Raw genomic sequence first — 56,766 nt, forward strand, 5'->3', positions numbered from 1 at the left:
CTGCACGAGATGGTCAAGCGCGATGCGAAGCGCGGGCTGGCGTCGCTGTGCATCGGCGGCGGGATGGGCGTCGCGCTCGCGGTCGAACGCGGTTGAGCAGGGTCTGACGATATTGCACGCGGACGGCGCCGGCCGGTGCCGCCCGCGTGCGCAGCAACCTTCGCGCGGAACAAGCAACCAACAACAAGCGTGATGTACCGGTGCGCCGTGCCCGCCTTGCGGGTGCCAGCGCATCGCAGCGGTGGGGCGGCAGCATGTGCCATGCCGTCGCTCCGCATCATTGACTACCTTTTTGTCGGTAACTTATAGGATGACTAAGCGAATTGCAGTTGTGACTGGTGGAATGGGCGGCCTCGGCGAAGCGATCAGCATCCGGTTGAACGATGCGGGCCACCGGGTCGTCGTCACGTATTCGCCGAACAACGCGGGCGCCGATCGCTGGCTGACGGAAATGCATGCGGCCGGCCGCGAATTCCATGCGTATCCGGTGGACGTGGCCGACCACGATTCGTGCCAGCAGTGCATCGACACGATCGTGCGGGACGTCGGCCCGGTCGACATCCTGGTGAACAACGCGGGCATCACGCGCGACATGACGCTGCGCAAGCTCGACAAGGTCAACTGGGATGCGGTGATCCGCACCAACCTCGATTCCGTGTTCAACATGACGAAGCCGGTCTGCGACGGCATGGTCGAGCGCGGCTGGGGACGCATCGTCAACATCTCGTCGGTCAATGGCTCGAAGGGCTCGGTCGGCCAGACCAACTACGCGGCCGCGAAGGCCGGCATGCACGGCTTCACGAAATCGCTCGCGCTCGAGATCGCGCGCAAGGGCGTGACGGTGAATACGGTATCGCCGGGCTATCTCGCGACGAAGATGGTGACGGCGATCCCGCAGGACATCCTCGATACGAAGATCCTTCCGCAGATTCCGGCGGGACGGCTCGGTCAACCCGAGGAAGTCGCGGCGCTGATCGCGTATCTGTGCTCGGAGGAGGCCGGCTTCGTGACGGGCTCCAACATCGCGATCAACGGCGGCCAGCACATGCACTGACGCGCGGCGGCCCGGGCGGCGTTCGCGCGCGCCCGGGCCGTGCTCCCGCTGTATCCAGCGCCGGGATGGCGCGGCATGCGCGCGGTGACGGATCACGGACGCAGGTTCGCCGCGCATGCGGCGGGCCGTGTGCGCCCGCGCTCCGACTGCCGCGTCGCGGCACGCGCGCCGCCCCGGCCTCGCATTCCGGAGGAGGCATGGGTGACACCTGGATGGGACTCGCGATCGGCGGCTCGGCACTGGCCGTCGCGCTGACGATGGCGATCGCGCTTCACTGGCTCGAGCGGCGCCGTGCGCGGCTGCTGCGCAACTTCGATCCTCTCGATTGCTGGCTCGTCGCGTATGGCAAGCGACTCGCGCGCGGGCCGGCGCGTCGCACGCGTAGCGGCGCGCGCTGACGGAGGCGGTGCGGCAACGGCGCGTTCACGCGTCGTGCCGCATCGCGCGCGCTCGTGTGCGGTACGCGGAACGCCCGCGCTCAATCGCTGCTTTTCGCCGAACCTTCGCCGGAATCGTTCTTGTGGAAGATCCGCTTCGTCGTGCGCTTGGTGGCATCCCAGCCCTCGCGCGACGCGTGCGCGATGCCGTGGCCGACCGTCTTCGCGGCGCTCGCGGTTGCGTGGCCGAAGCTTCGCGCGGCCGCGCCGGTCTTGTGCGCAGCTTCTTTCGAATCGCGCTTGATGTCCTGCTTCACTTCCGACATGTCCGCGTGCGCGATCGGGCTGATCAACGCGAGAACGAACGCGGTGCAAATGAACTGACGTGCTTTCACGACCTGGTTTCCTTGGGGCTAGTCATCGAGGGTCCGCGCGGCCGGCAGGCGGCGGAACGAATACGCCGGCGGCCGATGCATCGAGCATCACCGCGGCACGGCCGCCGAGCAGCACGCGCTCGCCGCAGCGCAGCGTAAAGCCGTACAGCACGGAGCGGTCGTCGCCGCCGATGCGCTCGGCGTCGACGATCAGCGGCAGCTCGAACGTGTCGAGCCGATCGACGAACGCGTCGACGTTGCGCACGCTCGCCAGATAGCCGGCGCGCGGCCGCGCAGGTTCCGTCAGCGCGTGTTGCGTACCGACCAGCGCGCCGTGCACGGCCATCGCCTGTGCCGCGTATTCGATTCCGCAGACCGATGCGAGCCGGCCGTGCGAGCGAAGCGGGTTGTGCGGATCGCGATGGCTCGTCGCGCTGCAGCGGATCCGCACGGCATCCCATGCATCGACGCGATCGAGCAAGCACATCGCGCCTTCGTGCGGAATGTGCGCGGCGATCCATGCGCGATCGAGCGTTGCCGTCGTCAGCGCAGGCATCTGCGTCGTCATTGCGCGCGCTCCGCCGTGGGATTCGCCAGCGCGATATCGACCTGCACGCGCGTATCGTCCAGATAGTCGAGCACGACGCTCGCCGTGTGCCGAGCGGCGAGCGCGTCGAGCAGCGGCAGTGCGCGCGCGGCCGGATTGCCGGTGCGCAGCGCGTCGAGTTCGGGGTTCGCGAGCGTCGTCGCCGGCGCGTCGGTGAGCTGCACGTCGATGCGCGCGAGCGTGCGTTCGCTCGCGTCGGGCACGAGCACGAGCGCGACGCCGAATGCGTCGACGATCGGTCGCACCGCACGCAGCGGCTCCGGATAGTCGGTGTCGTAGGCGATCAGCAGGCTCGGCACATGATCGACCGCGACCTGGCACAGGCTCTCCAGCAAGCCCGCGGCAAAGCTGCCGTCGTGAGCGCACAGCACGTTCGACGTCGCCATCGCGCGGGTCGCGATGCTCCAGTAGCCGGCCGGCGCGTTGTGCACGGAGTTGTGAAAGCGGGTGGGCGACAGGTGGCGATCGTCGCCGGCGAGGGTCTCGCAGATCGCGTGGCAGTTCTGACCGTCGCCGCCGGACGCGCTGAACACGGTCGCGAGCGTGGCGGCATCGCGCCCGCTCGCGGCTGCCGCCTCGAGGCCGACCGCAAGCGCGACGCGCACGACGGGGCCGGTGCGGCGGCGTTCCGCCGGCGGCAGGCTGGCGGGCGGCGGCAGCACGGTGCGCGCGCTCGCATAGGCCGCGCGGCCCGCGAGCACGTCGGCCGCGTGCGGCCAGTCGTTCAATCCCGGCCCGACGAGGCCGACACTTTCGATGAAGGCGGTGAGGGTCATGTCGGCTCCCGGCGGCGGGCATGCTCGGCGCGGCCGAGGATCAGGCTGCAGTTCGTGCCGCCGAATCCGAACGAATTCGACAGGACCGCACGCACGCGCGCCGCGCGGCTCGCGAGCACGTAGTCGGAGGCCAGCGCCGGGTCGGGCTGCGTCGTGTTGACGCCGGCCGGCACGAACTGCTCGCGCAGCGCGATCGCGGCGACGACCGCTTCGAGCGCGCCGGCCGCACCGAGCGTGTGCCCGGTCGCCCCCTTCGTCGAGCTGCACGGCGTGCGCGCGAGCAGCGCGCCGACGGCGCGGCTTTCGGCGGCATCGTTGCTGGGCGTCGCGGTGCCGTGCAGGTTCACGTAGTCGATGTCGCCTGCCGCGAGGCCGGCCGACGCGAGTGCCTGTTCGATTGCGATGCGCGCGCCGAGCCCTTCCGGATGCGGCGACGACATGTGATGCGCATCGCTCGATTCGCCGATGCCGAGCAGCAGGATCGCGTCGTCGTCGAGCGCGGCGCGTGTATCCGGCACGCGTTCGAGCAGCGCGAACGCAGCCGCTTCGCCGATCGAGATGCCGTCGCGCGCGACGTCGAACGGCCGGCACGGCCTGCGCGACAGCAGTTCGAGCGAATTGAAGCCGTACAGCGTCGTCAGGCACAACGAATCGACGCCGCCGACGACGGCCGCATCGATCAGCCCCGCTTCGATCATCCGGCGCGCGGAGCCGAATACCTTCGCGCCGGACGAACACGCTGACGAGATCGCCATCGCCGGTCCGCGCAGCGCGAAATACGCGCGCACGAACGCGGCCGGCGAATACGGGTTGTGCGTGTGCGCATAGCGGAACCCTGCGGGCAGCGCGCCGCTCGCCGGATCGCGTTGCGCGTACGCGCGTTCGGTCTCGAGGATGCCGGACGTGCTCGTGCCGATGAACACGCCGACGCGCGCGGCGCCATGGCGCGATACGGCCGCCGCGACGCGTGCGTCGAAGCCGTCCTGGACGAGGCCGAGTTGTGCGAGGCGGTTGTTGCGGCAGTCGAAGTCGGCCAGATCCGTGCGCACGGGATGCGCATCGACGCCGTCCACCGCGCCGATCCAGGTGTCGAGATCGGCGCGTTCGAAGTCGCACGGCGTGAGCCCGCCGCGTGCGTTGCGCAGCGCGTCGACGGTCGCATCGAGGCCGCTGCCGATGCAACTGGTGGCGGTGAAGTGCGAGAGCAGGAGAGGTTTCACGAGGGTCGTATCCGGTGGCCGGAACGGGCGCCGCAGCAGGGCTGGCGGGCGCGCCGGGCAGGGTCAGATTTTATCAAACGGGGGGGCCGGCGTGCCGGGCTGGGCGGGCGATTCGGGCGCGAGCGCGGCGCGCAGCGTGGTCCACTGCAACTGCGCATCGGCGGCGGCGCGCAGCAGCGCCGGCAGCACGTCGAGCACGACCGGTTCGCCGCGCGCGTCGCGTGCCGCGTGGCCGTCGTGCACGAGCAGGATGTCGCGCGGCGCCAGACCGTCGAGCAGGCGCCGCGTGACGATGTCCGCGTCGCTCGCGCGCGTGTCGAAGCCGCGGCGCGTCCAGCTGGCGAGCTGCAGGCCGAGCTCGCACAGCACCGGCTCGAGAAATGGATTGCGCAGGCCGGCCGGCGCGCGGAAGAAGCGCGGGCGCGTGCCGGCGATCTCGGTCAGCGTCTGCTGCGCGGCCGCGATCTCGCGCCGCAGCGCGGCGGGCCCCGACAGCGAGAACGTATGCCGGTGCCGCTGGCTGTGGTTCTCGACCGCATGGCCGCGCGCGACGATCGCTTCGATCCACCGCGGATGGCGGCGCGCGAGATCGCCGATGCAGAAGAACGTCGCGCGCGCATCGTGACGATCGAGCAGGTCGAGCACACGCGGCGTGACGTCGGGGTCCGGGCCGTCGTCGATCGTCAACGCGATCCGGCGGCCGGCGCCGTCCGGCAGGCGCGTCCAGTTCGGTCCGAGCAGCGCGCTGCGCGGCCACAGGCCGGCGGCAGTCAGCGCGAGATGCGACGCGACCACGCCGCCGGCTGCCCACGGCCATGCAGCCGGTTGCGCGACGACGGCCGCGAGCGCGCCCGCGTGCAGCGCGGCAGTACCCGCGATCAGCGGCGTCGGTTTCCAGCGGCGCGCATCGCCCGGCTGCCGCGGTGGAACGGACGACGGCGCATTCATGCGCGGGCTCCTGTCAGGTGGGGACGAGCGCTGCTCGTCGCTGCGGCGCGTGGCGCGAGAATCGCGGCGAACGCGAGCGCGAGCATCGCGCCAGGGCCGACGGTCAGCCCGAAGGTTTCGAGCAGCGGCACGCGCGACAGCGCGAGCAGGCCGAAGCCGGCCACCGTCGCGAGGTTCGCGATCAGCAGCGACACGAGCGTGTGCGGCGTGACCGGTTGTGCGTCGTCGCGCTTGTTGAAGAACAGCGCATAGTTCGAGCCGACCGCGACGATCAGCAGCATCCCGACGAGATGCAGGATGGTCAGCGGCACGCCGGCGAGCGCGAAGCCGGCCGTCACCACCAGCACGGCCGCGACCAGCGGCGCGAGCGCGCGCACGACGCGACGCGGCGAGCGCAGCGCGATCAGCAGCAGCACGGCGATCGCCGCGAAACCCGCGAGCGACAGCCGGATGTCCTCGTGCACGTAGTTCACGTACAGGCGGTCGGCCTCGGCCTTCATGTCGACGAACAGCGCATCCGGCACGCCGGCGCGCGCGACCGCCGCGCGGATCGACGCGGCATCGAGCGCCGGCGTGGCCGCCGACGCGGTACGTGCGGCATCAGGCGCGCGCAGCGGCAACATCGCGCTCCAGCGGCCCGCGCGCTCGGTCAGCAGCGCGTCGACGGCGAGCGCCATCGACGTGCCGCGCAGGTCCGCGCGCGTGATCGGCGGCGCGCGGCGTGCGGTCTCGACATCGGCGATGAACGGTGCGAACAGCTCGGGCCGGACCGAGATCGGCTGGTTCGCGACGGCCGCCCGCATGCGCGTGGCAAGCACGTCCGCGTCCGGCAGGCTCGCCTGGCGCGCGCGCTGCGCGGCTTCGCTCGGCAGATAGCGCGCGGGACTTTCGAAGCCCGCGAGCGTGCCGCGATCGACGAGCGGCTGCAATTGCGCGGCGACCTGTTCCGCGCGTTCGAGCGCGGCCTGTTCGGTCGGCGCGGAAATCATGACGAGGTAGCGCACGTCCGGCGCGCCGACATCGGCGCGCAGGCGTGCGTCGAGTGCCTGCGCGCGGGCGGGAACGGGGCTCAGCGCTGCAAGCTCGCGGCTCCACAGGCCGTCGCGATGCAACACGAGCGTCGCGCACGCGGCGAGCACGAGCGCGGCGAGCGGCCAGCGCAGCCGCGGCGCCGCGGCGGCCGCACGCGCGAGCACCGCGCCGACGCGCGACACGTCGCGAATCGCGACGTGCTCGCCGCGCAGGTGAGGCAGCACGAAGCGCGTGACGAGCGCGGCGGCCGTCAACCCGGCGATCGAGTACAGCCCGAGCTGCACGAGGCCCGGAAAACCGGAGAACAGCATCGACGCAAAGCCGCACACGGACGTCAGTACGCCGAGCCTGATCGTCGGCCAGTACGTGGCGACCCATGCGCGCGTCGCGTCGGCAGGCCGCGCGGTGCCGCGCGCGCCGACCTGCGCCGATTGCACGAACAGGTAGATCGAATAGTCGACGGCTTCGCCGATCAGTGTCGTGCCGAAGCCGAGCGTCAGCCCGTGGACCGTGCCGAACACGATGCTGACCGCCGCGATGCCGGCCGCGATGCCTGTCAGCACCGGCAGCAGCCCCAGCGCGAGCGTGCGCGGCGAGCGGTACAGCGTCATCAGCAGCGCGACGATCAGCACGACGCTCGCCGTCGACAGCCGCTCGACGTCGTGCCGGATCGTGTCGCGCGTGTCGACCGAGAACACGCCGGGGCCGGTCATCGCGAGCGTGTACGCGGCGCGGTTCGACAGCGTCTGCGTCGCGGCCGAGAACGCGTGGCGCACCGCGTCGATCGCGCGCGCCTGCGCGTCGGTGTCGGAGCCGGCGGCGGCCGTCTGCACGACCAGCACCGCGCGCGTGCCGTCGCGCGACGTCCACACGCCATCGCGCATCGCGGGTTGCGCGCCGCTGTCGAGCTGGTCGACGAGCGCGGTCACTTCGCCGGTCGGGTCGCGCGGCAACATCGCCTTCGCGACGAGGCCCGCCGACGAGCTCAGCAGGTCGAGGCTGTCGCCGAGCGCCTGGTGCAGGCCGCCCGCGCTGAAGCGTTGCGGCGAGACGGCCGGGCTCAGCAGATAACGATGGTCGAACACGAACTGCCGGTCTTGCACGTCGTTGACCGCTTCGCCGTTGTTGATCGCCGAGAATTGCCGGTCGGCGCGCAGCGTGCCGGCGACGCGCCGCGACAGCGCGGCGCGCGTGGCCGCATCACCGCCGTCGATCGCGACGAGGATCAGCCGCGACACGATGCCGTCACGCAGTTGATCGACGAGCACGCGCTGCCCGGCGCTCGGCGCGCTCGGCAGGAATGCGGACAGGTCAGCCGTGAAATTCGCACGGGCGATCGCGATCCCGCATGCGACGAGCGCAACCAGCCACACGAGCACGGCGCGCTGCCGCCACGCGGACGGGCGATGCGCGACGGGGGCGGTCGGCCGGGTGCGCTCGTCCATCACTTCGCCGGGACGGGTTGCAGGCGCATCGTCGAATGGTCGCCGTCGGCCTGCCGGATCGCGACGCTGCGCAACTCGTCGCGCGAGCCCTCGAGCGTGATCGTGCTGACGACCTTCAGCATCCGCGAATCGAGCGGTGTGAGCATCAGCGTCCAGTCGTCGCCGCGACCGGCGAGTGCGACCTTGTAGACCTGCTCGAGCGCGTAACGATTGCCGGCGAGCGTCGCGCGGATGCTGTCGATGAACGCGCCGAGTTCCGGATAGCGCGCGAGCGCGAGTGTGTACTTGCGGTTGTTGCGCTCGACGGTGAGCATGTCGCCGTCGACGACGAGATGTTCGGGCTTCGGGCTCAGCGTGTGCTTCTCGAGGTGGTCGGGCGCGACGAACACGAGTTCGCCCGACGATTCGAGCGGTTGCGCGGCGATCGATAGCGTCTTCGTCTCGATGAACGTTGCGCGTCCGGACTTGTGCTGCGCGAGCGTCGACATCAGCCGGTCGAGGGTCCACGCCGCACCGGTGTCGGCCGCGTGCGCGGGCAGCGCGAGCGCGACGGCGGCCGTGATGGCGAACGTGCGCGCCGAGCGGCGCAGCGCGGGCGCGGACGGTAGCGGGAACAGCGACAGGAAGCGGAGAACGGCGGTCATGCGTCGGAATCCCTCGTGGCGGACAGGTTGCCGCACGCGCGAGCATCGTCGCGGCGCGCGGCGGCCGTGCCGGTCTGCCAGAAATCGAAATAGTTGAACCAGTTGTACGGGGCCGCGCGGCAATACCTGTCGAGCAGTGCGACGTAGCGCGCGAGCGCCGCGTCGACGGCCGCCGCGCGCGCGTCGCGGCGCACGTCGGAGAAATCGGCGAGCGTCTCGAAGTGCACGTCATAGCGGTTGCCGTCGCGATAGAGGCCCGTCATGAACAGCACCGGGCGCCGCAGCATCGCGGCCATGTACAGCGGCCCGAGCGGGAACGCGGCCGGTGCGCCGAGCAGCGGCAGCCGCCGCATCGAGGTTGCTGCATCGTCGAGCAGCGTGCGGTCGGCGAGCATGCCGACCATGCAGTTCGCGTCGAGACGCTCGCGCACCTTCAGCATCGAGTCGACCTGCCCGAGCGGAATCACGTCCGGTTTCGCGGCCGGGTTCACGGCGGCGAGCGTCGCGTTGATCTTGCGCGCGTTCTCTTCGAACATCGTGACGACGACGCGCAGGTCAGGACGCGTGCGGCCGATCGCGCGCACGACTTCGAAGCTGCCGAGGTGCGCGCCCATCAGGAATGCGCCGCGCCCGCCGGCGAGCGCATCGTCGACCCGCGTTTCGCCATGCAGCCGGATGTCGAACAGGTCGAAGCGGCCGTTCATCAGGTAGATGCGGTCGTGGATCGTCGCCGCGAACGTGAACACGTGCCGGTACACGTCGCGCCAGCGCACTGGACGGTCGAGCACGCGGCGCAGATAGTCGCGTGACGCCGAGCAGGCGGCCGGCGAGAACAGCACGAAATAGGTCGCGATGGCGTGCAGCACGACACGCGACGGCCGCCGGCCGAACCGCAGCGAGATCCAGGTCATCGCGCGCAGCAACGCCGCGTTGCTGCGTTCCTGGCGCTCGGCCCATGCGGTGCGCTTCATGGCCGTGCACCCTCCGGCGCGGCGGCCGGTGCGGACAGCACGCCGGTGGCGACGTCGCGTGCGCCGGCGCGCAGCGTGAAGCGGATCGCGCCGCCGGCCGCTGCATCGAACGCGAGATCGAGCGGCTCGCCGGGCGCGACCGGGCTCAGGAATTTCGCGGAAGCCAGCCGCCACGTGTGCAGCGGGCGGTTCAGCGACGCACCGAGCGCGGCGATCGCGTGATCGAGCAGCACGACGCCCGGCACGATCGGATGACCGGGGAAATGACCGGGCAGTGCCGGGTGATCGGCGGGAATCGTGAACGCGAGCGGCGCAGCCGTCACGACGCGCGCGCTCGCTTCAGCCGCGGCGGCCCGCGTGTGCCGTGCGACGAGCGCGGCGAGCACGTCGCGCGGCAGCTTGCCCGTTTCGTTGCGCGGCAAAGCGTCGACGAACACGAGCGGACGCGGCATGAACGCGGGATCGATCCGTTCGCGCAGCGCGCGCTGCAGGTCGGCCGCGGCGAGCGTCGGCGCGACCACGAGCGCGACGAGCCGCGTGACCGGTTCGCGGGTCGCATCGGCATCGGCCGGCGTGGCGTCGTCCGGCATGAAGAACACGCCGTCGACGACGTCGGCGATCGCGTTCAATTGGTGATTCAGATAGGCGAGCGACGTGCGCTTGCCCGCGATGTTGACGAGGTCTGCCTTGCGGCCGTGCAGCAGGAAGCGGCCGTCGCCGAGCAGTTCGAGCGCATCGCCCATCGGCACGGGGGTTTCGACGTGTCCGCCCGACGCCCACACGGTCGGACCGCTGTCGTCGCCTGCGGTGTCGCGGCCCGGCGCGTCATGTGCCGGGCGTGCGTCGAGGCGGATGCCCGGGAACAGCTGCCACGTCGCGCCTTGCGACGTGCGGCGCGTCGCGATCTGGCCGGTCTCGGTGCTGCCGTAGATCTCGACGAGCGGCGCATCGAGCGCGGCCTCGGCTTCGCACGCGAGCTTTTCCGACAGCGGCGCGGTGGCGGACAGCACGAGCGCGGCCGGCGGCAGCGCATGGCCGGCCGACAGCAGTGCGCGCAGGTGAATCGGCGACGTGACGAGCACGCGCGGCTGCGGGATCGCGGCGAGTTCGTCGCGAATGTCGACGGGGTAGAACGGCTGGCGGTTGCTGAACGCGAGGCCGCCGATCAGTGCGAGCAGCACCGTCGACTCGAAGCCATACATGTGTTGCGCGGGCACGGTGCCGATCAGCGTGGCCGCGCGGCCGTCGAGCAGGCCGAGGCGGTCGGCCGCCGCGCGCACGCAGCCGACCAGGAAGCCCCAGGTCTTGCGATGCGGTACCGGCGCGCCGGTCGAGCCCGACGTGAACACGTACGCCATGATTCGCGACGCGTCGATCTGCGGCACCACGCACGGCGTGTCGTCGAGGCGGTCGACGGGTGCGGCGTCCGGATAGGCGAAGCGCGGCAGGTCGATCGTGCAGTCCGGCGCGTCGTGCAGGCAGAATGCGTCCGGTGCGAACGACGCGAGCTGGCGCACCATCTCCGGCGTGTGTGTCGACGGCAGCAGGCTGATCCTGCCGGTGACGAGCGCCGCGCACAGGCTGACCGCGAAGCGGTAGCGATCGCGGCACACGTTGAACACGTGGCCGCCGGCGGGCAGCGCAGCGGCCACGCGCGCGACGTCGGCGACGAACACGCGCACGCTGACGGGCGTGCCGTCGCGCCAGGCAATCACCTGGTCCGGCGAGGAATGGAACACCAGCGGGTAAGTCGGCATAAATCGGTGAAAGCGGGAGACGGTCACCGGCGCGGCCGCGATGCGGCGCCGCGCCGGTCATGAATTCATCGTGACGGCTGCGTCGACGCGCGGTACGCGCGCACCGCGTCGATCATCCTCGGCCGTGCGTCGTGCGGCAGTGCGAAGCGCCGGCACGCATGCTCGGCGGCGAACATCACCGCGACGAGCGGCAGCGACAGGTAGTTCGCGAACGTCGACCATGCGACGATCGGCGCGGTCGCGAACAGCAGCGTCGACACGGCGGCGATCGCGACGAAGAACAGCGTCCATGCGAACGTGATGCGCCGCGTGTAGATCGCGACGGCCGGCGTGATCGTGCCGTGGATCATGGTCGCGAAGCGTGTGCACAGCGGCACTTGGCCGGCCGCGAGCGTGCGGCCGAACAGCAGCGCCAGCGCGAGGTTGAAGCTCGCGTGCTCCAGATACAGGCCCCATTCGAAATGGCGCGCGAGCGGAATGCGCGTGGCCCACAGCGCGGCCGCGGCGAGCAGCCATGCGGACACCAGCCATCCACGCCTCGGCGAGCGCAATGCCGCGCCGAGCGCGAGCAGCAGCGGCGGCACGAGCGCCATCGCGAGGCCGAAGCCGTGCGCGCCGGGAGTCGCGGCCGCGTAGTGCGCGCCGATCTGGTACGCCGCCACCGCGGCGACCGCGCCGACGCCGCGTGCGATGCCGAGCGGCGAGGTCATCGCGGCGCTCCGGGCGCGCGGCGCGTGCGCGCATTGCTGTCGTCCGTCGCGGCGCGGCGGCGGACGGGCGGGCAAACCGGGGCGAGACGAATGGACGGGCGCGGCATGGCTGCTGGAAACATCGGACGGATCGGGGCCGGACGCATTCGTCGGGCCGTCAAACATCATATGAATGGCGGCCGGGACGCGTGTCCGGGCCGGCTGTCGTGCATGCACATTTTAGGGCCGCGGCGCGGCGGTTCGAGGTCGACGCAGCCGGGTTTTGTAACCGAATGTATGGCAGCGCACTGAACCTTTCGCGGCGGCGATTCATTTCCGCCCGAAGCGGCTCAAGCGTCTGCTGCGATCGGGGCCCGAAACCGGCTGCGGCGGGGGCCTTCAGTCTGTAACCAATCCCCGTATACGTGCCGATACCCATCGTCTAGAATCCGCGTAACTTTTACAAACGACCCCCAATAACGCAGGCGGGGAAGCCGGCAGACGCCGGAGGGACGGAGATTCGCGCGCGCTTCGCACGCGCCGGGCGTGCACGACGATTGCCGTTTCCGGGTGCCTCCCGCTGCCATGGGCCGCCTGCCCGCAAGCATGATGAACGCACTGGAACAAGAGCTCGCCACGCTGATCATCGGCGAACTGAATCTCGAAGACGTCCCGCTCGAAACGGTGACGGCCGGGACCCCGCTGTATGGCGAGGGCTTCGGGCTCGACTCCATCGACATCCTGGAAATCGCGCTGCTGATCTCGAAGAAATACGGCTTCGAGCTGCGCTCGGACAATCCGGACAACCAGAAGATCTTCGCGACGCTCGGCGCGCTTGCCGAGTACGTCGCCGCGCATCGCACCAAGTGACGGCGGCGCGCGCGAACGCGACGCGGCACGCAGACGATGACGGCACGCGGCGGCGGTCGCTGGACGAACCACGGCCGCGTCGATCGAGAGGAAACGCCATGAACGGAGCAATGCGATGCGGGCGCTCGTAACGGGTGGCAGCGGCGCACTCGGGCAGGCGATCTGCGCGGCGCTCGCGCAGGCCGGCCACGAAGTCTGGGTGCACGCGAACCGGAATCTCGCGCAGGCGGAGGCGGTCGCGCAGCAGATCGTCGCGGCCGGCGGCACCGCGCATGCGATTGCATTCGACGTGACCGACGCCGATGCGACGCTCGCCGCGCTCGCGCCGTTCATCGACGACGCACCGGTGCAGATCCTCGTCAACAACGCGGGCATTCACGACGACGCACCGATGGCCGGCATGTCGCGCCGGCAGTGGCATAGCGTGATCGACGTGACGCTCAACGGTTTTTTCAACGTGACGCAGCCGTTGCTGCTGCCGATGATCCGCACGCGGCGCGGCAGGATCGTCAACATCGCGTCGGTCGCCGGCGTGACCGGCAACCGCGGGCAGGTCAACTACGCGGCCGCGAAGGCGGGGCTGATCGGCGCGACGAAGTCGCTGTCGCTGGAGCTCGCGTCGCGCGGCATCACGGTGAATGCGGTCGCGCCCGGCATTATCGAATCGCCGATGGCCGACCCTGCATTTCCCGCCGAACGGATCAAGCAGCTCGTGCCGGTGCAACGCGCGGGCCGGCCCGACGAAGTCGCGGCGATGGTCGCGTATCTGGTATCCGATGCGGCCGCTTATGTGACGGGACAAGTGTTGTCCGTCAACGGCGGGCTCGCATGACGACGCGCGCGGCGTCGGCCTGACGCGAAGCAACGGCGCGCAACGCGGCGCGTGACCACGACGCCGCGAGCCCGCACCGCATAGTGAGGAAATCGAAGTGTCAGTGTATCCAGTCGACGCCGAACGGCGAGCATGTTCCCCGTCGTCCGCCACGACCGCGGTCGCGCGCGAACACATGACAGGCGGAGCCGCCGCATCGCGAGCGGGCATCTCGCCCGCCGCGAACGGCGGCAACCGTGCGCTGCGACTCGTCCAGATCGATCATGCGCGGCTGGCTGCGCTGCTGCACGATGCGCGGCAGCGGGGCGACGCATTCGACCACGTGTTTCCCGGTGCGCTCGGTGCGGTCTGCATCGGTGCGGCTGGCGCGCCGACCGACGCGATGGCCAGCATGCTTGCCGCCGCCGCGCCCGACCTGCCGAGCGCACCGGTGCAGATGGCGCTGCTCGACGCCGGCGGCCACGCACGCGCCGGTGCGGTCTGCGAAATCTGGCAGTGCGACGCGCCCGATCTGCGCAGCGAGCGACGCGGCGCACTGCAGTATCGCTACAGCCAAACGGCGGGGCTCGTGTTCGGCAGCATCGTCGTGCAGGAAGAGCAGAAAGCGGCCGATGCGGATCGCGACGGCGGCACGCCGCTCGAGCGCGCGACATACGATGCATACCGCGCGCTGTTCGACGTGCTCGATGCGCTCGGCATTGCGTATCCGCTGCGAATCTGGAATACCGTGCCCGCGATCAACGCGCTGCAGTTCGGGATCGAGCGCTATCGTCAGTTCAATATCGGCAGGCAGCGCGCGTTCGACGCGTGCCGTCGCGCGCTGACGGGCAGCGTGCCGGCGGCCTGCGCGCTTGGCTCGGTCGTGCCCGTCACGGGCGACACGCCGCCGGCCGCGCCGCTCGCGATCCATTTCATCGCGACCCGCACGCCGGCCGATCCGGTCGAGAACCCGCGCCAGGTCAGCGCGTATCACTACCCGGCGGAGTACGGCCCGCGTGCGCCGACGTTCGCGCGCGCGGCCGCGTGGCCGGGCGACGATGCCGCGCCGCTGCTGTTCGTGTCGGGCACCGCCAGCATCGTCGGGCATCGGACCGTGCATCGTGGCGATATCGTCGCGCAAACACGCGAGACGATCGCGAACCTGGCCGCCGTGCTCGAGCAGGCCGCGCGACAGGGGCACGGCCCGTTCGCGCTCGCCGACCTGAACTACCGCGTCTACGTGCGCGACGCCGGCGATGCCGTGGCGCTCGCCGCGATCGAACGCGCGCTGCGCGATGCGGCGGGCTCCGGCGTGCGGCCGTTGTTCGTCCACGCGGACGTGTGCCGCGACGATCTGCTGGTCGAGATCGAAGCGAGCGCCGGCCATCCGCTGGAGCACCTGTCGTGAAGCGCGCGGGCCTGTCGCTGCGCGAAGGCGGCGTCGACGAAGCCTGTCGGCAGTCGCCTGCAGGTCATAAACTTTTGTCAGGATCCTCGTCTTCGCAATCGGCCGTTCCCATGTTCAAGCTGCACGCCTCGTCCACCCATCTCGTACTTATTCCGAGCTACAACCCGGGCGTCAAGGTCGACACGACCGTGCGCAACGCCCGCGCGCAGTGGAACCCGGTGTGGGTCGTCGTCGACGGCAGTACCGACGGCAGCGCCGAGCGGCTGCAGGCGATGGCCGAGCGCGACCCCGGGCTGCGAGTGATCGTGCTGCCGGAGAACCGCGGCAAGGGCGCCGCGGTGCTGGCCGGGCTCGACGCGGCGGCCGCAAGCGGCTTCACGCACGTGCTGACGATGGACTCCGACGGCCAGCATCCGGCCGACCTGATTCCCGAATTCATGGCCGCGTCGCAGGCGGCGCCGGATGCGATGGTGCTGGGCCTGCCGAAGTTCGACGCGAGCGCGCCGCAGCTGCGCGTGCAGGGCCGGCGGCTGTCGAACGGATGGGCCGACCTCGAGACGCTATGGGCCGGGATCGGCGATTCGCTGTACGGCTTCCGCGTGTACCCGGTCGCTCCGCTCGCCGCGATCATGCATCGCCAGCCGTGGATGCGCGGTTTCGACTTCGATCCGGAAGCCGCCGTGCGGCTGTGCTGGGCCGGGGTTCGACCGATCCGCATCGAAGCGCCGGTGCGCTACTTCGGCGCGCACGAGGGCGGCGTGTCGCATTTCCACTATGGCCGCGACAACGCGCTGCTCGCGTGGATGCACCTGCGGCTCTTCGCCGGTTTTGTGGTGCGGCTGCCGATGCTGGTTGCGCGGCGGCTCACGCGCCGGTCGCGTTCGACGTTCAGCCGGTCATCCGGTCACGGCGATTGATGACCTGATTGCTATCAAATGACTGAGTAATCTCGCCGTTCGTTTCGAATCGGTGAGTAATCAAGCTGTCATTTGATGTAAACGTCTGGTAATTTTCTGCCGAATTATGCAAAATCCCCGCTTCCAAATACAACTACCGAGGGATCCGGGATGCATATCAAGAAAGCGGCGGCAGCGTGTGGCATGGCGTTCCTGTTGAGCGCATGCGGCGGCGTGCAGAATCTCGACGCGAACAGCCTGACGTCGGCGGGGACCAGCCTGTTCAAGGCGGCGACGCTGTCGGACACCGACATCGCGGCGCTGTCGAACGACTCGTGCAAGGCGAGCGACGCCGAATCGAAGATCGCCGCGCCGAATAGCGCGTACTCGAAGCGCCTGACGAAGGTGATGAAGGGCTTCGGCGACATGACGCTGAACGGCCAGAAAATCAACTACAAGGTCTACGTGACCAAGGACGTCAACGCGTGGGCGATGGGCAACGGCTGCGTGCGCGTGTACAGCGGCCTGATGGACATGATGAACGACGACGAACTGCGCGGTGTGATCGGTCATGAAATGGGCCACGTCGCGCTGGGTCACTCGAAGAAGGCGATGCAGACCGCCTACGCGGTCAGCGCGGCACGCACCGCGGCCGGTGCGGCATCGCCGGGCGTCGCGGCCCTGACGAGCTCGCAGCTCGGCGACATCACCGAGAAGTTCATCAACGCGCAATTCTCGCAGACGCAGGAAAGCGCGGCCGACGACTACTCGTTCGACCTGATGAAGCAGAAGAACATGAACCAGAAGGGCCTCGTCACCGCGTTCCAGAAGCTTGCACAGCTCGATGGCGGCAAGAGCTCGATGATGAGCTCGCACCCGTCGTCGGCTAGCCGTGCGCAGCACATCCAGGATCGCATCGCGAAGGGCAGCTGATCGCCGCCTGGTGCGCCGGCCGCGTTCGGCGCCCGGGATGAACGAAACCCCACGCTCTTGCGGGCGTGGGGTTTTTGTTTTTCGGGGAACCGGAAAAGGGCTGTGCCTCTTGCTTACGGCACCATCCCCGGCAGCACGTAGGCCTGCACGAGCGTGATCAGGCCGACGATCACCGCGAACAACAGGCTGTGGCGCACCGTGAAGCGGAACAGCTCCGATTCCTTGCCGACGCGGCCGGTCGCCGCGCATGCCACCGCGATCGACTGCGGCGAGATCATCTTCGCGGTCACGCCGCCCGTGGTGTTCGCGGCGACCGCGAGCGTCTCGGGCACGCCGAGCTGATGGGCTGTGGCTTGCTGCAGCGAGCAGAAGAGGGCGTTCGACGACGTGTCCGAGCCGGTCAGGAACACGCCGAGCCAGCCGAGGAACGGCGAGAAGAACGGGAACGCGGCGCCGGTCGCGGCCAGCATCAGCGCGAGCGTCGACGACATCCCCGAGTAATTCGCGACGAATGCGAACGCGAGCACGAGGCCGATCGACAGGATCGGGCGCGTGAGTTCCTTCAGCGTCTCGCCGAACGTGACGAGCGCGTCGCGCGGCTTCATCCGCAACAGCGCCATCGAGATCAGCGCGGTCACGAGGATCGCGCTGCCCACCGCCGACACCAGATCGATCTTCAGCACGGCGTCGAGCGCCTTCGGCGTCGCGGCGATCGGCGCGGTCTTCACGACGAGCTGGTCGAGCCCTGCCACATGGAACTTCAGCACGGTCGACGCGAGCGCGCCGTGCGCGGCGAACAGCGCCTTGAACGGCGCGATGCTCCACACGGTGACGACGGCCGTCAGGATCAGGAACGGCGACCACGCGCGCACGGTCTGTACGAGCGTGTACGGCGACGCCTGCCGGCTCGTGCCGGTGCCGCTAGCGCCGAACCTGCCCGCGCCGAACCCGGCCAGCGCCGCGCCGCCGCCCGACGCGACGACGCCGCCGGCCGGCTGCTGCGCGGTGCGCGGCTGCCACACCTTCAGGAACGTCGCGAGCGCGACGAGGCTGACGAGCGACGACGTGATGTCCGGCAGCTCGGGCCCGATGTGGTTCGACGTGAAGTACTGCGTGAGCGCGAAGCTGCCGCCCGCGACGAGCGCGGCCGGCCAGGTCTGCCGCACGCCGCGCAGCCCGTCCATCATGAACACGAGCCAGAACGGCACCGCGAGCGACAGCAGCGGCAGCTGGCGGCCGGCCATCGCGCCGATGTGGAACGGGTCGATGCCCGTCACCTGCCCGGCGACGATGATCGGGATGCCCATCGCGCCGAACGCGACCGGTGCGGTGTTTGCAATCAGACACAGTCCGGCCGCATGCAGCGGCTTGAAGCCGAGTCCGACGAGCAGCGCGGCCGTGATCGCGACGGGCGCGCCGAAGCCGGCCGCGCCTTCGAGGAACGCGCCGAACGAGAAGCCGATCAGCAGCATCTGCAGGCGCTGGTCGTCGGTGATCGACAGCACGGACGCGCGGATGATGTCGAACTGGCCGGTCTTCACGACGATCTTGTACAGGAACACGGCCGCGACGATGATCCACGCGATCGGCCACAGGCCGTACGCGAAGCCGAAGCCGGCGGCCGCGAGTGCCTGCGGCACGGGCATGCCGTAAGCGAGGATCGCGACGCCGAGCGCCAGCAGCAGCGTGATCGCGGCCGCGACGTGGCCCTTCATCCGCAACGCGGCGAGCGCGACGAAAAAGAAGATGATCGGGATCGCGGCGACGAACGCCGACAGCCCGAGGCTGCCGAGCGGGGTGTAGATCTGATGCCAAACCTGCATGGTTGTCTCCTCCATGGATTTCTATCGGTACGGGTTTGAAAGCGAGGTGGTCTATTCGGGCTGGCCGCGTGCGCGCAGCAGGTCGGACAGGCTGCGCGGCGCCGGTTCGAGCGGCGTGCGGTGCTGCGTCCAGCCCATCTGCTTCGCGGGCGTCAGCGCGCGCAGGCGTGTCGCCGTCCAGCGGAACGCGCGGTACGCGCGCGGATGCGCGAATGCGCCGGACCAGAAGCGCCACACGAGGTCTTCCGCGCGGTTGTAGTTCGCGCCCTGGCCGCGCAGCGGATGCGCGACGGGTTCGTCGGGCTTGCGGTTCGCCTCGGTGCGCAGCCGCACGAGCAGTTGCGGGATCGGGATCCGGACCGGGCACACCTCGCCGCATGCGCCGCACAGCGTCGACGCGGTCGGCAGGTCGGCCGTCGCGTCGAGGCCGAGCAGGTGCGGCGAGATGATCTTGCCGATCGGCCCCGGGTAGGTCGTCCCGTACGCGTGGCCGCCGATGCGCGTGTAGACGGGGCAGTGGTTCATGCACGCGCCGCAGCGGATGCACTGCAGCGTCGCGCGCAGTTGTTCGTCCGCGTAGGCCTGCGTGCGCCCGTTGTCGAGCAGCACGAGATGCAGTTCGCGCGGGCCGTCGCGTTCGCCGTCGCGGCGCGGGCCCGAGATCAGGTTGAAGTAGGTCGTGATCGCCTGGCCGGTGGCCGAGCGCGTGAGCAGGCTCGACAGCGGCACGATGTGCTCGAGTTTCTCGACGACCTTCTCGATGCCCATGATCGCGACATGCGTGTCGGGCACCGTCGTCGACAGGCGGCCGTTGCCTTCGTTCTCGACGAGCCACAGCGTGCCCGTGTCGGCCGCCGCGAAGTTCACGCCCGACAGGCCGATGTCGGCTTCCGCGAATGCGCGGCGCAGCGCGCGCCGGCCGGTCTGGATCAGCTCGTCGACGTCCTCCGTGTAGCGGGTGCCGGGGATGTGTTTCTCGAACAATCCGGCGATGTCGCCGCGCGTCTTGTGGATCGCCGGCATCACGATATGCGACGGCTTCTCGCCCGCGAGCTGCACGATGAACTCGCCCATGTCGGACTCGATGCAGTCGACGCCGTGATCCGCGAGGTAATGGTTGAGCTCGATTTCCTCGCTCGCCATCGACTTGCCCTTGATCACGCGGCGCGCCTTCTTCGCCTGCGCGATGCCGAGCACGATCGCGTTCGCGTCGGCGGCCGTCTCGGCCCAGTGCACGTGCACCCCGGCTGCCGTGAGCTTCGCCTCCAGCCGCTCGAGCAGCGCGGGCAGTTGCGCGAGCGCATGCTGCCGCACGGCTTCGCCGAGATCGCGCAGCTGCTGCAGCTCGGTGTCGTCGGGGAACTGGGTCGCGCGCTTGCCCTGCAGGAAGTCCATCGCGCCGCGAAAGCTGCGGCGCAGTGCGGGATCGTCGAGCGCGGCGCGCGCGCGGGCCTTGAAGTCGCCGGGGGCGACGAATTGCAGCGGTTGGTCGCTCATCGCGGCAGGTCCTGGCAGGCGGTTGCGGTCGGTTCAGTGACGATCACGACCCAGAGGTTGCGCGGCCCGTGTGCGCCATACGCGAGGGTCTGCTGGATGTCGGAGGTTTTCGACGGGTCCGACACCAGCACGACGTTGGTCGGCATGCCGGCGTGCCAGCGCTCCGCGTGCACGGCCGCGTGGAGGTCCGCGTGCAGCGTGTTCGCATGGACGAGCGCGACGTGCAGCGGCGGCACCAGCGACACCGTGCGCGGCGTGGCGGCATCGGGCGCGAGCACGATGGTGCCGGTTGCCGCGATGCCCGAGCGCGCGACGGTGAAGCCGGCGTCGATCGTGTCGAACAGTTCGGCTTTCCACACGTCGATCGGCCGGTCGAACGGCACCGGCGCGACCGCGTCGGGCAGCACGCGCGCGAGGGCAGCGGATTCGGCCCGGGCCGGGTCGAGCAGCAGGCGACGCACGCCGGCGTCGGCGAGCCGCGCGGCAAGCTGCGCGGGCCACGCATCGGCGGTGGCGCACCAGACGTCGGCGTGCGACGCGGCGAGTGCGGCCTGCATCGTCTGCGCGAGCGCATGGGAATCGGGGGCGACCGGTGCGCGGCGCGCCGCGTAATGCGAGTCGATGCGCGCATCGAGGGCGGGGGCGGCGTTCGCTGCGACGCCGGGCGCGGCGGCGCGCAGGCGTGCGAGGATCGTGTCGCGCGCGCTCATTGCGCGTCTCCGCGCAGCGAGCCGGCGCCTGCCGTGCGGCGCCACAGGAAGCTCGCGAGATGCTCGACGGGCAGCGTCGCGCCGGCCTTGGCCGCTGCGTGGCCGATGTTCAGCAGGCAGCCGCAGTCCGCCGACACGAGTCGGTCGCAGCCCGTCGCGCAGGCCGATGCGACCTTGTCGTGCACCATCGCGCCGGAGATGTCGGGGTGCTTCAGCGAGAACGTGCCGCCAAAGCCGCAGCATTCCGATTCGCGTTCGTGTTCGATGCGCGTGACGCCCGGCAGCGCGTCGACGAGCGCGACGCCGTGCACGCGCGTGCCCATTTCACGGCGGGCCGCGCACGACGTATGCAGCACCACGCGCTCGTCCGGGCCGGCGTTCGTGTCGATGCCGTCGAGCCGCACGTCGAGCACGTGGACGAGGAATTCGGCGAGTTCGTAGGTGCGCTCCGCGATCGCGCGCGCCTTGGGGCCGTGCACGGGGTCGTCGGCGAACAGGGCCGGCCAATGGTGCCGGATCATGCCCGCGCACGAGCCGGACGGAACGATCACGGGCCACGGCTCGGCGAACAGATCGAGCTGCGCGGCCGCGACGCCGTGCGCCTCGTCGGGATTGCCGCTGCTATAGGCCGGCTGCCCGCAGCAGCTCTGGCCGCGCGGATAGTGGACGGTCAGGCCTTCGCGTTCCAGCAGGCGGACCGCGTCGAGCCCGGCTTCGGGGACGAACAGGTCGACCAGGCAGGTCGCGAACAGATAGACGTGCGCGGGGGCGGCGGCGGGGTAGTGCCTTTCGTTCATGTCTCGCTCCAGGGGGCCGTCCCGGCAGGTGAATGCGGGACGACGATTTCGCTGCATAATTCCCGCGACGGCGCCGTAGCTCAAATTGGTTGGGCCAATCGGCACGGCGGGTATTCCGATGGAGAGACGGCGATGGCGGCGATGACGGCACGGGGCCGGACCGAAGTGGTGATGCGCAAGATCGAGACGGCGCTGCTCGACGGCACCTGGCCGGCCGGTGCGCGGCTGCCGGCCGAGCGCGTGCTCGCGCAGCAGTACGGCGTGGCGCGCAATACGGTGCGCGAGGCGACCCAGCGGCTCGTCGCGCGCGGGCTGCTGCAGAGCCGGCGCGGCGCGGGCGTGTACGTGACGGACCAGTTGCGCGCGGGCATTGCATCGCCGTGGGGCCAACTGGTCGCCGACCACCCGGCGCTGCGCGACGACATACTCGAATTCCGTCGCGTGCTCGAAGGCGCGACCGCGTATTTCGCCGCGCTGCGCGCGGATGCGAACGATCGGCGCCGGATCCGTACGCTGCTGCGCGAGCTCGAGACCGCGCACGCGAACGACGACGCGGCCGTCGAGGCATCGACCGACGCGAAGCTGCACGAGGCGATCGCGCTGGCGTCGCACAACACGATGTTCCTGCACCTGCACACGAGCGTGATCGGGATGCTGCGCGAGCACATCTCGATCAACGTCGCGGGGATGACGACGCACGACGAGCAGGCGTCCGAGCTGCTGTTGCTGCAGCACCGGGTGGTCTGCGAGGCGATCTGCGCGCACCGGCCCGAGGAGGCGCGCACCGCGATGCAGACCCATATCGACTATGTGCGCAGCCACTTCGAGCGAAGCGGCGATACGCCCTGAGATTGGTTGGACCATGGGTGCCGCAGGCCTGTCCGGCGGCCGAGCCGCGGGCTGCCGTTCCTGGATGCCCTCGCCGGCGGCGCGCGTAGCGGTTGCACGGCGCCGCATGCGCGAGCCGCGCGATTGACCGGTTCATCGGGCGCCCACTAGAATCGACCGGAGCCACCCGTCAGCCGCACGCTGCGGCGTTTGCGGACCCGTTGATCCGCCTGTCGAGGAAGTTTCCGTGCTTACGTCTTTGATCCGGCGCGCGCCGGCCGCGCTGTCGTGGCGCGCCGCCTGCCGCCCGGCCCGTGCGCTCGCCGTCTGCGCGCTGCTGTCGCTGGTCGCCGCCTGCGCGACGCATCCGCCCGCCACCACGCTCGATCGCCCCGTCTCGCACGCATTGCCGACCGATACCGCGACGCCGCTGCGCAACGCGCTGGCCGCGCCGGAAGCGGCGCATCCGGGGCAATCGGGCTTCCGGCTGTTGCCCGACGGCGCGACCGCGCTGCAGATGCGCATCGCGCTCGCGCGCGCGGCGACGAAGACGCTCGACATGCAGTACTACATCGCGACCGAGGACACGACCGGCAAACTGCTGCTCGGCGCGGCGCTGTATGCGGCCGATCGCGGCGTGCGTGTACGGATGCTGGTCGACGACCTGAATTTCCGCGACATCGACCGCGTCATGGCCGCGCTGAATACGCACCCGAAGATCGAGATTCGCGTGTTCAACCCGTTCGGCGCGTCGCGGTACGGAATGATCGAGCGCACGGCCAACTCCCTGACGCGAATCGACAGGTTTACGCGGCGGATGCACAACAAGGCGATGATCGCGGACAACCAGATCGCGATCGTCGGCGGCCGCAATCTCGGCGACGAATACTTCAGCGCGAGCCCGACGCTGCAGTTCCGCGATCTCGACGTGCTCGCGGCCGGCCCCGTGACGAACGACATCTCGACGAGCTTCGACGACTACTGGGCAAGCGCGAGCAGCTATCCGCTGCGGGTGCTGAATCATCAGACGTTCGATCCGAAGGATCTCGACGCGATGCGCGACGAGCTGCGCGACCACTGGCGCAAGAACGCAGATCCGTACAACGCGAAGCCGCTGAACGCGACGCCGCTCGCGCAGCAGATCGCGCGCGACGAGCTCGAGCTCGTGTGGGCGCCCGCCGAATTCAAGGTCGACGCACCGGACAAGGTCATGCGTCCGACCGACGCGTACGTGAGCCCGCCGATGCAGCGCCTCGTCGAACTGACGCGCGGCGCGCAGCAGGAATTTCTCGCGTTTTCGCCGTATTTCGTGCCGCACGACGCGGGTGTGAAGATCCTCGGCGACACGACCGCGCGCGGCGTGCGCGTCGCGATCCTGACCAATTCGCTCGCCGCGACCGACGCGGTCGCCGTACAGGCCGGCTACGCGCCGTACCGCGTGCCGCTGCTGCTTCACGGTGTCGAACTGTACGAATTCAAGGCGCGGCCGAACTCGCCGCGTGCGGGCCTGTTCGGCTCACGCTCGCGCGCGAGCCTGCATGCGAAGGCGTATGTGATCGACCGCAAGATCCTCGTGATCGGCTCGTTGAACCTCGATCCGCGTTCCGCGCACCTGAATACGGAACTCGCGCTCGTGATCCACAGCCCGACGATCGCGCAGCAGGCCGCGACGATCTTCGCGCGCGTGACGCAGCCCGACGAAAGCTACCGCGTGAGCCTCGCGACGCCGGCGGGCGGAGGCACGCCCGAACTCGTGTGGACCGGCACCGACAACGACGAACCGGCCACCTATCACGTCGATCCGCATGCCGGGCTGATGCGCAACCTGATGACCGGCCTCTTCATGCTGCTGCCGGTCGACGACCAGTTGTAAGGGCCGGAACGGCTCGGGCCAAACCCGCGATACCGGCGCGCGGGGAAAGGTGATATGGTTGTGCGCGCAACGATATTCGTATCGTGACGGGTGCCGTCTGACGGCTCGCGCAATGCGGGCCGCGGCGGTGCCGAACGACGCAGCGCACGCGCACGCGCCTGCGCTTGACGCACCGGCGCGCTGCGTGCGCCGCCAGGAGACGAGGGACGTTGCGCGAGCCGCCCGCGCGGCCGCCGCGCCCGCAACCGGAGTGCCCCATGCAACGTGTACCGAACCAGCCGTTCACGCGTCCCGCCCGCTTTTCCGAAGCCGAATGGCAGGCGCGCGTGCAGCTCGCGGCCGCCTACCGGATCTTCGACCATCTCGGCTGGACCGAGCTGATCTACAACCATATCTCGCTGCGCGTGCCGGGTGAGGACGGCCATTTCCTGATCAATCCGTTCGGGCTCCATTACCGCGAGGTATGCGCGTCGAACCTCGTGAAGATCGACATCGACGGCAACGTGACCGGCCATTCCGACTGGCCGATCAATCCGGCCGGCTTCACGTTCCACAGCGCGATCCATGCGGCGCTGCCCGACGCGCACTGCGTGATGCACGTGCACACGACGCCGACGATGGCCGTGTGCTGCTCGCGCGACGGGCTGTCGTTCTCGAACTTCTATTCGGCGCAGTTGTACGGGAAGATCGCGTATCACGACTTCGAGGGCATCACCGTGCATCTGGAGGAGGGGCGGCGCATCGTCGAGAGCGCCGGCGGGCGGCCCGTGCTGCTGCTGCGCAACCATGGGCCCGTGACGATCGGCGCGACGCTCGCGCAGACCTTCTCGTTGATGTGGCTGCTCAATCGCGCGTGCGAGGTGCAGGTCGCGACCCACGCGATCGGCGACGCACTGCCGATCGCGCCGCCGGTGCTCGAGGGCTGCGTGCGCGATTCGCTCAACTTCGATCCGAAGCACGGCGCGGGGCAGGACGCATTCGACGCGTTGCAGCGCATCGTCGATCGGATCGATCCGGGCTATCGCGCGTGAGGGCGCGGTGTCTGCGACGTCGGACTCGATCGCCGCGGCGACAATTGATTCGTGATGCTTGACGGCCCGCGAAGCGGAGCGTGCCCGACGATGCGTGCACGCCACCCGGGCACGGGCAAAAAAAACGCGGCCGGATGGCCGCGTGAATACTCGCAGACTCCTTCGGACGAAGGAAACAAGCAACTGTGAGACGAAGTGTAGCGAAAGGCCGCGTGCGGATTCAGGGCTCCCGCTGCAAAGGTCTCTTCCAGGTTCCGTCAGGCTGGCGAGCGACGCAGCGGTGCCGGATCGGCGGCGATCGACTACCATCATGGAACGTCCCCGTCCGGGCGGCGTACCCCGTCGTACAAGGAGGATTCATGCCGAAGCTGCGTTTGCTCCAGGTGGCGTTGCTCGCGGGCGTCCTGGCCGCCGGCAGTGCCGCCGCCGAAACGGTGCGCCTGTCCGCCAGCCTGCAGCCGTCGAGCGAAGTGCCGCCCACCGCGACCAAGGGCGCCGGCGCCGTCGATGCGACCTACGACACGGCCACCCACATGCTGCAGTGGACGGTGACTTACGAACACCTCACGGGGCCGGCTACCGCCGCGCATTTCCACGGGCCCGCGCCGGTCGGCCAGAACGCCGGCGTGCAGGTACCGATCCCGAAGGACGCGCTCGCGAGCCCGATCAAGGGCTCGAAGGAGCTCACCGACTCGCAAGTGACCGACCTGATGGGCGGCAAGTGGTACTTCAACGTGCACACGAAGGAGCATCCGTCCGGCGAGATCCGCGGCCAGATGATGCCGGCGAACTGAGGCCGGCGTTTGATATAGAGGCTCCCGTCGAGCAGCGCGGCGACGATCGCACGTACCATCGTCACACTGCGACGACGGAGTGGGTGTTCGATGAGTTGGCAAAGCAAGTTCGCGTGCTGGCTGCTGCGCTGGCAGTTTCGTCCCGAGACCACGCGCCCGGTGCTCGATCCTGCCCGCGCGCGGCGCTTTACCGACCTGAGAATGATCGTGCCGCGTCGCGCGCCGTCGGGCTACCGGCTGCGCGAATGCTACGGTCCCGGCGACGCGCCGCTGCGCGGCGAATGGCTCGAGCGCACCGATGCGGTCGCCGCTCGCGGGCCCGGCCGCACGCTGCTGTACTTCCACGGCGGCGGCTACTACTTCTGTTCGACGAAGACCCATCGGCCGCTCGTGTTCGGCCTCACGAAGCGCGCGGGCGTGCGCTCGTTCTCGCTCGACTACCGGCTCGCGCCCGAGAACCGCTTCCCGGCCGCGCTCGACGACGCGCTGGCCGCGTACCGGCAATTGCTCGCGCTCGGCACGCCGCCCGAGTCAATCGTGTTCGGCGGCGATTCGGCGGGCGGAGGCCTCGCGCTCGCGACGCTCGTCGCGCTGCGCGATCGCGGCGAGCCGTTGCCGGCCGGCGCGATCCTGTTCTCGCCGTGGACCGACCTGGCCGGCACCGGCGACACGATGCGCAGCAACGACGGCCTCGACCCGATGTTCGCGGCTGCGGCGCTGCCGAAGGCAGCGAAGCTGTATCTCGGAGACGAATCGGCGACGCATCCGTACGCGTCGCCGCTCTATGCGGACTTCACGGGGCTGCCGCCGCTCTTCATCCAGGCCGGCAGCACCGAGGTGCTCCTCGACGATTCACGCCGTGTCGCCGACAACGCGAAGGCGGCCGGCGTGCCGGTGGAGATCGAGGTGTGGCCCGACATGCCGCACGTGTGGCAGCTGTACACGCCGATGGTGCCGGAGTCGCGCGACGCGCTCGACCGTGCGGCCGCGTTCCTGCGCCGCGTCGCGGTCGAGCGGGCGGTTCAGCGCGTGGGCGAGCCGTCGATCGCCTGATACGCGGCCTGCACGGCGACCGGGCCGTACTTGCGCTCGAGCCGGCGCACGGTGAAGTGGCCGTGCGCCATCTGCTGGAAGTGGTCGATGAACAGCGTGTTGACGGTCGCGCCGAGCACCGCGCCGATCGCCGGGATCGACTTCGCGGCCATCTGCTCGGTGACCTGTAACGAAAAGCGTGATGCCACTGTCTGCACGAGCTTGAACACCGCCGCCGAGCTGTGCGCGGCGATCCCTTTCGTCGTGATGTCGGACGACGCCTTCGAAATCGCCTGCGCGAGCGCGCCGCGCAGCACGAAATAGCCGAGATCGGCGTCCTCTTCCCGCTTGTCCGCGTTGCCGCCCATGCCGAGCACGGCCAGGCACTGCAACTGCGTATCCACCGAGCCCAGGTCCTCGCCCTCGCTGCGCGCGATGTCGCACACCGAGCGGAAGATCAGCGTGGTCGTCACCGGCAGCTCGACCGGCAGCGCGAGGAAACCGAACGCGCCGCCCGCCGCGCCGGTCGTCGCGACCGCGAGCTTGTGCAGCAGGTTGCTCGGCTTGTCCGGCTCGGCATCGGGCGTCTGCGGCTTGCCGAGCGTGCGCAGCGCGATGTTCAGGCACTTGCGCAGCGCAAGCTGCGTCGCGTCGTTGATCTTGCCGGTCGCGAAGTCGGGCAGCCGTGCGATCATCTTCTCGACTGGCGCGCCCAGCACGCCCGTCAGCTTCATCGTCAGCGACGGGCTTTCCAGCACCTGTTTCGCGCGCCGCAAGGCGTCCTGGTCGTCCGGCGACAGCGTCGCGGCAGGCGTGATTGAAATCGGTTCCATCTTTCTCCCTGGCGGCCATAGGCCCCAAATCCGTCGCCAGCCTAGATTACTCCGGCGTGCTAGAATTTTGAGATTGTTTGACTCGTCAAAAGTTGCATCAACAAAAAATGGCCGTCCATACTGCCGCCCACCATTCGAGCGGGCAAGTCCTGCCGTTCCGTGAATCGCTGCTGGCGATGATCGGGATTTCGTTCGTCACCATGCTCGTCGCGCTCGACCAGACGGTCGTCGGCACCGCGTTGCCGACCATCGTCGCCGAGCTCAAGGGGTTCGACCTGTATGCGTGGGTTGCGACCTCGTATCTGCTCAGTTCCGTGATCACCGTGCCGATCTTCGGCCGGCTCGGCGACTATTACGGCCGCAAGCCGTTCGTGATCGTGTCGATCGTCGTGTTCACCGGCGCGTCGGTGCTGTGCGGGATGGCCAACGACATGCTGTTCCTGGTGCTGGCGCGCGGCCTGCAGGGGATCGGCGGCGGGATGCTGGTCGGCACCGCGTTCGCGTGCATTCCGGACCTGTTTCCCGATTCCGTCGTGCGGCTGCGCTGGCAGGTATTGATGAGCTCCGCGTTCGGCATTGCGAACGCGGTCGGGCCGTCGCTCGGCGGGATTCTGACCCAGTCGTTCGGCTGGCGCTCGGTGTTCTACGTCAACCTGCCGGTCGGCCTGCTGTCGCTGTTCTTCGTGTGGCGCTACCTGCCGCATCTGCGCCATGTCGAGCACGACCGCAAGATGCAGCTCGACTGGCCCGGCGCGCTGCTGATCGCGCTGTCGCTCGGCGCGCTCCAGCTGTTCGTCGAATGGCTGCCGAAGTATGGCGTCATGAGCTGGGCGTCGCTGCTGCTGGTCGTCGCGGTCGGCGCCGGCGTCGGCCTGTGGCATTGGGAAAAGCGCTGCACGCAGCCGATTCTGCCGTTCGACATGTTCGGCAACCGCGCGCTGTCGGCGCTGTTCGTGCTCGCGATCCTTGCCGGTTTCTCGATGTTCTCGCTGCTGTTCTACGCGCCGCTGCTGTTCCAGGGCGGCTTCGGAATGTCGCCGAAGGAGGCGGGGCTCGTGATCACGCCGCTCGTCGTGTTCATCACGATCGGCAGCATCATGAACGGCCGCGTCGTCACGCGCATCCGCAATCCGAATACGATGCTGCACGTCGGTTTCGTGCTGTTCGCGATCGCGTGCGCGGGCATCGTCGTGTCGACGCACACGACGCCGACCTGGGTGCTGATGGCGCTGATGGTCGCCGGCGGCATCGGCCTCGGCTTCGTGCTGCCGAACCTCACCGTGTTCGCGCAGCAGACGGCCGGCCGCGAGCACCTCGGCATCGCGACGGCGCTGCTGCAGTCGCTGCGGATGGTCGGCGGGATGATCGGCACCGCGCTGACGGGCACGCTGGTCAACCAGATGTATTCGAGCGGCGTGCGCGATGCGTTGTCGGGCGACCACGCGCTGCAGTGGCACGCGCAACTCGCCGATCCGCAGATCCTGATCGACCGCGCCGCGCAGGGTGGTCTCGTCGCGGAACTGACCCGCGCCGGGCATAATGGCGCGCTGCTGCTGGAAGCGGCCCGCGAATCGCTGGTCGGCGCGATTCACCTGGGGGTCGCGATGGCGGCCGTCGTCGCCGTGGTGTCGGTGTGGCAGTGTCGCCGCGTGCCGCCGATCGCGCTGCGGCGCAAGATCGAACCGCATGTCGCGGCCGATTGAACGATTCACCGATTGAACGAGTAGACATCAGCGCATGGAAGAACAGGACCGCGTCGCGATCTTGCAGCAATTCGGACGCACGTATCGCGCATTCATGAGCGCGTTCGAAACGCACGTCGGGCAGCCGATGCCCCGCTGGCGCATCATGGTCGCGCTGCACACGATGGGCGGGCATTCGTCGCAGAAGAAGCTCGTCGAGGTGTTGCGCATCGATCCGGGCGCGCTCACGCGCCAGCTGAAATCGCTCGACGCGCTCGGCTGGATCGAGCGCGCGTCCGACGCCCGCGACAACCGCGTGACCAACGTCACGCTGACCGAAGACGGCCGCGCCGCGTTCGACGCGTGCCTGCCGCGCCGCAAGGCGTTTCTCGACCAGACGATGGCGCAACTGCCGGACGACGTGCTGACCGCGCTGTCGGGTGCGCTGGCGATGCTGGAGTCGCGGATTGCGGAAGTCGGCTCGACGCCGGCGCAGCACTGAACGGCCGGGCGGAAGCGGCACGACGGGGCGCGCCCCGTCGACCGATCCTGACCGGCACGGCATGCGGGTGGCGCGAACCCGCCGCTGGCCGGCGTTTCACTTCATTTCATTCAGCTTCGTCTACAGCTCGATGCGCGTGCCCAGCAACGTGAGGAACTGCGCGAGCCATGCCGGATGCGCGGGCCACGCGGGTGCGGTGACGAACGGCGCGTCGGTCACGGCCGCATCGACCGGGATGTCCGCGTACTCGCCGCCCGCGAGCTTCACTTCCGGCGCGCAGGCCGGGTAGGCCGAGATGCGCTTGCCGCGGATCACGTCGGCGGCCGCGAGCAGCTGCGCCGCATGGCAGATCGCGGCGATCGGCTTGCCGGCTTCGGCGAACGCGCGCACCAGCGCGATCACCTTCGCATCGAGACGCAGGTACTCGGGCGCGCGGCCGCCCGCGATCGCGAGCGCGTCGTAGGCCGACGCATCGACATCGTCGAACGTCGCGTTCAGCGTGAAGTTGTGGCCGGGCTTTTCGGTGTAGGTCTGGTCGCCCTCGAAATCGTGGATCGCGGTCTTGACCTTGTCGCCCGCGCGCTTGCCCGGGCAGACCGCATCGACGTGATGGCCGACGGCCTGCAGCGCCTGGAACGGCACCATCGTTTCGTAGTCTTCGGCGAAATCGCCGGTCAGGAACAGGATCTTCTTCGCGGCCATGGCTTTCTCCATTCAACAGCGTTGAGGGCCCGTTCGCGCCGCATACGGCAGACGGCGCTGCGGCGGCGAAGCGGCCCCGAGGACGAAAGCGCAGTGTACTCCGGCCGCTTGAAGCGCGCGTGACGGCCGCCCCGCGCGGCGGCAGGGCGGTGTGCGCGGAGCTTCAGAAGAAGGTTTCGACGACTTCCGTCACGCGGAACTGCGGATCGAGGACGAGCAGCTGGCGCCACTTGTCGAACGTCAGGCACGGGTGCGAGATGTCGAACGCGACCATGTCGCCGACCTTCACGTCCGCGCCCGGCGGGATCTGCAGGTACGCGTGCTGGTCCATCATCCCGGTGACGGCCCAGCCTTCGCTCGCGGCGACATCGCGCGGCGCGCTGTCGCGGCCCGGGCGGAAGTGGCGCGCCGGCTCGGGCAGGCCCGCGTCGAACGCCGCGTCGCGCTTGCCGAGCGCGATGATCGCGCGATCCTGCTCGGGCACCGACTGCACGTACGCCCACAGCTGCAGCGCCGGCAGCAGCCCTTCGCCCATCCTGCGGGCGATCGGGTTGCGCGCGAACACGTCGGTCTGCGCCTTCTTGTAGATGCCGACGTCGTGCGTCAGGTAGCAGCCCGGACGCAGCACGACTTCCGCGAAACCGGCGTCGGATGCCTTCGCGAATTCCTCCGCGACCACGTCGTACCACGCCGACCCGGCGCCCGACAGGATCGCCGGCGTGCGCGCGAAACGGCCGGCTTCGGCCAGCTCTCGCGTGAGCGCGACCGCGTCCTGCAGGAACGTGCGGATCTCGCCTTCCTCCTTCAGCACGCCTTCGTAGAGTTCGATGCCGGCCAGCTTCAGCGTGTCCGGATAGCGCGCGATTGCGTCGAGCACGGCCTGGCGTTGCGCGGCGTCGCGCACACCGGCGCGGCCGCCTGGCACGCCGAGCTCGAGCAGGACGTTCAGCGTCTTCTTCGCGTCGCCGAAGAAACGGCCGAGCTGGTCGACGCCGTCGGCCGAATCGACGAGGCAGAAGAATTCGAACTCGGGATCGGACAGCAGCTGAGCGATGATCGTCATGTTCTGGCGGCCGACCAGCTGGTTCGCGAGCAGCACGCGCCGTACGCCGCCGTGATACGCGGCCTGCGTCTGGTGCGCGGTCGCGAGCGTGATGCCCCATGCGCCGGCGTCGAGCTGGCGGCGGAACAGTTGCGGCGCCATCGTCGTCTTGCCGTGTGGCGCGAACTTCACGCCGTACTGCTGGACGAACGCCTGCATCCAGTTCAGATTGTGTTCGATGCGATCCGCGTACAGCACGGCGGCCGGCAGGCTGACGTCCTCCGCAAGCAGGTTCCACTCGAGGCGGCCCGCGTCGTCGAGCGGCACGCTCGCGCTCGGCAGGTTGCCGAGGCCCTTGCCCAACGGATTGATTGTCGGTTCCTGATAGTTTGTAACTTTCATGTCATCCCGCTCCATCATCACTATGCATTGCACTGAAGTTGACACGCAGATGGTACAGAAAGTAGCATCTGCGCGGTGATGTTATTTAGTAACATGAGGCGCCACACACTTTTCAGCAGATGAATTCGCACGCTACCCCGTCCGCTCCGTTCGCAGCCGAGCAACCGGCTTCGGTCGCCCAGCCGGTCCTCGACATCGTCGCGCGGATTGCCGAATGTGCGCCCGAGTTGCGCGAGGCCGAACGCAAGGTCGCCGCATTCATCCTCGCCGATCTCGCGCGCGCCGCGCATGCGAGCATCGGCGCGCTCGCGCGCGACGCGGAAGTCAGTGTCGCGACGGTCACGCGTTTCGCAAAGGCGGTGGGCTGCCGCGACGTGCGCGAACTGAAGGTGCTCGTCGCGCAGGCGGCGGCCGTCGGCCAGCGCTTTCTCGTGCCGGCTGATGAGCATCCGGAAGAAGACGCGAGCCCCGCATCGGTCGTCTACGACGAAATCCGCGTGGCACTCGCGCACAACCACCAGTTGCTGCGCAACACGTCGTTCGACGCGGCGGCCGACCTGCTCGCCGGCGCGAAGATGATCTACGTGTACGGGCAGGGCGGCGGCTCGACGGCGCTCGCCGACGAATTGCGCTTTCGGCTCGTGCGCTTCGGCCGGCCGGTCGCGACCTACCAGGACAGCCTGCTGCAGCGGATGGTGTCGGCAACGCTGTCGCGCGACGCCGTGGTCGTCGCGCTGTCGGTGAGCGGGCGCGTGCCCGAGCTGCTCGAGAGCTGCCGTCTCGCGAAGCGCTACGGCGCGAAGCTGATCGCGATCACCGCGCCGGCTTCGCCGCTCGCGAAGCTCGCCGACCACCTGATCCCGGTCGTCGCGTTCGAAACCGATTTCATTTACAAGCCTTCGACATCGCGCTACGCGATGATGATGGCGATCGACGTGCTCGTCACCGGCGTCGCATTGCGGCTCGGCGATGCGGGCCGAGAATCGCTGCGCCGCATCAAGCATGCGCTCGATGCGCACCGCGGCGGCGGAGACCGTCAACCGGTAGGAGACTGACCATGCATTCGCATCCCGAAGCCGCCGATACGCTGATCGTCGGCGCGCAGCTGTACGACGGCACCGGCGCGCCGCCCGTCACGCGCGACGTCGCGATCCGCAACGGCGTGATCGCGGCGATCGGCAATCTGTCGAACTGGCTTGCCGAGACCGTCGTCGATGCGAACGGCCGCGCGCTCGCGCCGGGCTTTGTCGACGTGCACACGCACGACGACACGCACGTGATCCGCGCGCCGGCGATGCTGCCGAAGATCTCGCAGGGTGTGACGACGGTGATCGTCGGCAACTGCGGGATCAGCGCGTCGCCGGTGACGCTCGCGGGCGATCCGCCCGACCCGATGAACCTGCTCGGCGAGCGCGGCGCGTTCCAGTACCCGACCTTCGCCGCCTATGTCGCGGCCGTGAACGACGCGCGTCCGGCCGTGAACGTCGCGGCGCTCGTCGGGCACACCGCGCTGCGCAACAACCAGATGGACCGCCTCGATCGCGCGGCGACCGACGGCGAAATCGCCGGCATGCGCGCGCAGCTCGAGGAGGCGCTCGCGAACGGCGCGCTCGGGCTGTCGTCGGGCCTCGCGTACGGCTCCGCGTTCGCGGCGCCGACCGAAGAGGTGATGGCGCTCGCCGAGCCGCTCGCGAACGCGGGCGCGCTTTACACGACGCACATGCGCACCGAGTTCGACGCGATCCTCGACGCGATGGAAGAGGCGTACCAGGTCGGCCGCCATGCGCGCGTGCCGGTCGTGATCTCGCACCTGAAGTGCGCGGGTCCGTCGAACTGGGGGCGCAGCACGGAAGTGCTCGCGTCGCTCGAAGGCGCGCGCCGCTACCAGCCGGTCGGCTGCGACTGCTATCCGTACAGCCGCAGCTCGTCGACGCTCGATCTGAAGCAGGTGACGGGCGACATCGACATCACGATCACGTGGTCGGAGCCGCACCCGGAGGTGGCGGGCAAGCTGCTGAAGGCGATCGCGGCCGACTGGGGCGTGACCGAGCAGGAAGCCGCGCAACGCATCCGCCCGGCGGGCGCCGTGTACCACAACATGTCCGAGGACGACGTGCGGCGGATCCTGTCGCATCCGGCGACGATGGTCGGCTCCGACGGCCTGCCGAACGATCCGCTGCCGCATCCGCGGCTGTGGGGCGCATTCCCGCGTGTGCTCGGCCACTACGTGCGCGACACGAACCTGCTGCCGCTCGAGGAGGCGATCCGCAAGATGACGTCGCTGTCCGCGCGCCGCTACGGGATCGCGCGGCGCGGCGAAGTGCATGTCGGCTACCACGCGGATCTCGTGCTGTTCGATCCGGCGCGTGTGATCGATGCCGCGACGTTCGAGAAGCCGCAGCAGCCCGCGCACGGGATCGACGCGGTGTGGGTGAACGGCGTGCTCACGTATGAAAACGGCCAGCCGACCGGCGAGCGCGCCGGCGGCTTCGTCGCGCGCGGCGAGCGCGTGCCGGCGAGTGCCGACGCCGCGTTCTGAGCGCGGTCGTCGTTCCGATCTGCCGCGCGTGCCGTCGTCGGTGCGCGCATCCGCAACCGTGCGTTGCATGGGCCGGAGCCAGCGCTGACGCGCGGGCTGCGGTCGACATACAAGGAGTGAAACGATGAAGCGATATGGCGTGGGCGAAGCGAAGGGCACGGGCGGCCAGGTGATGCCGTTTGCACGTGCGGTCGAGGCCGATGGCTGGCTGTACGTGTCGGGCCAGACGCCGATGGTGAACGGCGAGGTCGTCGAAGGCGGCATCGTCACGCAGTCGAAGCAGACGATCGAGAACGTGATCGCGATCCTGAAGGAAGCCGGCTACGGCCTCGAGCACGTCGTGCGCTGCGGCGTGTGGCTCGACGACGCGCGCGATTTCGCATCGTTCAACAAGGTGTTCGTGTCGTACTTCGGCGAACATCCGCCGGCACGCGCATGCGTGCAGTCGAGCATGGTCATCGACTGCAAGGTCGAAGTCGACTGCATCGCTTACAAGGCGCCGGCGAAGTAACGCACCCGCGCAATCCCCTGCGCACAGTGAAACAGCCCCGTCGACGCGAGCCGGCGGGGCTGTTTCGTTTCCGGCGGGTCGGTGTTACTGCCGCGCGGTCCGCGCGTTGTCCGGCATCGGCTGGTTGTAGTTGGTGCGGAACGGATTGATGTCGAGCCCGCCGCGGCGCGTATAGCGCGCATAGACGGCGAGCTTCACCGGTTTGCACGCATGCAGGATGTCGAGGAAGATGCGCTCGACGCACTGCTCGTGAAAGCCCGTGTGGTTGCGGAACGAGATGATGTAGCGCAGCAGCCCCGCGTGATCGATCTGCGGCCCGACGTAGTGAATTTGCACGCTGCCCCAGTCGGGCTGGCCGGTGACCGGGCAGTTCGAGCGCAGCAGATCGGACACGAGCGTTTCCTCGACCGGCGCTTCGTCCTCGGCCGCCGACAGCAGCGACGGATCGGGTTCGTACACGTCGGTGTCGAGGTCGAGCCGGTCGAGCGACAGCCCGTCGAGCTCTTCCATCTCGAGCTTGCCGAAATCGTGCGCCGACACGAGCTGCACCGAGACGCTCGCGCCGCATGCGGCCGAGACGTCGCGCTTGAGCGTGTCGCGCACCGCGTCGATCGAGTCGAACTTCGACTGCGCGAACGAGCCGAGATACAGCTTGAACGACTTCGATTCGACGATGTTCGGCGATTCGGCCGGCACGTAGAAGGTCGCGACCGCGACTTGCGGCTTGCCGCGCGCATTCAGCCACGACAGCTCGTAGGCGTTCCAGATGTCGGTGCCGAAGAACGGCAGCGCGGCCGTGATGCCGAGCTGCTCGCGAGCGCCCGCGCGCGGGATCGGGAACAGCAGCGACGCGTCGTACTGGGCTGCGTAGACGGTGGCCTTGCCGAGCGGGGAGTGTTCGGGATTCATTGCGCGAAGCCTTTACGACAGGAAGAGGCGGTAAGCCGGATTGGCGCTCTCTTCGACATATGGATAGCCGAGCGCCGCGAGGAAGCGTTCGAATTCGGCGCGATCGGCCTGCGGCACCTGCAGCCCGACGAGGATCGAGCTGTAGTCCGCGCCCTGGTTGCGGTAGTGGAACAGGCTGATGTTCCAGTCCGGCGCCATCGACGACAGGAACTTCATCAGCGCGCCCGGCCGCTCCGGGAATTCGAAGCGGAACAGGCGTTCGTCGAGCGCAAGCGGCGAGCGGCCGCCCACCATGTAGCGGATGTGTTCCTTCGACAACTCGTCGTGCGTCAGGTCGACGGTCTTGAAGCCGTGCGACTCGAAGTTCGCGGCGATCTCGGCGGATTCGTCACGCCGCTTGATCTGCACGCCGACGAAGATGTGCGCGGATTGCGCATCGGCGATCCGGTAGTTGAACTCGGTCACGTTGCGGTCGCCCACGAGCGAGCAGAAGCGCTTGAAGCTGCCGCGCTCCTCGGGGATCGTGACGGCGAACACGGCTTCGCGCGCCTCGCCGACTTCCGCGCGTTCGGCAACGAAGCGCATCCGGTCGAAGTTCATGTTCGCGCCGGACGTGACCGCGACGAGCGTCTGGTTCTCGATGCCTTCGCGCTCCGCGTAGCGTTTCGCGCCCGCGACCGCGAGCGCGCCGGACGGTTCGAGCACGCTGCGCGTATCCTGGAACACGTCCTTGATCGCCGCGCACAGCGCGTCGGTGTCGACCGTCAGCACGCCGTCGAGGAATTCGCGGCAGAGCCGGAAGGTTTCCTCGCCGACGAGCTTCACCGCGGTGCCGTCCGCGAACAGGCCGACCTCGCTCAGCTCGACGCGCTCGCCCTTCTGCAGCGACTGCGCCATTGCGCATGAATCCTCGGCCTGCACGCCGAACACCTTGATTTCCGGCCGCACCGCCTTGACGTAGGCCGCCACGCCGGCCGCGAGCCCGCCGCCGCCGATCGGCACGAAGATCGCGTGAATCGGCCCCTGGTGCTGACGCAGGATTTCCATCGCGATCGTGCCCTGGCCGGCGATCACGTACGGATCGTCGAACGGATGGACGAACGTGAGGTCGCGCTCCGCCTGCACCTTGACCGCGTGCGCGTAAGCATCGCTGTACGACTCGCCCGCCTGGATCACCTCGACGCTCGGGCCGCCGTGCGCGCGCACCGCGTCCACTTTCACCTGCGGTGTCGTGATGGGCACGACGATCACCGCCTTGACGCCCATCCGTGCCGCCGAGAACGCGACGCCCTGTGCGTGGTTGCCGGCCGATGCGGTAATCACGCCGCGCGCGAGCGCGTCGGCCGGAATGTGCGCCATCTTGTTGTACGCGCCGCGCAGCTTGAACGAGAACACCGGCTGGTTGTCCTCGCGCTTCAGGTAGACGGGGTTGCGCAGTCGGGCCGACAGGTTGCGGGCGGATTCGAGTTCCGTCTCGAGCGCGACGTCGTAGACGCGCGCGGTAAGGATTTTCTTCAGGTAATCGTGGGATGCCATGGGCGCTCGCGTGCAGTGCGGAAGCAGACGGTAAAGGATCAATGATAGCGCCAAGGGTCCGTCCGCACGCAAGCGGCATGCCGGGCATACGGTCGCGGAACCGCGCCGGCGGGCATGTTTGCCGCTCGGAGTGTTCTTTTTTACCGGTTTAACCGCATGGTTACCGACCGGACGGACGGCGAATGCGGGCGCGAAATCGCGCCGAAGCATGCCCGGCGCGGGTTGCGGCGAAAGCCCCACGCGCTGTCCGGCGTCTCACGGGCGGGCCGATCATGGGTTAGAATTCCGTTTTGAATCAAGGATCGGAAGATGCAGAGGCACCCTCGGATCGCCCCGTTGAAGCCGACGCCGCGCGCAGCCAGCCCCGCGGCGGAGCGGCATGCGCGCCGCGCGCGATCGTGCTGATGGCTCCGAGTGCCGCCAGGCCCCGCCGGCCCGGAACGGTGAGTTCAGACCCGCTCCGGCCCCATGCGAGATAGTCGCGCGCCTGGCACCAGAACAGATTTCCCCAAGATTGCGCCCACGCGCTTGCCGACGCCCGTGCACGGGGTATCGGCCCTCCGAGTCGTCCGAACATGAACGCACCACAAGTTTTCGATCCGAATGGCGCGGCCGCCGCCGTCGCCGCCGACCCCGCGCCCCGTCTGCGCGAGATTCCCTACAACTACACGTCCTTCTCCGACCGCGAGATCGTGATCCGTCTGCTCGGCGAGGAGGCGTGGTCGGTGCTCGACGAGCTGCGTGCCGAACGCCGCACGGGCCGCTCGGCACGGATGCTGTACGAAGTGCTCGGCGATATCTGGGTCGTGCGCCGCAACCCGTACCTGCAGGATGACCTGCTCGACAACCCGAAGCGCCGCGCGCTGCTGATCGAGGCGCTGAATCACCGCCTGACCGAGATCGGCAAGCGCCGTCGCGCCGACCTGACCGAGCACCGCGACGACGCGGGCCGCGAACGTGCGGGACGCGTCGAGATGCTCGAAGCCGCCGCGCAGCGCGCGGTCAACGAGTTCGCCGACGAATTCGAGAAAATGGCCGACCTGCGCCGCCGCGCGACCAAGGCGCTCGGCCGCTGCACGCAGAAGGACAACATCCGCTTCGACGGGCTGTCGCGCGTGTCGCACGTCACCGACGCGACCGACTGGCGCGTCGAATACCCGTTCGTCGTGCTGACCCCCGATACCGAAGCCGAGATCGCCGGCCTCATCAAGGCCTGCTTCGAGCTCGGCCTCACCGTGATCCCGCGCGGCGGCGGCACCGGCTACACGGGCGGCGCGGTGCCGCTCACGCCGTTCTCCGCGGTGATCAATACCGAGAAGCTCGAACAGCTCGGCGCGGTCGAGCTGACCGAGCTGCCGGGTGTCGCGCACAAGGTGCCGACGATCTTCTCCGGTGCGGGCGTCGTCACGCGCCGCGTGACCGAGGCGGCCGAGGCGGCCGGCTACGTGTTCGCGGTCGATCCGACCTCGCTGGACGCATCGTGCATCGGCGGCAACGTCGCGATGAACGCCGGCGGCAAGAAGGCCGTGCTGTGGGGCACCGCGCTCGACAACCTGGCCTGGTGGCGGATGGTCGACCCGGACGGCAACTGGCTCGAAGTCACGCGCCACGAGCACAACCAGGGCAAGATCCACGACATCGCGGTCGCGCGTTTCGAGCTGAAGTGGTTCGACGGCGCGTACGCGCCGGGCGAGAAGCTGCTGAAGAGCGAGATGCTCGAAATCGAAGGCCGCCGGTTCCGCAAGGAAGGCCTCGGCAAGGACGTCACCGACAAGTTCCTCGCCGGCCTGCCGGGCGTGCAGAAGGAAGGCTGCGACGGGCTGATCACGTCCGCGCGCTGGGTGCTGCACAAGATGCCCGCGCACACGCGCACCGTCTGTCTCGAATTCTTCGGCCAGGCGCGCGAGGCGATCCCGAGCATCGTCGAGATCAAGGATTACCTGTTCGAGACGTCGAAGCAGGGCGGCGCGATTCTCGCGGGCCTCGAGCACCTCGACGAGCGCTATCTGCGCGCGGTCGGCTACGCGACCAAGAGCAAGCGCAACGCATTCCCCAAGATGGTGCTGATCGGCGACATTGTCGGCGATGACGCCGATGCGGTCGCGCACGCGACGTCCGAAGTGATCCGGATGGCGAACGGCAAGAGCGGCGAAGGCTTCGTCGCGATCAGCGCGGAGGCGCGCAAGCGCTTCTGGCTCGACCGCAGCCGCACGGCCGCGATCGCGAAGCACACGAACGCGTTCAAGATCAACGAGGACGTCGTCATCCCGCTGAACCGGATGGGCGAGTACACCGACGGCATCGAGCGGATCAACATCGAGCTGTCGCTGAAGAACAAGCTGCAGCTGGTCGACGCGCTCGAAGCGTTCTTCCGCGCCGGCAACCTGCCGCTCGGCAAGACCGACGACGCGAATGAAATCCCGAGCGCCGAACTGCTCGAGGATCGCGTGCAACAGGCGCTGGAGCTGCTCAAGCGCGTGCGTGCGCGCTGGGAATTCGTGCGCGACCGGCTCGACCAGCCGCTGCGCGAGGCGCAGCACTATCTCGTGCAGCTCGGCTACGAGGCGCTCGCCGAGAAGTTCGCCGATCGGGCGGACGATCAGCCGGGCGCGACCGTGTTCCACGTCACGCAGGACCGCACGGTGCGCATCTCGTGGAAGCAGGAGATCCGCGCGGAGCTGCGCGCGATCTTCAACGGCGGCGCGTTCAAGCAGATCCTCGACGAGGCGCAGGCGATCCACAAGCAGGTGCTGCGCGGGCGCGTGTTCGTCGCGCTGCACATGCACGCGGGCGACGGCAACGTTCACACGAACCTGCCGGTCAACTCCGACAACTACGAGATGCTGCAGGACGCGCACGCGGCGGTCGCGCGCATCATGACGCTCGCGCGTTCGCTCGACGGCGTGATCTCCGGCGAACACGGCATCGGCATCACGAAGCTCGAGTTCCTGACCGACGACGAGATCGCCGAGTTCCGCGCGTACAAGCAGCGCGTCGACCCGAACGGCCGCTTCAACAAGGGCAAGCTGCTCGAAGGCGCCGACCTGCGCAACGCTTATACGCCGAGCTTCGGGCTGATGGGCTACGAGTCGCTGATCATGCAGCAGTCCGACATCGGCGCGATCGCCGATTCGGTGAAGGACTGCCTGCGCTGCGGCAAGTGCAAGCCGGTGTGCGCGACGCACGTGCCGCGCGCGAACCTGCTGTACAGCCCGCGCAACAAGATTCTCGCGACCTCGCTGCTGGTCGAGGCGTTCCTGTATGAAGAACAGACGCGCCGCGGCGTGTCGATCAAGCACTGGGACGAGTTCAACGACGTGGCCGACCACTGCACGGTGTGCCACAAGTGCGCAACGCCGTGCCCGGTGAAGATCGACTTCGGCGACGTCACGATGAACATGCGCAACCTGTTGCGCAAGATGGGCAAGAAGAAATTCAACGCCGGCAATGCGGCGGGCATGTTCTTCCTGAACGCGACCAATCCGCAGACGATCAACGCCGCGCGCAGCGTGATGATGGGCGTCGGCTACAAGGTGCAGCGCTTCGCGAACGACATGCTGAAGAAGGTCGTGACGAAGCAGACGCAGCACCCGCCGGCGACGGTCGGCAAGCCGCCCGTGGTCGAGCAGGTGATCCACTTCGTCAACAAGAAGATGCCGGGCAACCTGCCGAAGAAGACGGCGCGCGCGCTGCTCGACATCGAGGACAACAAGATCGTGCCGATCATCCGCAACCCGAAGTCGACGACCGTCGATTCGGAAGCGGTGTTCTACTTCCCGGGCTGCGGCTCCGAGCGCCTGTTCTCGCAGGTCGGACTGGCTACGCAGGCGATGCTGTGGGAGGCGGGCGTGCAGACCGTGCTGCCGCCGGGCTACCTGTGCTGCGGCTATCCGCAGCGCGGCTCGGGGCAGTACGACAAGGCCGAGAAGATCGTCACCGACAACCGCGTGCTGTTCCACCGGGTCGCGAACACGCTGAACTACCTCGACATCAAGACGGTGGTCGTGTCGTGCGGCACCTGCTACGACCAGCTCGCCGGCTACGAATTCGACAAGATCTTCCCGGGCTGCCGGATCATCGACATCCACGAGTTCCTGCTCGAGAAGGGGATGAAGCTCGACGGCGTGACGGGCACGCGCTACATGTATCACGACCCGTGCCACACGCCGATCAAGACGATGGACCCGGTCAAGCTCGTCAACGAGCTGATGGGCACGGAGAAGGACGGCTACAAGATCGAGAAGAACGACCGTTGCTGCGGCGAATCGGGCACGCTCGCGGTCACGCGCCCGGACGTGTCGACGCAGGTCCGCTTCCGCAAGGAAGAAGAGATCCGCAAGGGTGCCGCGAAGCTGCGCAGCATCCCGGTCGTCGCCGACGGCGCGAGCGCACCGGCGCCGGCCGCGAACGGCGGCCCGGACGTGAAGATCCTGACGAGCTGCCCGTCGTGCCTGCAGGGGCTGTCGCGCTACAACGAGGATGCGAACATCGAGGCCGACTACATCGTGGTCGAGATCGCGCGCCAGGTGCTCGGCGAGAACTGGATGGCCGACTATGTCGCACACGCGAACAATGGCGGGATCGAGCGCGTGCTGGTCTAATGCGGGCATGACGACCGCCCGGCCGGGCCAAGGATGAGAGCGGGCGCCTGCGCTGAAGCGCCGGCGCCCGTCCACATGGGAGCGACGATGGAATGCGTGTTTTGCCGTGAAGACGGCGGCGAGGTGCTCTGGCAGGACGATGCGCTGCGCGTCGTGCTGGCGACGGGCGAGCACGACTACCCGGGTTTCTGCCGGGTGATCTGGGGCGCGCACGTGGCCGAGTTCTCCGATCTCGGCGAACCCGAGCGGGCACACCTGATGCGCGTGGTCTACGCGGTCGAACGGGCAGTGCGCCGCGTGATGCAGCCGAACAAGGTGAATCTCGCGAGCCTCGGCAACATGGTGCCGCACGTGCACTGGCACGTGATCCCGCGCTTCTCCAACGACGCCCATTTCCCGCAGCCCGTCTGGGCGCCGCGCCAGCGCAGCGTGTCGGAGGCGCTGCTGCGCGCGCGCGCGGCGCAGGCCTCGCTGCTGCACAATGCGGTGCGCGAGGAAATTCAACGCATGACAGATTCGAGGCAGCCATGAGCGGTTTGACTTCCACGACGCCGATTCCGTCCGGCGTCGTCGTGCACGCGGTGTCGCGCGTGCTCGAATTGCAGTACCCGAACGGCGAGAGCTACCGGATTCCGTTCGAGCTGATGCGCGTTTATTCGCCGTCGGCCGAGGTGCGCGGCCACGGGCCAGGCCAGGAGACGCTGCAGACGGGCAAGCGCGAAGTGACGATCACCGCGCTCGAGGGCGTGGGCAACTACGCGCTGCAGCCGACGTTCTCGGACGGCCATTCGACCGGCATCTACTCGTGGGATCTGCTGTACGAACTGGCGACGCAGCAGGACGCGCTGTGGCGCGACTATTTCGACAAACTGAAGGCGGCGGGCGTCGAGCGCGACGCGCCGATGCAGGCGGCCCCCGCGCCGCACGGCCACTGCCACTGAAATCGACGGCGCCCGATCGGCGCCGTCTTGCCATTAACTGAGGATCAACGCGATGAGCAAAACCCACTTCGGCTTCGAAAGCGTCGAGGAAACCGAAAAAGCGAAGAAAGTGGCGGGTGTGTTCCATTCGGTCGCGAGCAACTACGATCTGATGAACGACCTGATGTCGGCGGGCATGCACCGCGCGTGGAAGGCGTTCACGATCGCGCAGGCGAACGTGCGCCCCGGCTTCAAGGTGCTCGACATCGCGGCTGGCACGGGCGACCTGACCAAGGCGTTCGCGAAGGCGGCGGGCCCGACGGGCGAGGTCTGGCACACCGACATCAACGAATCGATGCTGCGCGTCGGCCGCGACCGGCTGCTCGACAAGGGCATCGTGACGCCGTCGCTGCTGTGCGACGCCGAGAAAATCCCCTTTCCGGACAACTACTTCGATGTGGTCACGGTCGCGTTCGGGCTGCGCAACATGACGCACAAGGACGCCGCGCTCGCCGAGATGCGGCGCGTGACGAAGCCCGGCGGCCGCGTGATGGTGCTGGAATTCTCGAAAGTCTGGGATCCGCTGAAAAAAGCGTACGATTTGTATTCTTTCAAAGTATTACCGTGGCTTGGCGACAAGTTCGCGAAAGATGCTGAAAGTTACAGGTATCTTGCTGAATCTATCCGGATGCACCCCGATCAGGACACGCTGAAGACGATGATGGAACAAGCGGGCCTCGACGCCGTCAAATATTACAATTTGTCAGGTGGCGTGGTAGCTTTACACATGGGAACCAAGTACTAAGGGGTTCTTTCCATACATTCGCCTTACATCTGGAGAAAGTGATGTCCGAATCGCGTTCGTTGTTCAACCGTAGCAAGCCGTCGAAGCCGTGGGCTCGACGGGTCGGCACGCTGCTGATGGTCGGCCTGCTCACGGCCGGCACGTTCGCATCGCTCGATGCCGAAGCCAAGCGCATGGGCGGCGGGCGCAGCATCGGCCGTCAAAACTCCACCGTCACGCAGCGCCAAGCTACGCCGCCTGCGCAGCAGCCGATGCAGCAGGCCGCGCCGGCGCAGGCGCAGCGCGCGAACCCGGCCGCACCGGCTCCGGCCGCGCAGCCGAACCGCTCGCGCTGGCTCGGGCCGATCGCCGGTCTCGCGGCCGGCCTCGGCATCGCGGCGCTGCTGTCGCACTTCGGCCTGGGCGGCGCGTTCGCGAGCATGATGGCGAACGTCATCGTGATCGCATTGCTCGCGATGGTCGGCATCTGGCTGATCCGCAAGTTCATGAACCGTCGCCGCCCGCACGAACCGGCGTACTCGGTGGGCGGTTCGGCATCGTCGTCGGGCGGCTACTCGCAGAGCCCGTCGTTCCAGCAGGGCAGCACCGGTAACAACTATGCCGGCAGCGGCAGCAGCTATGCGAACGAAGCGCAAGGCGTGTTCGGCGGCGGCGCAGCCGCCGCCGGCGCGGCGGGTGCGATGGCGGCCGCGCCGCTGCAGGTGCCGGCGGGCTTCGACACCGAAGCGTTCCTGCGCAGCGCGAAGGTCTATTTCGTGCGCCTGCAGGCCGCGTGGGACCAGGGCAACCTGGCCGACATCCGCGAGTTCACGACGCCCGAAATGTTCGCCGAGATCAAGATCGACCTCGATTCGCGCGGCAACGAGTCGAACCAGACCGACGTCGTGCAGCTCGACGCGGAGCTGGTCGCGATCGAGGATCGCGGCATCGAGCAGTCGGCGAGCGTGCGCTTCCACGGGCTGATCCGCGAATCGGCGAATGCGTCGGCCGCACCGTTCGACGAGGTGTGGAACCTGTCGAAGTCGGGCAGTCAGGGCTGGCTGCTCGCGGGCATCCAGCAACTCAACACGCATTGAGCGTGACCGGCGGCCCGCGCCGCCGGATGCCTGGTCGACGGCTGCCGCACTGCGACCGCTTGCCGCCTGGGTGTGCGGTTGGCCGCGGTCTACCGACGATCCGACGTTACAATAGAAACCCGCGTGGGCGCCCGGCCCGCGCGGGTTTTTTCTTTCCCAGCCCGATGACCTTTGCCGCCAAGCCTTTTGCTGCTGCTGTCAATCACCTGCTCGCGCGCGAATCGTGGGCGCGCGACCGCCTGATCCCCTACGCAGGCAAGACCGCCCGGCTCGACGTGCCGCCCGTCACGCTGACGCTGCTCGTGCAGCCCGACGGCTATCTGTCCGCTGTGGAAGCGCACGATGCGAAACACGTCGACGTGTCGATCGCACTCGCGGGCGACACCGTCGCCGCATTCCTGCAGGGCGGCCAGGCGGCCGTGATGAAGCACGTGAAGATCGAGGGGAACGCGGAGTTCGCGACGCAGATCGCGAAGCTGGCCGAGCACCTGCGCTGGGAACCTGAGGAAGATCTCGCGAAGCTGGTCGGCGACGCGGCGGCGCACCGGATCGCGACGGTCGTGCGCGACGCCGGCGCGCGCGCGCGCCGCACCGGCCGCAACGTGCTCGATTCCGTCGCCGAATACTGGCTCGACGAAAACCCGCAAGTCGTCCGGCGCACGGTGCTCGGCGGTTTCGACGCCGAACTGGCGCGTGCGCGCGATGCGCTCGCGCGGGTCGAAAAGCGGGTCGAGCGACTCGAACAAAAAATCGGCGCGCGCACGGGTTCCGGCCCGCGCGGCGCGCACTGAGGGCCGCAGGGCATGCGCATTTTCCGTTTCATCAAGATTGTCTATACCGTCATCCGCTTTGGCCTCGACGAAGTGATGCTGTCCCGGATCGACGACCGGCGCGTGAAGCTGCTGTTGCGGATCACGACGATCGGCCGCCGCTATTCCGATCCGCCCGCCGTGCGGCTGCGTCACGCGCTCGAAAGCCTCGGCCCGATCTTCGTGAAGTTCGGCCAGGTGCTGTCGACACGCCGCGACCTGCTGTCGGTCGATTTCGCGAACGAACTCGCGAAGCTGCAGGACCAGGTGCCGCCGTTCGATTCGGCGGTCGCGATCGCGATCATCGAGAAGTCGCTCGGCGCGCCGGTCGACGAGCTGTTCGACGAATTCGAGCGCGAGCCGGTCGCGAGCGCGTCGATCGCGCAGGTGCACTTCGCGAAGCTCAAGCAGGGCGTGCACGCGGGCAAGGCCGTCGCGGTCAAGGTGCTGCGCCCGAACATGCTGCCGGTGATCGATTCGGACCTCGCGCTGATGCGCGACATCGCGACGTGGACGGAGCGCATGTGGGCAGACGGCCGGCGCCTGAAGCCGCGCGAAGTCGTCGCCGAATTCGACAAGTATCTGCACGACGAGCTGGACCTGATGCGCGAGGCCGCGAACGGCAGCCAGCTGCGCCGCAACTTCGCGGGCCTCGACCTGCTGCTCGTGCCCGAGATGTTCTGGGATTTCTCGACGTCGCAGGTGCTCGTGATGGAGCGCATGACCGGCGTGCCGATCAGCCAGGTCGAGACGCTGCGCTCGGCCGGCGTCGATATCAAGAAGCTCGCGCGCGAAGGTGTCGAGATCTTCTTCACGCAGGTGTTCCGCGACGGTTTCTTTCATGCGGACATGCACCCGGGCAACATCCAGGTGAGCCTCGATCCGAACACGTTCGGCCGCTATATCGCGCTCGATTTCGGGATCGTCGGCGCGTTGTCGGATTTCGACAAGAACTACCTCGCGCAGAACTTCCTCGCCTTCTTCAAGCGCGACTACCACCGCGTCGCGACGCTGCACCTCGAATCGGGCTGGGTGCCGCCCGAGACACGCGTCGAGGAGCTCGAAAGCGCGATCCGCGCGGTGTGCGAGCCGTATTTCGACCGCGCACTGAAGGACATCTCGCTCGGTCAGGTGCTGATGCGTCTGTTCTCGACGTCGCGCCGCTTCAACGTCGAGATCCAGCCGCAGCTCGTGCTGCTGCAGAAGACGATGCTGAACGTCGAGGGGCTCGGCCGTTCCCTCGATCCTGAACTCGACCTGTGGAAGACGGCGAAGCCGTATCTCGAGCGCTGGATGACCGAGCAGATCGGCCTGCGCGGCTGGTACGAGCGCTTCAAGGTCGAAGCGCCGCAGTGGAGCAAGACGCTGCCGCAACTGCCGCGCCTGATCCACCACGCGATGGCGGCGCACCACGACGCACCGCGCGCGGCGAGCGAGGACCTGATGCGTCAGATCCTCGTCGAGCAGAAACGTACCAACCGGCTGCTGCAGGCATTGCTGATCTTCGGCCTTGCCGTCGGCGTCGGGGCGCTCGTCGCGCGCGTGCTGCTCGCGCTCGCATACGGCGCATGACCGAAGGGAGCCGCGCGATGTCCGAACCGAAACGACCGCCCGCATCGAGCACCGCCGATTTCGAGACGCGCGACCCCGGCAACGCCGCGTTCTGGGACGAGCGTTTCGCGCGCGGCGTGACGCCGTGGGAGTTCGGCGGCGTGCCGAACGGGTTTCGCGCGTTTGCCCAGCGCCTCGAGCCTTGTGCGGTGCTGATTCCGGGCTGCGGCAGTGCGCAGGAGGCCGGCTGGCTCGCGCGGGCCGGCTGGCCCGTGCGCGCGATCGATTTCTCGGCGCAGGCGGTGGCGGCGGCGAAGGCGCAGCTCGGCGCGCATGCGGACGTCGTGGAGCAGGCCGATTTCTTCGCGTACCGACCGCCGTTCGATGTGCAGTGGGTGTACGAGCGCGCGTTCCTGTGCGCGTTGCCGCCGAGCCTGCGCGCCGGCTATGCGGCGCGGATGGCCGAACTGCTGCCCGCCGGTGCGCTGCTGGCCGGTTATTTCTTCGTGACGGCCAAACCAAAGGGGCCGCCGTTCGGCATCGAGCGCGCGGAACTCGATGCGCTGCTCGCGCCGCACTTCGAACTGATCGAGGATCTGCCGGTGACCGATTCGCTGGCCGTGTTCGAAGGGCACGAGCGCTGGCTCACGTGGCGCCGTCGCTGAAGCTCGGGCGTCGCGGCCGTTGCCGGAGCGCGCCGGGGTTTCAGCTATAATTCAAGGTTTTGCAAGCCGTTTCCAGTTTCTGCGGGAAAAATATCATGCCGATCTACGCCTATCGATGCGAAGCGTGCGGTTTCGCGAAGGACGTGCTCCAGAAGATGAGCGACGCGCCGCTGTCGCAATGCCCCGAATGCGGGAAGGATGCTTTTCGCAAGCAGGTCACCGCCGCCGGCTTCCAGCTGAAGGGCTCCGGCTGGTATGTCACCGATTTCCGCGGTGGCTCGAGCGGCACCAGCGCGCCGGCGACGGCGTCCGGCGACACGGCGGCAACACCGGCCGCCGCGGCGCCTGCGGCAGCCGCGCCCGCTGCCGCGAGCTCCGAAAGTACGACGACGAGCGCCGCGCCCGCCCCGGCTGCAGCGCCCGCCGCCAGCAGTTGACTGTCGCGGCCCGGCCGGGCCGCGACCAACCCGCGCTTCCGGCGCGGTTCATTGACGGCAGATGATGAAAAAGACGACCCTGAAAACGGTGTTCCTGACCGGCCTGCTGGTTCTCGTCCCGCTCGCGATCACGCTGTGGGTGCTCGGCCTCATCATCGGCACGATGGACCAGACGCTGCTGCTGTTGCCCGAATCGTGGCAGCCGGAGCGGATGCTCGGCTTCCACCTGCCGGGGATCGGCGCGGTGCTGACGCTCGCGTTCATCTTCGTCGTCGGGCTGGCCACGCAGAACTTCATCGGCCAGAAGCTCGTCACGTGGTGGAACGCGGTCGTGCGTCACATCCCGGTCGTCGGGCCGATCTACACGAGCGTCAAGCAGGTGTCGGACACGCTGCTGTCGAGCAGCGGCAACGCGTTCCGCAAGGCGCTGCTGATCGAATACCCGCGTCGCGGCTCGTATACGATTGCGTTTCTGACCGGCACGCCCGGCGGCGACGTGGTCAACCATCTGACGGAAGAGTACGTGAGCGTGTACGTGCCCACGACGCCGAACCCGACGTCGGGCTTCTTCCTGATGCTGCCGAAGAGCGAAGTCATCGAACTCGACATGTCGGTCGATGCCGCGCTCAAGTACATCGTCTCGATGGGCGTCGTGGCGCCTTCGGCGCCGGCTCCGGCGCCCGCCCGCCGTCCCGTCGAGCCGCCGCTGTAAGTAAAGAATCATCGCCCGGGCCGCGCGTTGCGGCACCCGTTGATCAAACCGAACGAAAGCAAACATCATGTCGATGCGTACTGAATACTGCGGTCTCGTGACCGAACACCTGCTGGGCCAAACCGTGTCGCTGTGCGGCTGGGTGCAGCGCCGCCGCGATCACGGCGGTGTGATCTTCATCGACCTGCGCGATCGTGAAGGCCTCGTGCAGGTGGTGTGCGATCCGGATCGCGCGGAGATGTTCGCGACCGCCGAAGGCGTGCGCAACGAGTTCTGCGTGCAGATCAAGGGTCTCGTGCGCAACCGTCCGGAAGGCACGGTCAACGCCGGCCTGAAGAGCGGCAAGATCGAAGTGCTGTGCCACGAGCTGATCGTGCTGAACGCGTCGGTCACGCCGCCGTTCCAGCTCGACGACGACAACCTGTCGGAAACGACGCGTCTCACGCACCGCGTGCTCGACCTGCGCCGTCCGCAGATGCAGCACAACCTGCGCCTGCGCTACCGCGTCGCGATCGAAGCGCGCAAGTACCTCGACGAGCAGGGCTTCATCGACATCGAAACGCCGATGCTGACGAAGAGCACGCCGGAAGGCGCGCGCGACTACCTCGTGCCGTCGCGCGTGAACGCGGGGCAGTTCTTCGCGCTGCCGCAGTCGCCGCAGCTGTTCAAGCAGCTGCTGATGGTCGCGAACTTCGACCGTTACTACCAGATCACCAAGTGCTTCCGCGACGAGGACCTCCGTGCCGACCGTCAGCCGGAATTCACGCAGATCGACTGCGAGACGTCGTTCCTCGGCGAGCAGGAAATCCGCGACCTGTTCGAAGACATGATCCGTCACATCTTCAAGACGACGATCGACGTCGAACTCGACGCGAAATTCCCGGTGATGCCGTACTCGGAAGCGATGGCGCGTTTCGGTTCGGACAAGCCGGACCTGCGTGTGCAACTCGAATTCACCGAGCTGACCGACGCGATGAAGGACGTCGACTTCAAGGTGTTCAGCACGCCGGCCAACGCGAAGGACGGCCGTGTCGCGGCGCTGCGCGTGCCGAAGGGCGGCGAGCTGTCGCGCGGCGACATCGACGGTTACACGGAATTCGTGCGCATCTACGGCGCGAAGGGCCTCGCCTGGATCAAGGTCAACGAGAAGGCGAAGGGCCGCGACGGCCTGCAAAGCCCGATCGTCAAGAACCTGCACGACGCATCGATCGCGGCGATCCTCGAGCGCACCGGCGCTGAAGACGGCGACATCATCTTCTTCGCGGCCGACCGTGCGAAGGTCGTCAACGACAGCCTCGGCGCACTGCGCCTGAAGATCGGCCATTCGGAATTCGGCAAGGCGAACGGCCTCGTCCAGGCCGGCTGGAAGCCGCTGTGGGTCGTCGACTTCCCGATGTTCGAATACGACGACGAAGACGCGCGCTACGTCGCCGCGCACCACCCGTTCACCAGCCCGAAGGACGAGCACCTCGAGTACCTCGAGACGGATCCGGGCCGTTGCCTCGCGAAGGCGTACGACATGGTGCTGAACGGCTGGGAAATCGGCGGCGGCTCGGTGCGTATCCACCGCGAGGAAGTGCAGAGCAAGGTGTTCCGCGCGCTGAAGATCGGTGCGGAAGAAGCGCAGGCGAAGTTCGGCTTCCTGCTGGACGCGCTGCAGTACGGCGCGCCGCCGCACGGCGGTATCGCGTTCGGTCTCGATCGCATCGTCACGATGATGGCCGGCGCCGACTCGATCCGCGACGTGATCGCGTTCCCGAAGACGCAGCGTGCGCAGGATCTGCTCACGCAGGCGCCGAGCCCGGTCGACGAGCGTCAGCTGCGCGAGCTGCACATCCGTCTGCGTCAGCCGGAACAGCCGAAGGCGTAACGCTTGTCACAGGTCGTGTGCGCGGCGACGCGCGCACGACGTCCAACGAAAAAGGCGCCGTTGTGCGCCTTTTTCGCTTTTTGCGGTACAGTCGCAGCACTTGCCGCACGTTTGGGCCCAGGCCCGGCGCACGGCCCTGTGCCGCATGAAACAAAGATGACGAAGCCGCCGAAAATCCCCGAATCCGTTCTCGTCGTGATCTACACGCCCGAACTCGACGTACTGGTGATCAAGCGTGCCGACCAGCCCGATTTCTGGCAATCGGTGACCGGATCGAAGGACGCGCTCGACGAGCCGCTCGCGCTCACGGCCGCGCGCGAAGTCGCCGAGGAAACCGGCATCTCGGTCGGGTCGCCCGACGTGCCGGCCACCGCGCTGATCGACTGGCACCACCGGATCGAATACAGCATCTATCCGCAATACCTGCATCGCTATGCGCCGGGCGTCACGCGCAATATCGAGCACTGGTTCGGCCTGTGCGTGCCGCGCCGCGTCGACGTGACGCTGTCGCCGCGCGAGCATGTCGACTACGCATGGCTGCCGTTCCGCGAAGCGGCCGCGCGCTGCTTTTCGCCGTCGAATGCCGAAGCGATCCTGCAACTGCCCGTGCGCGTGTCGCTCGCGCAATCGCCGCACGGCTCTTCCGCATGAATGCGGAAACCCGCAAGCGCTTCGCGCAATTGCGGCAGATGTTCCTGCAGGAGCGCGGCTCCGCGTCGCGGCTCGCGTTCACGGCCGGCAACACGGTGCGCCTTTGCGAGACCGGCAACGAATTCTTCCACGCGCTGATCGAACGGATCGATGCGGCGCGCGAGCAGGTGATGCTCGAAACCTACATCTTCTGCGACGACGCGGCCGGCCGCCCGGTGTCGGATGCGCTGATTCGCGCGGCGCAGCGCGGCGTGCGCGTGCGCGTGATCACCGACGGCGTCGGCACCGCGCGCCTGCCGCTGTTCGATACGTGGGCCGAGGCCGGTGTCGAGCACTGCATCTACAACCGCTTCCTGTTCGGCCGCTTCGGCTTCTCGCGCACGCACCGCAAGCTCGCGGTGATCGATCATGCGGTCGCGTTCTGCGGCGGCATCAACATCGTCGACGACTACACGCAGGGCAGCGCGACGCTGCCGTTCCCGCGCTGGGATTTCGCGGTCGAGATGGCCGGGCCGGCGGTGTCGGACGTGCGCGCCGCGTTCGAGCTGCAGTGGCACCGCATCCAGTTCGGCCACAAGCCGTATGCGCAGTACGCGGCGGGGCTGCACGGCGGTGAGGCGTTCCCGGACATGTTCCGGCGCTGGATGCGCAGCCACCGGTGGATCAAGGCCGGTGCGCTGCGCGTCGTGACGGAGCCGAGCGTCGCGTTCGTCGCGCGCGACAATGTCGTGAACCGCCGCGCGATCGAGAAGGCGTATCTCGCCGCAATCGGCCAGGCGCGCCAGCGGATCCTGCTCGCGAATCCGTATTTCATGCCGGGCCGCAAGCTGCGCCGCGCGCTGACGGGCGCCGCACGCCGCGGCGTCGACGTGCGGATCCTGATCGGCCGTAACGAGTTCACGGCGCTCGATACGGCCGTGCCGTTCCTGTATCACGCGCTGCTGCGTGCGGGCGTGCGCGTGGCGGAATACGACAAGACGATCCTGCACGGCAAAGTGGCGGTGATCGACGACAACTGGGCGACCGTCGGCTCGTCGAACCTCGACGCGCTGAGCCTGATGCTGAACAACGAGGCGAACGTCGTGCTGGTGCGCTACGATGAGATCACCAACGAACTGCGCGACGCAATCGCGGCCGCCTTCACCGAAGGCCGTGAAATTGATGCCGCCCGGTATGCCGCACGGCCGCGCATCGAGCGTATGCTGAACTGGCTCGCGTACAACACGTACCGCATCGTGATGAAGGCGCTGACGGTCGGTGGTTACGACTGACGAAGACTAAGCGTTCGCTTCAAAAATCTGTCCGCACGTTCGTGCGGAAAAGCCGCTCCGGTCCCGCCGGAATCGCGCAAAATAGCGGCTCGGTTAGACACCGGTTTCTAATAATTTCCTTGTTTCGCGAGCGGCCGCACTCAATAATAGTACGGCCGTTCGATTTTATTCGAACCCCCGAACGGTTACAGAAATAGCTATGCGAAAAGGCGAACAGACGCGTGCCGCGATACTCGAAGCTGCTTTGGACCTCGCCAGCCGTGACGGGCTGGAGGGGCTGACGATCGGCCTGCTGGCCGAGCGCATGCAGATGAGCAAGAGTGGTGTGTTCGCGCACTTCGGATCGCGCGAGGACCTGCAGGTCGAGGTCGTCCGCGAGTATCACCATCGTTTCGAAAACGAGGTGTTCTTTCCGAGCCTGCGTGAGCCGCGAGGCTTGCCGCGCCTCCGGGCGATGCTGGCCCGCTGGACGGAGAAGCGCATCCAGGAAGTGACGACCGGATGCATCTACATCAGCGGCGCCGTCGAGTACGACGACCGGCCCGACAGCCCCGTGCGCGAGCAGTTGATCGCGAGCGTGACGGCCTGGCGTGCCGCGATGCTGCGTGCCATTTCGCAGGCGAAGGAAGAAGGCCATCTGCGTGCGGATACGGATCCGGACCTGATGCTCTTCGAGTTGTACAGCTTCACGCTCGGCCTGCATCACGACGCACGATTCCTGCATTCGCCGGATGCCGTGCGCCTCACGTGGGCCGCGCTGGAAAAGACGATCGTTTCGTATCAGAGCGAGAGCCGTTAGCGGCGCGTGATCCGCCCGCCAGGAGCTCGAGCCGTTTTGCCCACCTTTGGAGAGAGTCATGGGACAGTACGCCGCGCCGCTGCGCGACATGCAATTCGTGTTGCACGAGCTTCTGAACGTCGAAGCCGAGGTCAAGCAAATGCCGCGGCATGCGGACCTCGACGCCGACACGATCAACCAGGTCCTCGAGGAGGCGGGCAAGTTCTGCTCCGAGGTACTGTTCCCGCTGAACCAGGTCGGCGACCGTGAAGGCTGCACGTATGAAGGCGACGGCGTCGTGAAGACCCCGACCGGCTTCAAGGAAGCGTACCAGCAGTACGTCGAGGCCGGCTGGCCGGCGCTCGGCTGCGATCCGGACTACGGCGGCCAGGGCCTGCCCGCGTTCGTGAACAACGCGCTCTACGAAATGCTGAACTCGGCGAACCAGGCGTGGACGATGTATCCGGGCCTGTCGCACGGCGCCTACGAATGCCTGCATGCGCACGGCGCGCCGGAACTCCAGAAGCAGTATCTGCCGAAGCTCGTGTCGGGCGAATGGACGGGCACGATGTGCCTGACCGAGCCGCACTGCGGCACCGACCTCGGCATCCTGCGCACCAAGGCCGAACCGAACGGCGACGGCTCGTACTCGATCAGCGGCACGAAGATCTTCATCTCGAGCGGCGAGCACGACATGTCGAAGAACATCGTCCACCTCGTGCTCGCACGCCTGCCGGACGCACCGCAGGGCACCAAGGGGATCTCGCTGTTCATCGTGCCGAAGTTCATTCCGGACGCCGCGGGCGAGCCGGGCGAGCGCAACGGCATCAAGTGCGGCTCGATCGAACACAAGATGGGCATCCACGGCAACTCGACGTGCGTGATGAACCTCGACAACGCGAAGGGCTGGATGGTCGGCGAGCCGAACAAGGGCCTCAACGCGATGTTCGTGATGATGAACGCCGCGCGTCTGGGCGTCGGCATGCAGGGTCTGGGTCTCACGGAAGTCGCGTACCAGAACTCGCTGACGTACGCGAAGGAGCGCCTGCAGATGCGCTCGCTGACGGGCCCGAAGGCACCGGACAAGCCGGCCGACCCGATCATCGTGCACCCGGACGTGCGCCGCATGCTGCTCACGCAGAAGGCCTACGCCGAAGGCGCGCGCGCGTTCACGTACTGGTCCGCGCTGCAGATCGACAAGGAACTGTCGCACGCTGACGAAGCGGTGCGCAAGGAAGCGGCCGATCTCGTCGCGCTGCTCACGCCGATCATCAAGGCGTTCCTGACCGACAACGCGTTCGAGTCGACCAACCACGCGATGCAGATCTACGGCGGCCACGGCTTCATCTCCGAGTGGGGCATGGAGCAGTACGTGCGCGACGCGCGGATCAACATGATCTACGAAGGCACGAACTCGATCCAGTCGCTCGACCTGCTGGGCCGCAAGGTGCTCGGCGACATGGGCGCGAAGCTGAAGAAATTCGGCAAGCTCGTCACGGAATTCGCGGAAGCCGAAGGCGTGAAGCCGGAAATGGCCGAGTTCATCAACCCGCTCGCCGACATCGGCGACAAGGTGCAGAAGCTGACGATGGAAATCGGCATGAAGGCGATGCAGAACCCGGACGAAGTCGGCGCTGCCGCCGTGCCGTACCTGCGCACCGTGGGCCACCTGGTGTTCTCGTACTTCTGGGCGCGCATGGCGCGCCTCGCCCTCGACAAGGAAGCGTCGGGCGACCCGTTCTACAAGTCGAAGCTCGCGACCGCACGCTTCTACTTCGCGCGCCTGCTGCCCGAAACGGCGGCGACGATCCGCGCCGCGCGCGCCGGTTCGAAGACGCTGATGGAAGTCGACGAATCGCTGTTCTGACGCGAGTCCGGGCGGAGCGCGCCGAGCGCCGCCCGAACGCAACGGTTCCTGGTACTCAATTCGCCGTGCAGCCCTCACAACCCGCGCTGCACGACACTATCCGGAGACATCCCGTGAGCAATTTCCTGATTCGCAAGGTCGCCGTGCTGGGCGCCGGCGTGATGGGCGCGCAGATCGCCGCGCATCTCGTCAACGCGCGCGTGCCGGTGCTGCTGTTCGACCTGCCGGCCAAGGAAGGCCCGAAAAACGCGATCGCGCTGAAGGCGATCGAGAACCTGAAGAAGCTGTCGCCCGCGCCGTTCGGCGTGAAGGACGATGCGAAATATCTCGAAGCCGCGAACTATGAAGACGACATCGCGAAGCTCGCCGAATGCGACGTCGTGATCGAGGCGATCGCCGAGCGGATGGACTGGAAGCACGACCTGTACAAGAAGGTCGCGCCGCACATCGCACCGAATGCGATTTTCGCGACCAACACGTCGGGCCTGTCGATCACGAAGCTGTCCGAAGGTTTCTCGGACGAGCTCAAATCGCGCTTTTGCGGCGTGCACTTCTTCAACCCGCCGCGCTACATGCACCTCGTCGAGCTGATCCCGACCGCGCATACGCGCCCGGAGATCCTCGACCAGCTCGAAACCTTCCTGACGAGCATCGTCGGCAAGGGCGTCGTGCGCGCGAAGGACACGCCGAACTTCATCGCGAACCGCGTCGGCATCTTCTCGATCCTCGCGGTGATCACCGAGGCTGCGAAGTTCGGCCTGCGCTTCGATGAAGTCGACGACCTGACGGGCAGCCGCCTCGGCCGCGCGAAGTCGGCGACGTTCCGCACGGCGGACGTGGTCGGCCTCGACACGATGGCGCACGTGATCAAGACGATGCAGGACAACCTCGCCGACGA

53 protein-coding genes (1 of these 53 only partly in view) are annotated in these 56,766 nt (G+C 68.1%); 34 read left to right on the plus strand and 19 right to left on the minus strand.

Annotated elements, in window-relative coordinates; translation table 11 throughout:
* From DIE08_RS02195 to DIE08_RS02205, 3 genes are all read left to right on the plus strand, one after another.
* A partial coding sequence (locus DIE08_RS02195; protein ID WP_143176360.1) for a hypothetical protein occupies window positions 1-96 on the plus strand: 96 nt, incomplete at its 5' end.
* Window positions 97-310: 214 nt separating this feature from the next.
* The gene (gene phbB, locus DIE08_RS02200) at window positions 311-1,054 is read left to right on the plus strand and encodes an acetoacetyl-CoA reductase (RefSeq protein WP_124900901.1); all 744 of its coding nucleotides are present in this window, start codon (window positions 311-313) and stop codon (window positions 1,052-1,054) included.
* A 197-nt stretch (window positions 1,055-1,251) separates the two neighbouring features.
* Complete coding sequence (locus DIE08_RS02205) at window positions 1,252-1,452, plus strand: hypothetical protein (protein WP_059683846.1); 201 nt, start codon at window positions 1,252-1,254, stop codon at window positions 1,450-1,452.
* 80 nt (window positions 1,453-1,532) lie between these two features.
* Here DIE08_RS02205 and DIE08_RS02210 read toward each other — a convergent pair whose 3' ends face one another.
* The 10 genes from DIE08_RS02210 to DIE08_RS02255 form a co-directional block, all read right to left on the minus strand.
* Window positions 1,533-1,826 (minus strand): hypothetical protein, encoded by a 294-nt coding sequence (locus tag DIE08_RS02210; protein WP_124900902.1) that lies wholly within the window; start codon window positions 1,824-1,826, stop codon window positions 1,533-1,535.
* A 22-nt stretch (window positions 1,827-1,848) separates the two neighbouring features.
* The gene (locus DIE08_RS02215) at window positions 1,849-2,373 is read right to left on the minus strand and encodes a hotdog family protein (RefSeq protein ID WP_124900903.1); all 525 of its coding nucleotides are present in this window, start codon (window positions 2,371-2,373) and stop codon (window positions 1,849-1,851) included.
* Window positions 2,370-3,188: a beta-ketoacyl synthase chain length factor gene (locus DIE08_RS02220; RefSeq protein WP_124900904.1), complete on the minus strand. Its 819-nt coding sequence runs from the start codon at window positions 3,186-3,188 to the stop codon at window positions 2,370-2,372. The genes DIE08_RS02215 and DIE08_RS02220 overlap by 4 nt, the downstream gene beginning before the upstream one ends.
* On the minus strand, window positions 3,185-4,408 hold the full coding sequence (locus DIE08_RS02225; protein WP_124900905.1) for a beta-ketoacyl-[acyl-carrier-protein] synthase family protein: 1,224 nt from the start codon (window positions 4,406-4,408) through the stop codon (window positions 3,185-3,187). The genes DIE08_RS02220 and DIE08_RS02225 overlap by 4 nt, the downstream gene beginning before the upstream one ends.
* A 63-nt stretch (window positions 4,409-4,471) precedes the next feature.
* Window positions 4,472-5,356, minus strand: a complete 885-nt coding sequence (locus DIE08_RS02230) for a polysaccharide deacetylase family protein (RefSeq protein WP_124621257.1) — start codon at window positions 5,354-5,356, stop codon at window positions 4,472-4,474.
* The gene (locus tag DIE08_RS02235) at window positions 5,353-7,833 is read right to left on the minus strand and encodes an MMPL family transporter (RefSeq protein WP_124900906.1); all 2,481 of its coding nucleotides are present in this window, start codon (window positions 7,831-7,833) and stop codon (window positions 5,353-5,355) included. Before DIE08_RS02235 ends, DIE08_RS02230 begins: the two co-directional genes overlap by 4 nt.
* Window positions 7,833-8,477 carry a LolA-related protein gene (locus tag DIE08_RS02240; RefSeq protein WP_059607724.1) on the minus strand — a complete coding sequence of 215 codons (645 nt, stop codon included), beginning with the start codon at window positions 8,475-8,477 and terminating at the stop codon, window positions 7,833-7,835. The genes DIE08_RS02235 and DIE08_RS02240 overlap by 1 nt, the downstream gene beginning before the upstream one ends.
* On the minus strand, window positions 8,474-9,448 hold the full coding sequence (locus DIE08_RS02245; RefSeq protein ID WP_124900907.1) for an acyl-CoA synthetase: 975 nt from the start codon (window positions 9,446-9,448) through the stop codon (window positions 8,474-8,476). Before DIE08_RS02245 ends, DIE08_RS02240 begins: the two co-directional genes overlap by 4 nt.
* Window positions 9,445-11,205 carry an AMP-binding protein gene (locus DIE08_RS02250; RefSeq protein WP_124900908.1) on the minus strand — a complete coding sequence of 587 codons (1,761 nt, stop codon included), beginning with the start codon at window positions 11,203-11,205 and terminating at the stop codon, window positions 9,445-9,447. The genes DIE08_RS02245 and DIE08_RS02250 overlap by 4 nt, the downstream gene beginning before the upstream one ends.
* A gap of 65 nt (window positions 11,206-11,270) precedes the next feature.
* Complete coding sequence (locus DIE08_RS02255; RefSeq protein ID WP_124900909.1) at window positions 11,271-11,915, minus strand: hypothetical protein; 645 nt, start codon at window positions 11,913-11,915, stop codon at window positions 11,271-11,273.
* 564 nt (window positions 11,916-12,479) lie between these two features.
* On the opposite strand from DIE08_RS02255, the gene DIE08_RS02260 reads away from it, so the two are divergent.
* From DIE08_RS02260 to DIE08_RS02280, 5 genes are all read left to right on the plus strand, one after another.
* Window positions 12,480-12,764, plus strand: coding sequence for a phosphopantetheine-binding protein (locus tag DIE08_RS02260; protein WP_082722004.1), 285 nt, complete (start codon window positions 12,480-12,482; stop codon window positions 12,762-12,764).
* A 115-nt stretch (window positions 12,765-12,879) separates the two neighbouring features.
* Complete coding sequence (fabG, locus tag DIE08_RS02265) at window positions 12,880-13,596, plus strand: 3-oxoacyl-ACP reductase FabG (RefSeq protein ID WP_124621271.1); 717 nt, start codon at window positions 12,880-12,882, stop codon at window positions 13,594-13,596.
* Window positions 13,597-13,771: 175 nt separating this feature from the next.
* Complete coding sequence (locus DIE08_RS02270) at window positions 13,772-14,983, plus strand: endoribonuclease L-PSP (protein ID WP_409360388.1); 1,212 nt, start codon at window positions 13,772-13,774, stop codon at window positions 14,981-14,983.
* 110 nt (window positions 14,984-15,093) lie between these two features.
* Window positions 15,094-15,900 (plus strand): glycosyltransferase family 2 protein, encoded by an 807-nt coding sequence (locus DIE08_RS02275; RefSeq protein WP_059607714.1) that lies wholly within the window; start codon window positions 15,094-15,096, stop codon window positions 15,898-15,900.
* A gap of 150 nt (window positions 15,901-16,050) precedes the next feature.
* A complete protein-coding gene (locus DIE08_RS02280) occupies window positions 16,051-16,812 on the plus strand; it encodes a M48 family metalloprotease (RefSeq protein WP_059607712.1) in 762 nt (253 codons plus the stop codon).
* A 113-nt stretch (window positions 16,813-16,925) separates the two neighbouring features.
* Here the strand turns inward: DIE08_RS02280 and DIE08_RS02285 are convergent, their stop codons facing one another.
* Genes DIE08_RS02285 through DIE08_RS02300 form a run of 4 tightly spaced genes read right to left on the minus strand, consistent with a single transcriptional unit; the run spans window position 16,926 to window position 21,639 of the window.
* On the minus strand, window positions 16,926-18,635 hold the full coding sequence (locus DIE08_RS02285) for a lactate permease LctP family transporter (RefSeq protein WP_124900911.1): 1,710 nt from the start codon (window positions 18,633-18,635) through the stop codon (window positions 16,926-16,928).
* Window positions 18,636-18,686: 51 nt separating this feature from the next.
* The gene (locus DIE08_RS02290) at window positions 18,687-20,132 is read right to left on the minus strand and encodes a LutB/LldF family L-lactate oxidation iron-sulfur protein (protein ID WP_124621277.1); all 1,446 of its coding nucleotides are present in this window, start codon (window positions 20,130-20,132) and stop codon (window positions 18,687-18,689) included.
* A complete protein-coding gene (locus DIE08_RS02295; protein WP_124900912.1) occupies window positions 20,129-20,842 on the minus strand; it encodes an LUD domain-containing protein in 714 nt (237 codons plus the stop codon). The genes DIE08_RS02290 and DIE08_RS02295 overlap by 4 nt, the downstream gene beginning before the upstream one ends.
* Window positions 20,839-21,639, minus strand: coding sequence for a (Fe-S)-binding protein (locus tag DIE08_RS02300; RefSeq protein ID WP_059607703.1), 801 nt, complete (start codon window positions 21,637-21,639; stop codon window positions 20,839-20,841). Before DIE08_RS02300 ends, DIE08_RS02295 begins: the two co-directional genes overlap by 4 nt.
* Window positions 21,640-21,771: 132 nt before the next feature.
* Here DIE08_RS02300 and DIE08_RS02305 point away from each other — a divergent pair, with 132 nt between their 5' ends.
* From DIE08_RS02305 to DIE08_RS02325, 5 genes are all read left to right on the plus strand, one after another.
* Window positions 21,772-22,488: a FadR/GntR family transcriptional regulator gene (locus DIE08_RS02305; protein WP_059607701.1), complete on the plus strand. Its 717-nt coding sequence runs from the start codon at window positions 21,772-21,774 to the stop codon at window positions 22,486-22,488.
* Window positions 22,489-22,714: 226 nt separating this feature from the next.
* The gene (locus tag DIE08_RS02310; protein ID WP_124900913.1) at window positions 22,715-24,340 is read left to right on the plus strand and encodes a phospholipase D family protein; all 1,626 of its coding nucleotides are present in this window, start codon (window positions 22,715-22,717) and stop codon (window positions 24,338-24,340) included.
* A 257-nt stretch (window positions 24,341-24,597) separates the two neighbouring features.
* The gene (locus tag DIE08_RS02315; RefSeq protein ID WP_059607698.1) at window positions 24,598-25,371 is read left to right on the plus strand and encodes a class II aldolase/adducin family protein; all 774 of its coding nucleotides are present in this window, start codon (window positions 24,598-24,600) and stop codon (window positions 25,369-25,371) included.
* Between the two features lie 359 nt (window positions 25,372-25,730).
* Entirely contained in the window at window positions 25,731-26,165 is a 435-nt protein-coding gene (locus tag DIE08_RS02320) for a CHRD domain-containing protein (protein ID WP_059607696.1), read from the plus strand.
* A gap of 90 nt (window positions 26,166-26,255) precedes the next feature.
* Entirely contained in the window at window positions 26,256-27,218 is a 963-nt protein-coding gene (locus tag DIE08_RS02325) for an alpha/beta hydrolase (RefSeq protein WP_124621283.1), read from the plus strand.
* On the opposite strand, the gene DIE08_RS02330 is transcribed toward DIE08_RS02325, so the two are convergent.
* A complete protein-coding gene (locus DIE08_RS02330) occupies window positions 27,188-28,030 on the minus strand; it encodes an EcsC family protein (protein ID WP_124900914.1) in 843 nt (280 codons plus the stop codon). The genes DIE08_RS02325 and DIE08_RS02330 overlap by 31 nt on opposite strands.
* Window positions 28,031-28,137: 107 nt before the next feature.
* On the opposite strand from DIE08_RS02330, the gene DIE08_RS02335 reads away from it, so the two are divergent.
* Together DIE08_RS02335 and DIE08_RS02340 are read left to right on the plus strand one after the other, a co-directional pair.
* On the plus strand, window positions 28,138-29,733 hold the full coding sequence (locus DIE08_RS02335) for an MDR family MFS transporter (protein WP_059607690.1): 1,596 nt from the start codon (window positions 28,138-28,140) through the stop codon (window positions 29,731-29,733).
* A gap of 34 nt (window positions 29,734-29,767) precedes the next feature.
* Window positions 29,768-30,214: a MarR family winged helix-turn-helix transcriptional regulator gene (locus DIE08_RS02340; RefSeq protein WP_059607688.1), complete on the plus strand. Its 447-nt coding sequence runs from the start codon at window positions 29,768-29,770 to the stop codon at window positions 30,212-30,214.
* 120 nt (window positions 30,215-30,334) lie between these two features.
* On the opposite strand, the gene DIE08_RS02345 is transcribed toward DIE08_RS02340, so the two are convergent.
* Window positions 30,335-30,916 carry a DJ-1/PfpI family protein gene (locus DIE08_RS02345; protein WP_059607685.1) on the minus strand — a complete coding sequence of 194 codons (582 nt, stop codon included), beginning with the start codon at window positions 30,914-30,916 and terminating at the stop codon, window positions 30,335-30,337.
* Window positions 30,917-31,079: 163 nt separating this feature from the next.
* Complete coding sequence (locus DIE08_RS02350) at window positions 31,080-32,360, minus strand: amino acid deaminase (protein WP_059607683.1); 1,281 nt, start codon at window positions 32,358-32,360, stop codon at window positions 31,080-31,082.
* 119 nt (window positions 32,361-32,479) lie between these two features.
* On the opposite strand from DIE08_RS02350, the gene DIE08_RS02355 reads away from it, so the two are divergent.
* From DIE08_RS02355 to DIE08_RS02365, 3 genes are all read left to right on the plus strand, one after another.
* A complete protein-coding gene (locus DIE08_RS02355; RefSeq protein ID WP_124900915.1) occupies window positions 32,480-33,415 on the plus strand; it encodes a MurR/RpiR family transcriptional regulator in 936 nt (311 codons plus the stop codon).
* A gap of 2 nt (window positions 33,416-33,417) precedes the next feature.
* Window positions 33,418-34,899: an amidohydrolase family protein gene (locus DIE08_RS02360; protein ID WP_124900916.1), complete on the plus strand. Its 1,482-nt coding sequence runs from the start codon at window positions 33,418-33,420 to the stop codon at window positions 34,897-34,899.
* Between the two features lie 124 nt (window positions 34,900-35,023).
* On the plus strand, window positions 35,024-35,410 hold the full coding sequence (locus DIE08_RS02365) for a RidA family protein (RefSeq protein ID WP_006751946.1): 387 nt from the start codon (window positions 35,024-35,026) through the stop codon (window positions 35,408-35,410).
* An 84-nt stretch (window positions 35,411-35,494) separates the two neighbouring features.
* Here DIE08_RS02365 and queF read toward each other — a convergent pair whose 3' ends face one another.
* Window positions 35,495-36,319 (minus strand): NADPH-dependent 7-cyano-7-deazaguanine reductase QueF, encoded by an 825-nt coding sequence (queF, locus tag DIE08_RS02370; protein ID WP_059607677.1) that lies wholly within the window; start codon window positions 36,317-36,319, stop codon window positions 35,495-35,497.
* 12 nt (window positions 36,320-36,331) lie between these two features.
* Window positions 36,332-37,855, minus strand: a complete 1,524-nt coding sequence (ilvA, locus tag DIE08_RS02375) for a threonine ammonia-lyase, biosynthetic (RefSeq protein ID WP_059607674.1) — start codon at window positions 37,853-37,855, stop codon at window positions 36,332-36,334.
* 575 nt (window positions 37,856-38,430) lie between these two features.
* Between ilvA and DIE08_RS02385 the strand changes: the two genes are divergently transcribed.
* The 16 genes from DIE08_RS02385 to DIE08_RS02460 form a co-directional block, all read left to right on the plus strand.
* Window positions 38,431-42,456, plus strand: coding sequence for a DUF3683 domain-containing protein (locus DIE08_RS02385; RefSeq protein ID WP_059607673.1), 4,026 nt, complete (start codon window positions 38,431-38,433; stop codon window positions 42,454-42,456).
* 87 nt (window positions 42,457-42,543) lie between these two features.
* Window positions 42,544-42,987, plus strand: a complete 444-nt coding sequence (locus tag DIE08_RS02390; protein ID WP_059607671.1) for an HIT family protein — start codon at window positions 42,544-42,546, stop codon at window positions 42,985-42,987.
* On the plus strand, window positions 42,984-43,397 hold the full coding sequence (locus tag DIE08_RS02395; protein ID WP_011886002.1) for a gamma-butyrobetaine hydroxylase-like domain-containing protein: 414 nt from the start codon (window positions 42,984-42,986) through the stop codon (window positions 43,395-43,397). Before DIE08_RS02390 ends, DIE08_RS02395 begins: the two co-directional genes overlap by 4 nt.
* A gap of 52 nt (window positions 43,398-43,449) precedes the next feature.
* Window positions 43,450-44,181: a bifunctional demethylmenaquinone methyltransferase/2-methoxy-6-polyprenyl-1,4-benzoquinol methylase UbiE gene (ubiE, locus tag DIE08_RS02400; RefSeq protein WP_124900917.1), complete on the plus strand. Its 732-nt coding sequence runs from the start codon at window positions 43,450-43,452 to the stop codon at window positions 44,179-44,181.
* 41 nt (window positions 44,182-44,222) lie between these two features.
* Complete coding sequence (locus DIE08_RS02405) at window positions 44,223-45,257, plus strand: Tim44 domain-containing protein (protein ID WP_059607667.1); 1,035 nt, start codon at window positions 44,223-44,225, stop codon at window positions 45,255-45,257.
* 164 nt (window positions 45,258-45,421) lie between these two features.
* Window positions 45,422-46,048, plus strand: a complete 627-nt coding sequence (locus DIE08_RS02410) for an SCP2 domain-containing protein (protein ID WP_124900918.1) — start codon at window positions 45,422-45,424, stop codon at window positions 46,046-46,048.
* 12 nt (window positions 46,049-46,060) lie between these two features.
* Entirely contained in the window at window positions 46,061-47,638 is a 1,578-nt protein-coding gene (gene ubiB, locus DIE08_RS02415) for a ubiquinone biosynthesis regulatory protein kinase UbiB (RefSeq protein WP_124621295.1), read from the plus strand.
* A gap of 17 nt (window positions 47,639-47,655) precedes the next feature.
* The gene (locus tag DIE08_RS02420) at window positions 47,656-48,282 is read left to right on the plus strand and encodes an SAM-dependent methyltransferase (protein ID WP_124900919.1); all 627 of its coding nucleotides are present in this window, start codon (window positions 47,656-47,658) and stop codon (window positions 48,280-48,282) included.
* A gap of 95 nt (window positions 48,283-48,377) precedes the next feature.
* Window positions 48,378-48,719 carry an FmdB family zinc ribbon protein gene (locus DIE08_RS02425; protein ID WP_059607660.1) on the plus strand — a complete coding sequence of 114 codons (342 nt, stop codon included), beginning with the start codon at window positions 48,378-48,380 and terminating at the stop codon, window positions 48,717-48,719.
* A gap of 61 nt (window positions 48,720-48,780) precedes the next feature.
* Window positions 48,781-49,431 (plus strand): DUF502 domain-containing protein, encoded by a 651-nt coding sequence (locus DIE08_RS02430; RefSeq protein ID WP_006477842.1) that lies wholly within the window; start codon window positions 48,781-48,783, stop codon window positions 49,429-49,431.
* A 67-nt stretch (window positions 49,432-49,498) separates the two neighbouring features.
* Window positions 49,499-51,301 carry an aspartate--tRNA ligase gene (gene aspS, locus DIE08_RS02435; RefSeq protein WP_059607657.1) on the plus strand — a complete coding sequence of 601 codons (1,803 nt, stop codon included), beginning with the start codon at window positions 49,499-49,501 and terminating at the stop codon, window positions 51,299-51,301.
* Window positions 51,302-51,457: 156 nt separating this feature from the next.
* Entirely contained in the window at window positions 51,458-51,952 is a 495-nt protein-coding gene (gene nudB / locus DIE08_RS02440) for a dihydroneopterin triphosphate diphosphatase (RefSeq protein WP_124900920.1), read from the plus strand.
* The gene (clsB, locus tag DIE08_RS02445) at window positions 51,949-53,223 is read left to right on the plus strand and encodes a cardiolipin synthase ClsB (protein ID WP_059607656.1); all 1,275 of its coding nucleotides are present in this window, start codon (window positions 51,949-51,951) and stop codon (window positions 53,221-53,223) included. Before nudB ends, clsB begins: the two co-directional genes overlap by 4 nt.
* 199 nt (window positions 53,224-53,422) lie before the next feature.
* Window positions 53,423-54,022 carry a TetR/AcrR family transcriptional regulator gene (locus tag DIE08_RS02450; protein ID WP_006751498.1) on the plus strand — a complete coding sequence of 200 codons (600 nt, stop codon included), beginning with the start codon at window positions 53,423-53,425 and terminating at the stop codon, window positions 54,020-54,022.
* 58 nt (window positions 54,023-54,080) lie between these two features.
* Window positions 54,081-55,868 (plus strand): acyl-CoA dehydrogenase C-terminal domain-containing protein, encoded by a 1,788-nt coding sequence (locus DIE08_RS02455; protein ID WP_059607654.1) that lies wholly within the window; start codon window positions 54,081-54,083, stop codon window positions 55,866-55,868.
* Between the two features lie 113 nt (window positions 55,869-55,981).
* Window positions 55,982-56,766, plus strand: the 5' portion of a protein-coding gene (locus tag DIE08_RS02460; protein ID WP_124900921.1) for a 3-hydroxyacyl-CoA dehydrogenase/enoyl-CoA hydratase family protein. 1,651 nt of this gene lie beyond the right edge of the window; 785 of the gene's 2,436 nt are visible here — the first part of the coding sequence; its start codon is at window positions 55,982-55,984; the stop codon falls past the right edge of the window.

Origin of the sequence: Burkholderia sp. Bp9004, from assembly GCF_003858025.1 — a bacterium.
Classification (GTDB): Bacteria; Pseudomonadota; Gammaproteobacteria; order Burkholderiales; family Burkholderiaceae; genus Burkholderia; species Burkholderia diffusa.

Coding starts and splice junctions, on each gene's coding strand:
- phbB (WP_124900901.1), top strand. CDS start 311: ATGACTAAGCGAATTGCAGTTGTGACTGGTGGAATGGGCGGCCTCGGC.
- DIE08_RS02205 (WP_059683846.1), top strand. CDS start 1,252: ATGGGTGACACCTGGATGGGACTCGCGATCGGCGGCTCGGCACTGGCC.
- DIE08_RS02215 (WP_124900903.1), bottom strand. CDS start 2,373: ATGACGACGCAGATGCCTGCGCTGACGACGGCAACGCTCGATCGCGCA.
- DIE08_RS02220 (WP_124900904.1), bottom strand. CDS start 3,188: ATGACCCTCACCGCCTTCATCGAAAGTGTCGGCCTCGTCGGGCCGGGA.
- DIE08_RS02230 (WP_124621257.1), bottom strand. CDS start 5,356: ATGAATGCGCCGTCGTCCGTTCCACCGCGGCAGCCGGGCGATGCGCGC.
- DIE08_RS02235 (WP_124900906.1), bottom strand. CDS start 7,833: ATGGACGAGCGCACCCGGCCGACCGCCCCCGTCGCGCATCGCCCGTCC.
- DIE08_RS02240 (WP_059607724.1), bottom strand. CDS start 8,477: ATGACCGCCGTTCTCCGCTTCCTGTCGCTGTTCCCGCTACCGTCCGCG.
- DIE08_RS02245 (WP_124900907.1), bottom strand. CDS start 9,448: ATGAAGCGCACCGCATGGGCCGAGCGCCAGGAACGCAGCAACGCGGCG.
- DIE08_RS02250 (WP_124900908.1), bottom strand. CDS start 11,205: ATGCCGACTTACCCGCTGGTGTTCCATTCCTCGCCGGACCAGGTGATT.
- DIE08_RS02255 (WP_124900909.1), bottom strand. CDS start 11,915: ATGACCTCGCCGCTCGGCATCGCACGCGGCGTCGGCGCGGTCGCCGCG.
- DIE08_RS02260 (WP_082722004.1), top strand. CDS start 12,480: ATGGGCCGCCTGCCCGCAAGCATGATGAACGCACTGGAACAAGAGCTC.
- fabG (WP_124621271.1), top strand. CDS start 12,880: ATGCGGGCGCTCGTAACGGGTGGCAGCGGCGCACTCGGGCAGGCGATC.
- DIE08_RS02270 (WP_409360388.1), top strand. CDS start 13,772: ATGACAGGCGGAGCCGCCGCATCGCGAGCGGGCATCTCGCCCGCCGCG.
- DIE08_RS02275 (WP_059607714.1), top strand. CDS start 15,094: ATGTTCAAGCTGCACGCCTCGTCCACCCATCTCGTACTTATTCCGAGC.
- DIE08_RS02280 (WP_059607712.1), top strand. CDS start 16,051: ATGCATATCAAGAAAGCGGCGGCAGCGTGTGGCATGGCGTTCCTGTTG.
- DIE08_RS02285 (WP_124900911.1), bottom strand. CDS start 18,635: ATGCAGGTTTGGCATCAGATCTACACCCCGCTCGGCAGCCTCGGGCTG.
- DIE08_RS02290 (WP_124621277.1), bottom strand. CDS start 20,132: ATGAGCGACCAACCGCTGCAATTCGTCGCCCCCGGCGACTTCAAGGCC.
- DIE08_RS02295 (WP_124900912.1), bottom strand. CDS start 20,842: ATGAGCGCGCGCGACACGATCCTCGCACGCCTGCGCGCCGCCGCGCCC.
- DIE08_RS02300 (WP_059607703.1), bottom strand. CDS start 21,639: ATGAACGAAAGGCACTACCCCGCCGCCGCCCCCGCGCACGTCTATCTG.
- DIE08_RS02305 (WP_059607701.1), top strand. CDS start 21,772: ATGGCGGCGATGACGGCACGGGGCCGGACCGAAGTGGTGATGCGCAAG.
- DIE08_RS02315 (WP_059607698.1), top strand. CDS start 24,598: ATGCAACGTGTACCGAACCAGCCGTTCACGCGTCCCGCCCGCTTTTCC.
- DIE08_RS02320 (WP_059607696.1), top strand. CDS start 25,731: ATGCCGAAGCTGCGTTTGCTCCAGGTGGCGTTGCTCGCGGGCGTCCTG.
- DIE08_RS02325 (WP_124621283.1), top strand. CDS start 26,256: ATGAGTTGGCAAAGCAAGTTCGCGTGCTGGCTGCTGCGCTGGCAGTTT.
- DIE08_RS02330 (WP_124900914.1), bottom strand. CDS start 28,030: ATGGAACCGATTTCAATCACGCCTGCCGCGACGCTGTCGCCGGACGAC.
- DIE08_RS02335 (WP_059607690.1), top strand. CDS start 28,138: ATGGCCGTCCATACTGCCGCCCACCATTCGAGCGGGCAAGTCCTGCCG.
- DIE08_RS02340 (WP_059607688.1), top strand. CDS start 29,768: ATGGAAGAACAGGACCGCGTCGCGATCTTGCAGCAATTCGGACGCACG.
- DIE08_RS02345 (WP_059607685.1), bottom strand. CDS start 30,916: ATGGCCGCGAAGAAGATCCTGTTCCTGACCGGCGATTTCGCCGAAGAC.
- DIE08_RS02350 (WP_059607683.1), bottom strand. CDS start 32,360: ATGAAAGTTACAAACTATCAGGAACCGACAATCAATCCGTTGGGCAAG.
- DIE08_RS02355 (WP_124900915.1), top strand. CDS start 32,480: ATGAATTCGCACGCTACCCCGTCCGCTCCGTTCGCAGCCGAGCAACCG.
- DIE08_RS02360 (WP_124900916.1), top strand. CDS start 33,418: ATGCATTCGCATCCCGAAGCCGCCGATACGCTGATCGTCGGCGCGCAG.
- DIE08_RS02365 (WP_006751946.1), top strand. CDS start 35,024: ATGAAGCGATATGGCGTGGGCGAAGCGAAGGGCACGGGCGGCCAGGTG.
- queF (WP_059607677.1), bottom strand. CDS start 36,319: ATGAATCCCGAACACTCCCCGCTCGGCAAGGCCACCGTCTACGCAGCC.
- ilvA (WP_059607674.1), bottom strand. CDS start 37,855: ATGGCATCCCACGATTACCTGAAGAAAATCCTTACCGCGCGCGTCTAC.
- DIE08_RS02385 (WP_059607673.1), top strand. CDS start 38,431: ATGAACGCACCACAAGTTTTCGATCCGAATGGCGCGGCCGCCGCCGTC.
- DIE08_RS02390 (WP_059607671.1), top strand. CDS start 42,544: ATGGAATGCGTGTTTTGCCGTGAAGACGGCGGCGAGGTGCTCTGGCAG.
- DIE08_RS02395 (WP_011886002.1), top strand. CDS start 42,984: ATGAGCGGTTTGACTTCCACGACGCCGATTCCGTCCGGCGTCGTCGTG.
- ubiE (WP_124900917.1), top strand. CDS start 43,450: ATGAGCAAAACCCACTTCGGCTTCGAAAGCGTCGAGGAAACCGAAAAA.
- DIE08_RS02405 (WP_059607667.1), top strand. CDS start 44,223: ATGTCCGAATCGCGTTCGTTGTTCAACCGTAGCAAGCCGTCGAAGCCG.
- DIE08_RS02410 (WP_124900918.1), top strand. CDS start 45,422: ATGACCTTTGCCGCCAAGCCTTTTGCTGCTGCTGTCAATCACCTGCTC.
- ubiB (WP_124621295.1), top strand. CDS start 46,061: ATGCGCATTTTCCGTTTCATCAAGATTGTCTATACCGTCATCCGCTTT.
- DIE08_RS02420 (WP_124900919.1), top strand. CDS start 47,656: ATGTCCGAACCGAAACGACCGCCCGCATCGAGCACCGCCGATTTCGAG.
- DIE08_RS02425 (WP_059607660.1), top strand. CDS start 48,378: ATGCCGATCTACGCCTATCGATGCGAAGCGTGCGGTTTCGCGAAGGAC.
- DIE08_RS02430 (WP_006477842.1), top strand. CDS start 48,781: ATGATGAAAAAGACGACCCTGAAAACGGTGTTCCTGACCGGCCTGCTG.
- aspS (WP_059607657.1), top strand. CDS start 49,499: ATGTCGATGCGTACTGAATACTGCGGTCTCGTGACCGAACACCTGCTG.
- nudB (WP_124900920.1), top strand. CDS start 51,458: ATGACGAAGCCGCCGAAAATCCCCGAATCCGTTCTCGTCGTGATCTAC.
- clsB (WP_059607656.1), top strand. CDS start 51,949: ATGAATGCGGAAACCCGCAAGCGCTTCGCGCAATTGCGGCAGATGTTC.
- DIE08_RS02450 (WP_006751498.1), top strand. CDS start 53,423: ATGCGAAAAGGCGAACAGACGCGTGCCGCGATACTCGAAGCTGCTTTG.
- DIE08_RS02455 (WP_059607654.1), top strand. CDS start 54,081: ATGGGACAGTACGCCGCGCCGCTGCGCGACATGCAATTCGTGTTGCAC.